The 57,671-nt window shown below is 50.1% G+C and carries 59 protein-coding genes (2 of these 59 running past the window's edge); 57 read left to right on the top strand and 2 right to left on the bottom strand.

Annotated features, from left to right (window positions below):
- The 8 genes from smc to trmD all read left to right on the top strand — a co-directional run.
- A protein-coding gene (smc, locus tag IEX98_RS21380; RefSeq protein WP_188891237.1) for a chromosome segregation protein SMC crosses the window boundary here: on the top strand, nucleotides 1-3,121 show its 3' portion. Its footprint begins 467 nt before the window's first position; only the last 3,121 of its 3,588 coding nucleotides appear in the window; the start codon falls outside the window, past its left edge; its stop codon occupies nucleotides 3,119-3,121.
- Between the two features lie 117 nt (nucleotides 3,122-3,238).
- Nucleotides 3,239-4,237: a signal recognition particle-docking protein FtsY gene (gene ftsY / locus IEX98_RS21375; RefSeq protein ID WP_188891236.1), complete on the top strand. Its 999-nt coding sequence runs from the start codon at nucleotides 3,239-3,241 to the stop codon at nucleotides 4,235-4,237.
- Nucleotides 4,238-4,412: 175 nt separating this feature from the next.
- Nucleotides 4,413-4,775 (top strand): putative DNA-binding protein, encoded by a 363-nt coding sequence (locus IEX98_RS21370; RefSeq protein WP_374705372.1) that lies wholly within the window; start codon nucleotides 4,413-4,415, stop codon nucleotides 4,773-4,775.
- Between the two features lie 19 nt (nucleotides 4,776-4,794).
- Nucleotides 4,795-6,165: a signal recognition particle protein gene (ffh, locus tag IEX98_RS21365; protein WP_042160404.1), complete on the top strand. Its 1,371-nt coding sequence runs from the start codon at nucleotides 4,795-4,797 to the stop codon at nucleotides 6,163-6,165.
- Between the two features lie 50 nt (nucleotides 6,166-6,215).
- The gene (gene rpsP / locus IEX98_RS21360; protein ID WP_042160406.1) at nucleotides 6,216-6,488 is read left to right on the top strand and encodes a 30S ribosomal protein S16; all 273 of its coding nucleotides are present in this window, start codon (nucleotides 6,216-6,218) and stop codon (nucleotides 6,486-6,488) included.
- A 25-nt stretch (nucleotides 6,489-6,513) separates the two neighbouring features.
- A complete protein-coding gene (locus IEX98_RS21355) occupies nucleotides 6,514-6,744 on the top strand; it encodes a KH domain-containing protein (protein ID WP_188891235.1) in 231 nt (76 codons plus the stop codon).
- 82 nt (nucleotides 6,745-6,826) lie between these two features.
- Nucleotides 6,827-7,351, top strand: coding sequence for a ribosome maturation factor RimM (gene rimM, locus IEX98_RS21350; protein WP_188891234.1), 525 nt, complete (start codon nucleotides 6,827-6,829; stop codon nucleotides 7,349-7,351).
- A 3-nt stretch (nucleotides 7,352-7,354) separates the two neighbouring features.
- Complete coding sequence (gene trmD, locus IEX98_RS21345) at nucleotides 7,355-8,098, top strand: tRNA (guanosine(37)-N1)-methyltransferase TrmD (RefSeq protein WP_188891233.1); 744 nt, start codon at nucleotides 7,355-7,357, stop codon at nucleotides 8,096-8,098.
- A gap of 66 nt (nucleotides 8,099-8,164) precedes the next feature.
- Here the strand turns inward: trmD and IEX98_RS21340 are convergent, their stop codons facing one another.
- Nucleotides 8,165-9,616, bottom strand: a complete 1,452-nt coding sequence (locus IEX98_RS21340; RefSeq protein ID WP_188891232.1) for a CAP domain-containing protein — start codon at nucleotides 9,614-9,616, stop codon at nucleotides 8,165-8,167.
- Between the two features lie 203 nt (nucleotides 9,617-9,819).
- Here IEX98_RS21340 and rplS point away from each other — a divergent pair, with 203 nt between their 5' ends.
- From rplS to IEX98_RS21280, 12 genes are all read left to right on the top strand, one after another.
- The gene (rplS, locus tag IEX98_RS21335) at nucleotides 9,820-10,161 is read left to right on the top strand and encodes a 50S ribosomal protein L19 (RefSeq protein ID WP_188891231.1); all 342 of its coding nucleotides are present in this window, start codon (nucleotides 9,820-9,822) and stop codon (nucleotides 10,159-10,161) included.
- Nucleotides 10,162-10,263: 102 nt separating this feature from the next.
- Nucleotides 10,264-10,926, top strand: coding sequence for a signal peptidase I (lepB, locus tag IEX98_RS21330; protein ID WP_188891230.1), 663 nt, complete (start codon nucleotides 10,264-10,266; stop codon nucleotides 10,924-10,926).
- Nucleotides 10,927-10,960: 34 nt separating this feature from the next.
- Nucleotides 10,961-11,863, top strand: a complete 903-nt coding sequence (gene ylqF / locus IEX98_RS21325; RefSeq protein ID WP_188891229.1) for a ribosome biogenesis GTPase YlqF — start codon at nucleotides 10,961-10,963, stop codon at nucleotides 11,861-11,863.
- Between the two features lie 45 nt (nucleotides 11,864-11,908).
- Nucleotides 11,909-12,520 carry a ribonuclease HII gene (locus IEX98_RS21320; protein WP_188891228.1) on the top strand — a complete coding sequence of 204 codons (612 nt, stop codon included), beginning with the start codon at nucleotides 11,909-11,911 and terminating at the stop codon, nucleotides 12,518-12,520.
- 151 nt (nucleotides 12,521-12,671) lie between these two features.
- Nucleotides 12,672-14,666: a flagellar hook-length control protein FliK gene (locus IEX98_RS21315; protein WP_188891227.1), complete on the top strand. Its 1,995-nt coding sequence runs from the start codon at nucleotides 12,672-12,674 to the stop codon at nucleotides 14,664-14,666.
- Nucleotides 14,663-14,986, top strand: a complete 324-nt coding sequence (locus tag IEX98_RS21310) for an EscU/YscU/HrcU family type III secretion system export apparatus switch protein (protein WP_188891226.1) — start codon at nucleotides 14,663-14,665, stop codon at nucleotides 14,984-14,986. The genes IEX98_RS21315 and IEX98_RS21310 overlap by 4 nt, the downstream gene beginning before the upstream one ends.
- Entirely contained in the window at nucleotides 14,967-15,368 is a 402-nt protein-coding gene (locus IEX98_RS21305; protein WP_188891225.1) for a YraN family protein, read from the top strand. Before IEX98_RS21310 ends, IEX98_RS21305 begins: the two co-directional genes overlap by 20 nt.
- Before the next feature lie 203 nt (nucleotides 15,369-15,571).
- Nucleotides 15,572-15,964, top strand: a complete 393-nt coding sequence (locus tag IEX98_RS21300) for an RDD family protein (protein ID WP_188891224.1) — start codon at nucleotides 15,572-15,574, stop codon at nucleotides 15,962-15,964.
- Nucleotides 15,965-15,978: 14 nt separating this feature from the next.
- Nucleotides 15,979-16,896, top strand: a complete 918-nt coding sequence (locus IEX98_RS21295; protein ID WP_188891223.1) for an ABC transporter ATP-binding protein — start codon at nucleotides 15,979-15,981, stop codon at nucleotides 16,894-16,896.
- Nucleotides 16,893-17,654: an ABC transporter permease gene (locus IEX98_RS21290; RefSeq protein WP_188891222.1), complete on the top strand. Its 762-nt coding sequence runs from the start codon at nucleotides 16,893-16,895 to the stop codon at nucleotides 17,652-17,654. Before IEX98_RS21295 ends, IEX98_RS21290 begins: the two co-directional genes overlap by 4 nt.
- A 19-nt stretch (nucleotides 17,655-17,673) precedes the next feature.
- Nucleotides 17,674-18,387 carry a response regulator transcription factor gene (locus IEX98_RS21285; protein WP_188891221.1) on the top strand — a complete coding sequence of 238 codons (714 nt, stop codon included), beginning with the start codon at nucleotides 17,674-17,676 and terminating at the stop codon, nucleotides 18,385-18,387.
- Nucleotides 18,365-19,804, top strand: coding sequence for a HAMP domain-containing sensor histidine kinase (locus IEX98_RS21280; RefSeq protein ID WP_188891220.1), 1,440 nt, complete (start codon nucleotides 18,365-18,367; stop codon nucleotides 19,802-19,804). The genes IEX98_RS21285 and IEX98_RS21280 overlap by 23 nt, the downstream gene beginning before the upstream one ends.
- 357 nt (nucleotides 19,805-20,161) lie before the next feature.
- On the opposite strand, the gene IEX98_RS21275 is transcribed toward IEX98_RS21280, so the two are convergent.
- Nucleotides 20,162-21,733 (bottom strand): YifB family Mg chelatase-like AAA ATPase, encoded by a 1,572-nt coding sequence (locus IEX98_RS21275; RefSeq protein WP_188891219.1) that lies wholly within the window; start codon nucleotides 21,731-21,733, stop codon nucleotides 20,162-20,164.
- A 352-nt stretch (nucleotides 21,734-22,085) separates the two neighbouring features.
- Between IEX98_RS21275 and sucC the strand changes: the two genes are divergently transcribed.
- From sucC to IEX98_RS21090, 37 genes are all read left to right on the top strand, one after another.
- Nucleotides 22,086-23,246 carry an ADP-forming succinate--CoA ligase subunit beta gene (gene sucC / locus IEX98_RS21270; RefSeq protein WP_188891218.1) on the top strand — a complete coding sequence of 387 codons (1,161 nt, stop codon included), beginning with the start codon at nucleotides 22,086-22,088 and terminating at the stop codon, nucleotides 23,244-23,246.
- Between the two features lie 41 nt (nucleotides 23,247-23,287).
- A complete protein-coding gene (sucD, locus tag IEX98_RS21265) occupies nucleotides 23,288-24,223 on the top strand; it encodes a succinate--CoA ligase subunit alpha (protein WP_188891217.1) in 936 nt (311 codons plus the stop codon).
- Nucleotides 24,224-24,492: 269 nt separating this feature from the next.
- A complete protein-coding gene (gene dprA, locus IEX98_RS21260; RefSeq protein WP_188891216.1) occupies nucleotides 24,493-25,626 on the top strand; it encodes a DNA-processing protein DprA in 1,134 nt (377 codons plus the stop codon).
- Between the two features lie 27 nt (nucleotides 25,627-25,653).
- Entirely contained in the window at nucleotides 25,654-27,750 is a 2,097-nt protein-coding gene (gene topA, locus IEX98_RS21255) for a type I DNA topoisomerase (RefSeq protein ID WP_188891215.1), read from the top strand.
- A gap of 190 nt (nucleotides 27,751-27,940) precedes the next feature.
- Complete coding sequence (gene trmFO / locus IEX98_RS21250; RefSeq protein WP_188891214.1) at nucleotides 27,941-29,275, top strand: FADH(2)-oxidizing methylenetetrahydrofolate--tRNA-(uracil(54)-C(5))-methyltransferase TrmFO; 1,335 nt, start codon at nucleotides 27,941-27,943, stop codon at nucleotides 29,273-29,275.
- A 59-nt stretch (nucleotides 29,276-29,334) separates the two neighbouring features.
- Nucleotides 29,335-29,883, top strand: a complete 549-nt coding sequence (hslV, locus tag IEX98_RS21245) for an ATP-dependent protease subunit HslV (protein ID WP_188891213.1) — start codon at nucleotides 29,335-29,337, stop codon at nucleotides 29,881-29,883.
- An 18-nt stretch (nucleotides 29,884-29,901) separates the two neighbouring features.
- Nucleotides 29,902-31,302 carry an ATP-dependent protease ATPase subunit HslU gene (hslU, locus tag IEX98_RS21240; protein WP_188891212.1) on the top strand — a complete coding sequence of 467 codons (1,401 nt, stop codon included), beginning with the start codon at nucleotides 29,902-29,904 and terminating at the stop codon, nucleotides 31,300-31,302.
- Between the two features lie 30 nt (nucleotides 31,303-31,332).
- Complete coding sequence (gene codY / locus IEX98_RS21235; protein ID WP_188891211.1) at nucleotides 31,333-32,103, top strand: GTP-sensing pleiotropic transcriptional regulator CodY; 771 nt, start codon at nucleotides 31,333-31,335, stop codon at nucleotides 32,101-32,103.
- A 226-nt stretch (nucleotides 32,104-32,329) separates the two neighbouring features.
- Nucleotides 32,330-32,743 (top strand): flagellar basal body rod protein FlgB, encoded by a 414-nt coding sequence (gene flgB, locus IEX98_RS21230; protein ID WP_188891210.1) that lies wholly within the window; start codon nucleotides 32,330-32,332, stop codon nucleotides 32,741-32,743.
- Between the two features lie 2 nt (nucleotides 32,744-32,745).
- A complete protein-coding gene (gene flgC / locus IEX98_RS21225) occupies nucleotides 32,746-33,195 on the top strand; it encodes a flagellar basal body rod protein FlgC (protein ID WP_188891209.1) in 450 nt (149 codons plus the stop codon).
- 27 nt (nucleotides 33,196-33,222) lie between these two features.
- Complete coding sequence (gene fliE / locus IEX98_RS21220) at nucleotides 33,223-33,537, top strand: flagellar hook-basal body complex protein FliE (protein ID WP_188891208.1); 315 nt, start codon at nucleotides 33,223-33,225, stop codon at nucleotides 33,535-33,537.
- Between the two features lie 39 nt (nucleotides 33,538-33,576).
- Nucleotides 33,577-35,148 carry a flagellar basal-body MS-ring/collar protein FliF gene (gene fliF, locus IEX98_RS21215; protein ID WP_188891207.1) on the top strand — a complete coding sequence of 524 codons (1,572 nt, stop codon included), beginning with the start codon at nucleotides 33,577-33,579 and terminating at the stop codon, nucleotides 35,146-35,148.
- Between the two features lie 11 nt (nucleotides 35,149-35,159).
- Entirely contained in the window at nucleotides 35,160-36,173 is a 1,014-nt protein-coding gene (gene fliG / locus IEX98_RS21210; protein ID WP_188891206.1) for a flagellar motor switch protein FliG, read from the top strand.
- Complete coding sequence (locus IEX98_RS21205; protein ID WP_188891205.1) at nucleotides 36,166-37,005, top strand: FliH/SctL family protein; 840 nt, start codon at nucleotides 36,166-36,168, stop codon at nucleotides 37,003-37,005. Before fliG ends, IEX98_RS21205 begins: the two co-directional genes overlap by 8 nt.
- Nucleotides 36,992-38,317, top strand: coding sequence for a flagellar protein export ATPase FliI (gene fliI, locus IEX98_RS21200; protein WP_188891204.1), 1,326 nt, complete (start codon nucleotides 36,992-36,994; stop codon nucleotides 38,315-38,317). Before IEX98_RS21205 ends, fliI begins: the two co-directional genes overlap by 14 nt.
- Nucleotides 38,318-38,324: 7 nt before the next feature.
- Entirely contained in the window at nucleotides 38,325-38,771 is a 447-nt protein-coding gene (gene fliJ / locus IEX98_RS21195) for a flagellar export protein FliJ (protein WP_188891203.1), read from the top strand.
- Nucleotides 38,772-38,809: 38 nt separating this feature from the next.
- Nucleotides 38,810-39,721 carry a MotE family protein gene (locus tag IEX98_RS21190; RefSeq protein WP_188891202.1) on the top strand — a complete coding sequence of 304 codons (912 nt, stop codon included), beginning with the start codon at nucleotides 38,810-38,812 and terminating at the stop codon, nucleotides 39,719-39,721.
- Nucleotides 39,722-39,750: 29 nt separating this feature from the next.
- Nucleotides 39,751-41,109, top strand: coding sequence for a flagellar hook-length control protein FliK (locus tag IEX98_RS21185; protein WP_188891201.1), 1,359 nt, complete (start codon nucleotides 39,751-39,753; stop codon nucleotides 41,107-41,109).
- Between the two features lie 40 nt (nucleotides 41,110-41,149).
- A complete protein-coding gene (gene flgD, locus IEX98_RS21180; protein ID WP_229692301.1) occupies nucleotides 41,150-41,659 on the top strand; it encodes a flagellar hook assembly protein FlgD in 510 nt (169 codons plus the stop codon).
- Nucleotides 41,656-42,024 carry a TIGR02530 family flagellar biosynthesis protein gene (locus IEX98_RS21175; protein ID WP_042160478.1) on the top strand — a complete coding sequence of 123 codons (369 nt, stop codon included), beginning with the start codon at nucleotides 41,656-41,658 and terminating at the stop codon, nucleotides 42,022-42,024. Before flgD ends, IEX98_RS21175 begins: the two co-directional genes overlap by 4 nt.
- A 103-nt stretch (nucleotides 42,025-42,127) precedes the next feature.
- Nucleotides 42,128-42,943 (top strand): flagellar basal body rod protein FlgG, encoded by an 816-nt coding sequence (gene flgG / locus IEX98_RS21170; protein WP_188891199.1) that lies wholly within the window; start codon nucleotides 42,128-42,130, stop codon nucleotides 42,941-42,943.
- 66 nt (nucleotides 42,944-43,009) lie between these two features.
- On the top strand, nucleotides 43,010-43,231 hold the full coding sequence (locus IEX98_RS21165) for a flagellar FlbD family protein (RefSeq protein ID WP_188891198.1): 222 nt from the start codon (nucleotides 43,010-43,012) through the stop codon (nucleotides 43,229-43,231).
- 2 nt (nucleotides 43,232-43,233) lie between these two features.
- Nucleotides 43,234-43,701 carry a flagellar basal body-associated FliL family protein gene (locus tag IEX98_RS21160; protein ID WP_188891197.1) on the top strand — a complete coding sequence of 156 codons (468 nt, stop codon included), beginning with the start codon at nucleotides 43,234-43,236 and terminating at the stop codon, nucleotides 43,699-43,701.
- A 37-nt stretch (nucleotides 43,702-43,738) separates the two neighbouring features.
- Nucleotides 43,739-44,740: a flagellar motor switch protein FliM gene (fliM, locus tag IEX98_RS21155; protein ID WP_188891196.1), complete on the top strand. Its 1,002-nt coding sequence runs from the start codon at nucleotides 43,739-43,741 to the stop codon at nucleotides 44,738-44,740.
- On the top strand, nucleotides 44,730-45,950 hold the full coding sequence (gene fliY, locus IEX98_RS21150) for a flagellar motor switch phosphatase FliY (protein ID WP_188891195.1): 1,221 nt from the start codon (nucleotides 44,730-44,732) through the stop codon (nucleotides 45,948-45,950). Before fliM ends, fliY begins: the two co-directional genes overlap by 11 nt.
- A gap of 21 nt (nucleotides 45,951-45,971) precedes the next feature.
- A complete protein-coding gene (locus tag IEX98_RS21145) occupies nucleotides 45,972-46,334 on the top strand; it encodes a response regulator (RefSeq protein ID WP_042160489.1) in 363 nt (120 codons plus the stop codon).
- 12 nt (nucleotides 46,335-46,346) lie between these two features.
- Nucleotides 46,347-46,988 (top strand): FliO/MopB family protein, encoded by a 642-nt coding sequence (locus IEX98_RS21140; RefSeq protein ID WP_188891194.1) that lies wholly within the window; start codon nucleotides 46,347-46,349, stop codon nucleotides 46,986-46,988.
- Nucleotides 46,989-47,025: 37 nt separating this feature from the next.
- Nucleotides 47,026-47,730 carry a flagellar type III secretion system pore protein FliP gene (gene fliP / locus IEX98_RS21135; RefSeq protein ID WP_374705373.1) on the top strand — a complete coding sequence of 235 codons (705 nt, stop codon included), beginning with the start codon at nucleotides 47,026-47,028 and terminating at the stop codon, nucleotides 47,728-47,730.
- A gap of 21 nt (nucleotides 47,731-47,751) precedes the next feature.
- Nucleotides 47,752-48,021 (top strand): flagellar biosynthesis protein FliQ, encoded by a 270-nt coding sequence (gene fliQ / locus IEX98_RS21130; protein ID WP_188891192.1) that lies wholly within the window; start codon nucleotides 47,752-47,754, stop codon nucleotides 48,019-48,021.
- A gap of 16 nt (nucleotides 48,022-48,037) precedes the next feature.
- A complete protein-coding gene (gene fliR, locus IEX98_RS21125; RefSeq protein WP_188891191.1) occupies nucleotides 48,038-48,829 on the top strand; it encodes a flagellar biosynthetic protein FliR in 792 nt (263 codons plus the stop codon).
- Nucleotides 48,830-48,842: 13 nt separating this feature from the next.
- Nucleotides 48,843-49,952, top strand: a complete 1,110-nt coding sequence (flhB, locus tag IEX98_RS21120; protein WP_188891190.1) for a flagellar biosynthesis protein FlhB — start codon at nucleotides 48,843-48,845, stop codon at nucleotides 49,950-49,952.
- 9 nt (nucleotides 49,953-49,961) lie between these two features.
- Complete coding sequence (flhA, locus tag IEX98_RS21115) at nucleotides 49,962-51,995, top strand: flagellar biosynthesis protein FlhA (protein WP_188891189.1); 2,034 nt, start codon at nucleotides 49,962-49,964, stop codon at nucleotides 51,993-51,995.
- On the top strand, nucleotides 51,992-53,233 hold the full coding sequence (gene flhF / locus IEX98_RS21110) for a flagellar biosynthesis protein FlhF (RefSeq protein ID WP_188891188.1): 1,242 nt from the start codon (nucleotides 51,992-51,994) through the stop codon (nucleotides 53,231-53,233). Before flhA ends, flhF begins: the two co-directional genes overlap by 4 nt.
- Entirely contained in the window at nucleotides 53,226-54,101 is an 876-nt protein-coding gene (locus IEX98_RS21105; RefSeq protein ID WP_188891187.1) for a MinD/ParA family protein, read from the top strand. Before flhF ends, IEX98_RS21105 begins: the two co-directional genes overlap by 8 nt.
- Before the next feature lie 25 nt (nucleotides 54,102-54,126).
- Nucleotides 54,127-55,404 carry a protein-glutamate methylesterase/protein-glutamine glutaminase gene (locus tag IEX98_RS21100; protein ID WP_188891186.1) on the top strand — a complete coding sequence of 426 codons (1,278 nt, stop codon included), beginning with the start codon at nucleotides 54,127-54,129 and terminating at the stop codon, nucleotides 55,402-55,404.
- Between the two features lie 32 nt (nucleotides 55,405-55,436).
- The gene (locus tag IEX98_RS21095) at nucleotides 55,437-57,521 is read left to right on the top strand and encodes a chemotaxis protein CheA (RefSeq protein ID WP_188891185.1); all 2,085 of its coding nucleotides are present in this window, start codon (nucleotides 55,437-55,439) and stop codon (nucleotides 57,519-57,521) included.
- 12 nt (nucleotides 57,522-57,533) lie between these two features.
- Nucleotides 57,534-57,671, top strand: partial view of a chemotaxis protein CheW gene (locus IEX98_RS21090; protein WP_188891184.1) — the 5' end (the start) only. The gene runs 324 nt beyond the window's last position; only the first 138 of its 462 coding nucleotides appear in the window; its start codon is at nucleotides 57,534-57,536; its stop codon lies beyond the right edge, outside the window.

Below are 57,671 nucleotides of genomic sequence, written 5' to 3'. Positions count from 1 at the left end.
CCGCCGCGGCATCTTTGAAGAGGCTTCCGGTATTGTGAAATACAAGTCTCGCAAGCGCGAGGCGCAGAAAAAGCTGGAGGAAACAGAAGGTAATCTGCTTCGTATTCACGACCTGGTAACGGAGCTTGAGGATCAGGTTTTGCCGCTGCGCGAGCAGTCGGAGAAGGCGATCCATTACAAGCAGCTCAAGGAACAGCTGAAGACGCAAGAGATATCGATGTACGTACATAATATTGAAAATGTGCATAGCTCCTGGGCAGAGGCCAATGAAAAGCTCGATCGGCTGAAGCGGGAGCAGTTAGAGTTGTCTACCGTCGTAAGCAAGCATGACGCGCATCTGGAGAAGGACCGGCTTGCATTGCGCGAGCTGGAGGAAGCGCTGGATCGTTTGCATGAATCGATGCTCCAGTACAGCGAGGAGTATGAGAAATGCGAAGGCTACGGCGAGGTGCTCAAGGAGCGCAAACGCAATCTGGAGCAAAATAAACGCCAGCTGGAAGAAACGACTGCTGCGCAGGACGAGCGTATCGCTTCATTAACGAAAGAAGAAGCAGAATTCCGAAGCAAAACTGCCGTATTGGAGCTTCAATTGGCTGAATTAAAAACCAAATTAGCGGAGGAAGAAGTTCACTTAATCGGTGTTGCCGGCAATGCTGTGGCGGATGCTGAGGAGACGCTAAAGGGCGAATTGCTCGATGTGTTGAGCACGATGGCACAATTACGCAACGAAATCCGTTATTCAGCGCAGCAGCAGGAAGCCGTTCAACGCCGGATGGAAAGACTGTCTGACGACGAAGCGAAATGGAATGAGCAGCATCAGAAGCTTACGGCTAGACGGCTAGAGCTGGAAAAGCAGCTCGAAGCTACACTGAAAGCAATTAATACGAACCGGAACAAATATATTGACGAGGCGGAAAGGTCCAAAGAAATCGGACAATACGTCGAGGATGCAACGGCTGCCATTCGCAAGTGGGAGCAAAAGCTGGAATCGCAAATTTCCCGCCGCGATACGATGAAGGAAATGCAAGATGCGCTGGACGGTTTTATGCAAGGGGTCCGGGAAATTCTGAAAGCATCGCGCCGGTCTTCAGGCGGCATTGCTGGTGTCCATGGCGCGGTAGCCGAGCTGATTCGGGTGCCGGAGCGTATAGAGACGGCTGTTGAGACCGCGCTTGGCGGAGCGATGCAGCATATCGTTATGGAAGACGAGAAGTCGGCGCGAATTGCGATCAGCTTCCTGAAGCAGCGTCAATTGGGGCGGGCTACTTTCCTGCCGCTCGACGTCATTCGCGGAAGACATATTTCGGAGCATGACAAGCGACTGGCTGAAGATGTTGAAGGCTTCGTCGGTGTAGCCGCCGATTTGGTCGCGAGCGATGCGAAGTACGAGGCAATCGTCAAAAGCTTGCTTGGTAATGTACTGCTTGCCGAAACGCTGGAGCAGGCAAACCGGATCGCTTCGAAATGCCAATACCGCTATCGAGTCGTGACGCTGGAAGGTGATGTCGTCAATGCGGGCGGTTCTATGACTGGCGGCAGCTTGCAGAAAAAAGGGGCGAGCTTGCTCGGCCGGGGCCGTCAGATCGAAGCGCTGGATAAGGAAATTAAAGAAGCGCAAACGACAATTACGCAGCTGCGGGACAAGCTGAGCGACCTGCGTAAGGAGCAATCCATTTTGAACCATAAAATGGAGGAGCTGCGGGCAGGATCAGAACAGAGCCGGATTGAGGAGCAGCAGGTGAGAGCCGAACTGCAGCAGTTGAATAACGAAGCGAAGCATCTGGGCGAGCAAGAGCAGCTATTCTCTGCAGATCGTAACAGTCATTTGGCTGAGCGGAAGTCGATGGAGCAAACCGCTGCGGAGGCGGAAGTCCGGCTGGAGCAGTTGCAGGCAGATGAAGTCAGGCTGCAAGAAGCGATTCGCTTGGCGGAGGACCGCCGTAAAGCGAGCGAATCGGCTAAGGAAGAGCTTCAAGGCCAGTTAACGGACTTGAAAATCGCCGTTGCCAAGACGGACTCGGAGAAGCTTAGCTTCGAAGATCAGGCGACGCGGGTGCGCAGCGATATTCAGCGCGCCAAGCAGGAGCTGAGCGGTTATCGTTCGCTGCTGGCGCAGCAGGAAGAGGAACTGGCTCGTCACGGACAGGAAACGGTTGAGCAGATCGAGCAGTTGAATCATTTGCGCCTGAAGAAGCAGGAATGCGCCGAGCAGACCGATCTCAAGCGTTCAGCACGCGCTGAACGTACGCGTGAATTGGAGCAGGGCGAGAGCGAAACGAAGGAACAGCGGGCGCAGCTTCGCAATGTGGAGGAGCAGCTTCGTCAGACGGAAATCGCAGCCAACCGGCTCGATGTGGAGCTCGATAACTTGCTGCGCAAGTTGAGCGAAGAGTATGAGCTGAGCTTTGAATTGGCGAAGGAGCGGTATCCGGTGCCTGAGGACGTTGTTGGCACACAAAATGCTGTTCGTGAACTGAAACGTCAAATTACAGCGCTTGGGGATGTAAACTTGGGTGCAATTGACGAATACGAGCGCGTTAAGGAACGGTTTGAATTCCTTACCGAGCAGAAGAATGATTTGGTGGAAGCGAAGACGACGCTGTATCAGGTTATTCGCGAGATGGATGAAGAGATGTCCAAACGGTTCAAAACGACCTTTGAAGCGATACGCGGCCATTTCGTCGTCGTGTTCTCGAAGCTGTTCGGAGGCGGACGGGCGGATCTCGTTCTAGTCGAGCCGGATCGCGTGCTCGATACGGGGATCGATATCGTGGCACAGCCGCCAGGCAAGAAGCTGCAAAACCTGCAGCTGTTGTCCGGCGGCGAACGGGCCTTGACAGCGATCGCGCTGTTGTTTGCAATTCTGCAAGTGAAGCCCGTTCCATTCTGCGTTCTCGATGAGGTCGAAGCGGCGCTTGATGAAGCGAACGTAGCCCGCTTTGCACAATATTTGCGAGAATTTTCCGGACTTACGCAGTTTATCGTCGTTACTCACCGTAAAGGGACGATGGAGGAAGCCGACGTGCTGTACGGCGTAACGATGGAAGAGGGCGGCGTATCGAAGCTCGTATCCGTCCGGCTGGAGGAGCAGGTGGATGAAGAAGAGCCTGCAACGGCCTAGCCTGTCTGAGCAGGTTCAAGTTGAGAGCATATATTCAAATATAAACAGATAGATAGAATTAATATCATTCAGCAAGAGAGAAGACACCCAGGAGCAACCTGTAGGGAGGAAACATACGTGAGCTTTTTTAAGAAACTGAAGGAAAGCATCGCTTCCAAGACGGAGGCGGTTACGAATATTTTTAAAGAAGGCTTGACCAAAACCCGTACCGCTATCGTGGAAAAGGTGGAAGAGCTGATTACGAGAAGGAAAAAAATCGACGAGGAGTTTTACGAGGAGCTGGAAGAAATTCTAATTGGCGCCGATGTAGGCGTTAATACAGTGATGCAGCTGATCGAAGACCTTCGCAGCGAAGTGAAGAAGCGTAAGATCGAGGATGCTTCCGATTTGCAGCCAGTTCTTTCCGAGAAGCTGGTTGGTCTGCTCAAGGGGGAAAGCAATCCAGGATTGCAAATGGCGAAGAGCGGAGAAATTACGGTTATTCTATTCGTAGGCGTCAATGGCGTCGGCAAAACGACGACGATCGGCAAGCTCGCTCATAAATTCAAAAGCGAGGGCAAAAGCGTTCTGATGGCAGCAGGCGATACGTTCCGTGCAGGCGCGATCGAACAGCTTGAGGTGTGGGGACAGCGGGTTGGCGTCGATGTGATCAAGCAGTCCTCCGGCTCTGATCCGGCTGCGGTTATGTTCGACGCCGTGCAAGCTGCGAAGCAGCGCGGGGTAGACGTCCTGCTGTGCGATACGGCGGGCCGTCTGCAGAACAAGTCGAACCTGATGGAGGAGCTCAACAAAATCTTCCGCGTCATTCAACGCGAGCTTCCTGAAGCGCCGCATGAGGTTTTGCTGGTCCTGGATGCAACGACAGGTCAAAACGCGCTTAGCCAAGCGAAGCTGTTTGGCGAGAAAAGCGGCGTGACTGGCCTCGTGCTCACGAAGCTCGACGGCACGGCGAAGGGCGGTATTGTCATTGCGATCCGCAATGAACTGAACCTGCCGGTGAAGCTGGTTGGTCTCGGGGAGAAGATGACCGATTTGCAGGAATTCGACTCTGAGCAGTTCGTACATGCGCTGTTCGCTGGACTTATTCAACGCGATACCGAAGAGGCTCCGCAATAGGATTAAAGGTGACAAGGCGAAAAGCTTGACAGTGATATCTGCCATCGTGTAAGATAAAAGACGTTGCGCAGGTGTAAAGGACATTTCCTTGACGGACTCGCAACAAACTAGACGTCAAAGACCGGCGGCATATTCACGCCAAGCCGGGTAATGGGACGCGGTGGAGGGATCAAGGATGCTTATTGAAGAGCCGGATGCCCTTGCAAAAACGAATCGAATCAACCTGCTGTTCGATTTCTACGAGCCTCTGCTCACGGAAAAACAGCGCACCTTTCTCAAATATTATTTTCACGACGACTATTCGCTTGGTGAGATTGCTGCAGAATCCGGCATTAGCCGGCAAGCGGTGTACGAGCATGTCAAGCGTGCAGAACAAGTGCTAGAAAGCTACGAGGGCAAGCTTCAATTGCTAGTTAAGCATGAATCGCGCCAGCAGCATTTGGCGGAGCTGGAACGAAGCGTAGCTGAGCTGGCGGTTGGCGAAGCCGAGAAGAAGCGGCTGCTAGCCGCGATTGAACGATTAACAACGACAGAATGAAAAACGGAGGTGATGGATCATGGCGGCATTTGAGAGCTTAACGAACCGATTGCAAAATGTGTTCGGCAAGCTGAGAGGCAAAGGCAAAGTAACTGAGGATGATATCAACGAAGCAATGCGCGAAGTTCGACTGGCGCTGCTTGAAGCCGACGTTAACTTTAAAGTCGTCAAAGATTTTATCGCCAAAGTGAAGGAGAAAGCGCTTGGTCTGGAAGTGTCCAAAAGCTTTACCCCTGGCATGGTCATTATCGATATCGTCAACAAAGAGATGACTGAGCTGATGGGCGGGACGCAGAGCAAGCTGGCGAAAGCGAATAAACCGCCTACCGTACTTATGATGGTCGGCCTGCAAGGCGCCGGTAAAACGACGACGACAGGCAAACTGGCTCGTCTGTTGCAAAAGGGCAACCACAAACCGCTTCTGATCGCTGGCGATATTTATCGGCCAGCTGCGATCAAGCAGCTTCAAGTGCTTGGCGAACAGATCGATGCGCCGGTATTTACGCTTGGCGATCAGACTTCACCGGTTGAGATTGCCCGCGCAGGCTTGCAGCATGCGAAGGATAACGGCAATGATTATGTCATTATCGATACCGCCGGACGGCTGCATATCGACGAAGCGTTGATGGAGGAATTGAAACAAATTCATCAAGTGACGAAGCCGGATGAAGTGCTGCTCGTCGTTGATGCGATGACCGGTCAAGACGCAGTTAACGTTGCACAAAGCTTCCATGAGCAATTGGAGCTTACAGGCGTCGTACTCACGAAGCTTGACGGCGATACGCGTGGCGGTGCCGCACTATCGGTTAAGGCCGTAACAGGCAAGCCGATTAAGTTCGCAGCGATGGGCGAGAAGATTGACGCTCTGGAGCCTTTCCATCCGGATCGGATGGCTTCCCGGATTCTCGGCATGGGCGATATGCTCAGCTTGATCGAGAAGGCGCAAGCCAATATCGATGCCGATAAAGCGGCGGAGATGGAACGCAAAATGCGCAATGCCGAGTTCACGTTCGATGATTTTCTCGAACAGATGGCTCAAGTCCGTAATCTTGGCCCGATTGATCAGCTGATGGACATGCTGCCGGGTATGAACAAGATGAAGGGTATGAAAGACATGAAAGTGGACGAGAAACAAATCGACCGTGTCGAAGCTATCGTTCGCTCCATGACGAAGGAAGAAAAGCAAAAACCGGAAATTTTGAACCATAGCCGCCGTCGCCGGGTTGCTGCAGGCAGCGGAACATCGGTTGCCGAGGTAAACCGACTCATCAAGCAGTTTGACGATATGCGCAAGATGATGAAGCAATTCTCGTCGATGATGGGCAAAGGCTCCAAGGGCATGAAAGGCCTGAAGGGCTTGATGGGTAAAGGCAAGAAGTTTCCGTTCTAATTAAAGCAGTTGTTAGGACTGCGTTCATTATTCGAAGGAGGTGAATTTCCATGGCAGTACGTATTCGTTTGAAACGCATTGGTGCTCATAAAGCTCCATTCTACCGCGTTGTCGTTTCCAACTCCCGTTCCCCGCGTGACGGTCGCTTCATCGAAGAAATCGGTACTTACAATCCGGTTGCACAACCGGCTCAAGTAACGATCGACGAAGAGAAAGCGTTGAAATGGCTGCAAACAGGTGCGCAAGCATCTGATACCGTTCGCGACTTGCTTTCCAAAGCAGGTGTCCTGAAAAAGTTCCATGAGCTTAAGCAACAGAAATAACTGTTGAACAGCGGAGGGCCTTGAGATGAAAGAATTGATTCTTGTCATAGCAAAGGCGTTGGTGGATCATCCAGAGGACGTGCGCGTGCATGAGAAGGATGATGAGCGAGGCACTGTCTACGAGCTGTCGGTACATTCCGATGATATCGGAAAAATTATCGGCAAGCAGGGCCGCATCGCGAAAGCGATGCGAACCGTCGTGACGTCCGCCGCCGTCAAATCTCAGAAACGCGTCATCGTTGACATCATATCGTAATCACATATCGATAAGGGTTAGGATAAATTATCCTAACCCTTTTTCAAAATAGAGAAGTATTGAACGAAAAGGGTTGATACATATGGGAAACAAATGGTATACCGTAGGCAAGCTTGCCAATACGCATGGACTGCGCGGAGAAGTGAAGGTGCTCCCAAGCACCGACTTTCCGGAAGAACGGTTTGCGGTCGGCAATAAGCTGTCCCTGCAGGATGAGCAATCCGGCCGTCAGCTAGAGATCGAAATTACGGCGGCTCGCGAGCAAAAGGGAATGTTTGTATTGAAGCTGAAGGGCTTCAACGACATTAACGAGGTCGAGAAGTATAAAGGATGGCTGCTGAAAATTCCAGAAGCCGAGCAAGGCGAGCTGGAAGACGGCGAATACTACTACCATCAGATTATCGGCTGCAAGGCGGTTACAGAGGACGGAGAAGAGCTTGGCGTGATCTCGGAGATTCTAAGTCCAGGGGCTAATCACGTCTGGGTCGTCGACTTGAGCAAGCCTAAGGGCAAGCAAGTGCTGCTGCCAGTGATTGATGACGTTATTCTGGATGTTGATGTGGCGAACAAGCTGGTGAAGGTACGTCTGCTGGAAGGATTGATGTAAGCGATGCGAGTAGACGTATTAACATTGTTTCCGGAGATGTTCGAGGGCGTGTTTAACGCGAGCATACTGGGTAAAGCGAAGGATAAAGGCATCGTGGATCTGCAAGCCATTAACTTCCGCGACTACTCCAATAATAAGCATAATACAGTCGACGATTACCCATATGGCGGCGGTGGCGGCATGGTGTTGAAGGCAGAGCCTGTGTTTATGGCTGTCGAAGATCTCATGGCTGCTGTACCGCAAGGCAAGCCGCCGCGCATTATTCTGATGTGCCCGCAAGGGGAGACGTTCACACAGCGGAAAGCAGAGGAGCTGTCCCAAGAGGAGCATATCGTATTGATTTGCGGCCACTACGAGGGCTATGATGAACGAATTCGGGAACATCTCGTCACCGATGAGTTATCGATTGGCGATTACGTGCTGACCGGAGGCGAAATTCCGGCGATGACAGTCATCGACAGCGTCGTTCGTTTGCTGCCGGGCGTACTCGGCAACGAAAGCTCTGCTGTAACGGATTCCTACAGCACAGGGCTGCTGGAGTATCCGCATTATACGCGTCCTGCTGTGTTCCGCGACTGGGAGGTGCCTGAGGTGCTCATATCCGGGCATCATAGCCGGATCGATGCCTGGAGGCGCGAGCAGTCGTTGCTGCGTACGTTCAACAGGCGTCCGGACTTGCTGGAAAAGGCGGAGCTGACGCCGAAAGAACGGAAATGGCTGGCCTCGCTTAGCAAGGAAGAGCAGTAGCAAAGGAAAGAGGGACCGATTCAATCGCGAAGGTTTGATTTTCGCGGTGCTCGGTCCCTCTTTTAGTTATGGGGTGTAGAAATTTTGGGTATAATAGACACCATAGTATCCGCCAAAGGCGACTCCTGTGCCGAGCCTAGTTAGATTTTTGCTCAACAGGTTGCTGCGATGGCCGGGTGAATTGATCCAACTGTAGTGAGCATACATACTGTCTGTCTGGCCGGCAGCGATGTTTTCCGCGGCGCTTCGGTATGTAATTCCTTGAGCCTTCATTCGGTCAAACGGTGACTGGCTATCGGGATTATCATGACTGAAATACTTTCGGTCTGCCATGTCTTGACTATGAGCTCTGGCTGATTTGGAGGCTTTGGTGTCCTGGGTGAACAATGAGATACCGCGCCGGGAGCGCTCTGCATTCGCAAGGTCAAAGCTTAGCTGCTCATAGTTCCCTTGAAGCGTGGAAGAGCTGCTATTGCCAGGTTTGCCATAGGCACTGGAATCGGTTTGCATGATGCCGATAATACGGTTTCCGTCCAGACGATCGATAAACAAGGTCGTCGTGATGCTGCCGGAGACGAAGGTATAATCGAACTCGTTCTCATGGCCGTTTTTGCTGCCAATAATCGCAATAGCCTCCGACAGCGTCGTTCCAAGCTTTATTTTAGGCTTGACCTCCCAGTTGGCGGCAGTATTGCTGAATAAAGCGACCACTTTGCTGCCGCGGGTGCCAATCATGGCGAAACGGCTGTAATCATCGTTGTATACTTGCCATGTAAAGCCTTCCTTGGTTTCGTCGCTGCGTTGCGGCTCCCCGAGGACCATCTTTGTTTTAGCGAGCGTGTCTCCAATGGCAATCCCTTGCAGTGCAGCCGGATTCGCTGCTTCGGGAGGAAGCTTGGTTGGAGAAAGCCGCTCTGAATGCTGCGACAGCCTGTACAGGAACGTCAACGCTTCTGCCCGGGTGAGCGTCCCTTGCGGGTAAAAGCCGGTTACTGTCGGAGCCGTACGTCCGGTCGTCAGCTTCTCGTCAAGAAGCCACTGAATGGCTTCTTTCTCTGTCAGGCGTTTGCCTGTTGCAGCACTTGCCATTAGTAAAGCGGCTTGTCCACGGCGGAAGGAACTGTTGTCTGCAACGTCGTAGATGAGCGGCCAGCCCTGTTGTTTTGCATAGCTGTAGTAAGGCTCGTACCAAGGAACGCCGGCAGCGGCCGTTTCGTTGTTGCCATAGGCACGAAGGAGCAGAGCCAAAAATTCGGCTTCATTAATATTGCGGTCGGGGCGGAATTTTCCGTCCTCGTAGCCAGCCGCGAGATTTTGTTCGACAGCCCAAGCGATATAGGTGCTTGCCCAATGGTTTTTCGTATCCGGGAATTTGTCGGTATTAGGAGCTGTGATTGCATTCGCTCCCGTTGAAGGAGAAGCTTGCGCCAATGAAGGCTGTGAAGGAAATAGTGCGGCCAAACCTAGAACGACTGATAAGAAAATGATTGTAGTTCGTGCTCTTGATAGACGGGGCATATAGGTATCCTCTCTACACTAAGTTGTTTGTTTCAGTATACCTAATGATGTCCAGCAAAAACATGTTGAATTTTATAGCCCAATATGATAAAATTGCAAATGTTGTTTGTATTATTCGGGCGGTCCGCTAATAGTGATGAACCTGTTCAATGGGAACATGGCGAGTTATTAAGAACGTCTATGGTGGAAGGAGTGAATCCAAGATGAATCTCGTACAAGCGATTACGCAAGAGCAGCTTCGCAAAGACCTTCCTAACTTTCGTCCCGGTGACACGTTGAAAGTATACGTTAAAGTTATCGAGGGATCCCGCGAGCGGATCCAGCTTTTCGAAGGCGTTGTAATTAAACGTCGCGGCGGCGGTATCAGCGAAACGTTTACAGTGCGCAAAATTTCCTACGGTGTAGGTGTGGAAAGAACTTTCCCGCTGCACTCGCCTAAACTCGACAAAATCGACGTGGCACGCCGTGGTAAAGTACGTCGCGCTAAACTGTACTACCTTCGCAGCCTTCGTGGTAAAGCGGCAAGAATTAAAGAAATTCGTTAAGATGAAACGACAAGAGGGGCTTGCGAAAACAAGCTCCTTTTCGTTATTTATGAACAGAGTTACCAGCCATGAACGGACTACAGATAGAAGGAAGGCGTAGGAATGGATTCACAAAACCGAAATGAAGATCACATAGAGTCCCGAGCAGAACAACTGGCTGGAGCAAACGGCAAAGCGCCGGAGAAGGGCGGACGAGCTTCCAAGGAAATCGTGGAGTGGATTAAGGCGCTTGCGATCGCCATCATTCTCGTCTTCATTATTCGGCAGTTTCTGTTCTCGCCGTTCATAGTCGAAGGGCCTTCCATGCAGCCTAACTTCGAGACGGGCGAGCGCTTGATCGTCAATAAAATATTGTACAATATCCGTGAGCCGAAGCATGGCGAGGTTGTCGTCTTCCATGTTCCGGATCAAGGCAGAGATTTCATTAAGCGTGTCATCGCACTTCCCGGCCAAACGATTCGGGTAGACGGGGATGATGTGTTCGTTAACGACACGAAGATTGAAGAGCCATATATTAAGGAAGCGATTGAAAAGGCTCATGCCGAAGGACGTTTGTACAACGAGAATAAATCGCCTACGTCGAATTACCCGAACGATAAAAACAGTGAAATCACGGTGCCGAAAGGCTATATTTTCGCCATGGGTGACCATCGTGACAATAGTCAGGACAGCCGTGACATCGGCTTCGTATCCGAGAAAGAGCTGATCGGCCGCGCTGATTTTATTTTTTGGCCTATGAGCAAAGTAAGCTTTATTAAGCATTAACAATAGAGAAGCAGAATTGCAGTGAGGTGAGGAAATGACCATTCAATGGTTCCCCGGTCATATGACCCGGGCAAAAAGGCAAATACAGGACAAGCTGAAACTCATCGATATTGCCATTGAGCTATTGGATGCGCGCGTTCCGTTATCGAGCCGCAACCCTATGGTGGATGAAATATTGGGCGGGAAGCCGAGACTGATCGTGCTCAACAAGTCCGATCTTGCCGATCCAAAAGTTACGGAGCAGTGGATCACGTATTTCAAATATGAAGGCCATGAAGTGTTGGCCTTAGATTCGTCAACCGGTACACGGGTATCTGAAGTTCCGCTCATGGCAAGACAGATTTTGCATGAGAAGATCGAACGTCAGATATCGAAAGGGATTAATCCGCGCGCAGTACGCGGCCTTATCGTGGGCATTCCAAACGTTGGCAAATCAACGCTGATCAATCGCTTGGCCGGACGGAATATTGCAATTACGGGAGATCGTCCTGGCGTAACGAAAGGCCAGCAATGGATTAAGGTTGGAACGGAGATGGAACTGCTTGATACACCAGGCATTTTGTGGCCGAAATTTGAGGACATGCTCGTCGGCTACCGGCTTGCGATGACGGGTGCCATCAAGGAGCAGGTGCTTAACGTTGAGGATATCGCTTTTTTTGCCGTCAAGGATTTGGTGGAACGGTATTGGCCGGCATTGAAAGAGCGATTCGAGCTGGATGCACCGCCGAAGGATACGGAGGATTCTGACGAAATTGTTCGGGTCATGGAAGATATCGGCCGCCGCAGAGGCTGCCTTGTTGGAGGCGGAAGAGTGGATCTGGAGAAAACATCCGGCGTAATTTTGCGTGAGATGAGAGCAGGGAAGCTTGGCCGAATCTCGTATGAGGCTCCTTTTCCGGCAGCAGCGGGATCATCGCAGGAATCCAAAGGGAAATAAGTAAGCTGCATCATGGGCAATAGGGGAACCGGGGGAAATCTGACAATGCTGGAGTATGAACAAAGGCTTTGGGCGGAAGGTTATTCCGCTATCGCCGGCGTCGATGAGGTAGGCCGCGGCTGCTTGTTTGGCGACGTTGTGGCGGCAGCCGTCATTTTGCCTCCGCATTTGGAGCTGGAAGGCGTAAACGATTCGAAGAAGCTGTCTGAGAAGAGACGTGAAGAGCTGTATGAAGTTATCATTCAGCATGCCGTCGCTTGGTCGGCCGCGAGAGTCGATTCGGAAACGATTGATCGGATCAACATTAAGCAGGCTTCGCGGCTTGCTATGAAGCTGTCCGTTCAATCGCTTGGAACTGCCGCCGATTATTTGCTGGTAGATGCGGAGAAGGTGGACATGCCGCAGCCGCAGCTAGCTATTATTAAGGGCGATGCGACGAGTCAATCGATTGCCGCTGCATCCATCATAGCGAAGGTGACTCGGGATAGACTATGCGCGAATGAATGGGAGCAGCTTTATCCGGCATACGGAATCGCTATACATAAAGGCTATGCGACCAAGCTGCATCGGGAAAGGCTGCTGGAATACGGGCCAAGCCCGCTGCATCGCCGTTCTTTTCTGGGGAAAATATTTGTGGAGCAGCAGGAGCTGTTCTAAAGGCAAGAAATCGGGCATGGAATCGCCATTGGCGTTCTGATGCCTTTTTTTGTTGTGACGCTCCTTCACTGCCGCCCGGATAATACCGATATGTACAATATAGGTTTATAATGGTGTAAAGAAGCGGATTGGAAGCGGGTGCTACCTATAGATGAATATTAATCAAATGATGAAAAGCTTTCTAGGCGACGCTTCCGCAGGCGAGGCGCGCACGATGGAGCTGAAAGCTGGACAAGTCGTCCGCGGCCAGGTTATGCAGGTGATGGACAACAATGAAGCGATTGTACAAATAAACGGGGTTCAAGTTCGTGCGAAGCTTGAATTGCCGCTTCAGCAAGGACAGACGGCCATGCTTCAAGTACAGTCGCAATCACTGACGGATGGCGGAAACAGTATGATTGTGTTGAAGCAGGTCGAAACTGGAACGGCTGCCTTGCCTGACAACATGGTAAAAGATCTTGTGAAGCTGCTTGGCTTGCCGGACCAGAAGTGGGCGACGGAGCTTGTAAAAGAATTAAGGCGCGAAGGATTTCCGATGAACCGTGAAACCGCGCAGCTGTTTCAGCAGGCGTTATCAGCGATGCCGAAAGGTGTAAATGCGGAGCAATGGATGCAGGCAGCTGCAGCAGCCATTAAACGAGGACTGCCGGTAACGGCTGGTACGATTAGCGCTATGCAGCAGGTTATGTTCGGACGCTCGGCACATGAATTACTGGACGCTTTGCACCAGCAGCTTGCAAATGCCTTAGGGGAAGGCGGGGCGGCTGGCAGCAAATCACAGCTGCCGCAGCTTGCCGCGAGACTGCAAGCTTTGCTAAGCGAAGGCGGGGCGCTCATGCGCGCAGCTGCCGAGACTAGCGTTCAGCCGCCTGCAGGCGGCTCTGCAAACGCGCCAGCCTCAGGTGGAGGGAATGCAGGTGCTGGCGCAGCGCCTGCCGTTAACACGGCCGCAGGGGCGGCTAACGCTCTCGTTTCAAACGCTGCTAATGCTTCTGCTGCTAGTGCGTCCAATACTGCTAACGTAACAGGGGCCGCAACTACAGCAGTTGGGCAAAGCACCGGAGGAGCTGCAGTTGCACCCGCTAGTCCAAGCAGCCAGCCTTCACCGACAGCCGGCAATTTGGCGGCGGGGGCGAATACGGCGGCCGTACAGCAGCAAGCTGCCGGATCAGAAGCAGCGGCGGCCAGCTCCCCGACCTCGACTCCATCTCCGTCAGCGGGAGGGGCAACGGGTTCATCCGGCAATTGGCTTGGCCAAATGATGAAATGGATGGGCGTTGATTATGAGAATCAGCTGCTGAAGCAGTTCCCGCCGACTGGAGGCAGTCCAACAGGTCAGCAGCCAGCCGATACTGAAGTCAGCGGTCAAGGAGCTGCGCAGAAAACTGTTGCAAATACGGATTTGCCTGCAGGTTCCGCAGCGAGGACAACGGTGCAAGCTGGAGCAGAAGGGAACGAAAAGCTGCTCCAGCCAACCGCAGCTTCATTGCAGGAGCCGCGCATAACGGGAGTTTCTACAATGGCTTCGTCTTTAGCTGCTGAGCCGGGTATGCAGGAAGCCGCTGCGGCGCCGAAGGCTCTGACCCATGAATCGCTCAAAAGCGTATTGCTGGCTATTGCCGCATCTGATGACGCTCCTGCTGCGTTGAAGGAAACCGCTCAGCAGCTTGTTCAGCAGGTGACGGGACAACAGCTGCTGCTGACACCGGAAAGAAACGGCTCGATGTTCAGCCATCTCACGATGTTTATTCCGCTGAATGGTCCGAACGGCGATCAAACGGCCTCGGTACAAATTCAGACGCGGCGCGGCCGAAAAGGGGAGCTTGATGCAAACAATTGCCGGCTCTTGTTCCATCTATCTATGAAGACGCTGGGCGATACGATCGTTGACGTCAACGTGGTGGACAAAATCGTCAGCTTAAATCTATGGAATGATCATCCTGCGATATCGGCATTGGTAGAGTCGGCAAGGACAGAAGTTTCCGAGAGCTTGAGCAAAGCCGGCTATCAGCTGTCATCTTTACGCACGACGCCTACCTTCAAAGGAGATTTGTCTGCTGATTCCGGCGGATCAGATAAGCTGAGAACTGCGGAGCCGGCGCCAATCTCGGCCACAGCTTATAAAGGAGTCGACTTTCGCGTATGAGCGCCAATCGCCAAACGAACAATGAACCAATTCCTCTTCGCAAAGCGGTTGCGCTTAAATATGAGCCGGGAGACAACGCTGCGCCGGTCGTTATCGCGAAAGGCAGAGGACATGTGGCCGATCGTATTCTCGATGCAGCGCAGGAGAATGGCGTCCCTGTGCAGGAGGATGCTTCACTTGTAGAAGTGTTGTCCAAGCTGGATATCGATCAATCGATTCCGCCGGAGCTGTACACGCTTGTAGCCGAAATACTCAGTTTTGTCTACCGGGCAGACCGGGAGGCCAAGGCAGGAGAAGACGATGAGCAATGGAACGGATAAGAACGCGGCGGGTCAGAAGGCTGACGGCCGGAAGCTTACTGGGGAAATAGGCGAAGCAGCGGCTTTCCGATATTTATCGGAAACCGGCTTTGCCGTTATAGAGCGCAACTGGCGGTGCCGGATAGGGGAGCTCGACCTGATCGCCAGCCGGGATGGCTTGCTCATCATAGTAGAAGTGCGCACTCGCCGGGCAGGAGGCCGTTTTGGAACGGCAGCGGAATCGGTAGACCGGCGGAAACAGCAGAAGCTGGCTGTACTTGCGCAATTTTACATGCGTCAGCATATCATAACCGATCAGTCCGTCCGGTTCGATGTAATTGCTGTGACGCTTGGCCGCGATAATGCGGTTCTGGAGCTTAAGCACATCGAAGCGGCGTTCTAAGCGGGAAAGCAGAATAAACGAACGAATGAAACTCTATTGTATGAAGGCTTCGCGGCTGCGCGGAGCCTTTTTTGCCGTTCTCTGCATTCTTTAGACAATCTTTAGATTTCATTAAGGGGTACTTTAGAAGGCGGTTGCTATACTCGTAACAGAAGCGGCGGATCAACAAGTACCGCACGAAATTAGAGAGGGGATTGGTCGTAGTGGAACAGGAAAATGAGTATAGGCAATATGCCGGGTTTTGGATTCGGGGCACAGCGTTTGTGATAGATTCCGTCATCATATACGGTGTGTCGCAGCTTATAACCTCGCTGGGAAAATGGGAGGGGCAAACGATTCCTTGGCTGATGACGGCTTATCTATTCGTTATGACGTTGTTAACAGGAAGAACGATAGGCAAATGGATGATGGGAATTGAAGTGATCGGTCAGGATGGCCGCAGGGTTACGTTTTGGAATGCACTTTTGCGTGAAACAGCGGGGAAATGGCTGTCAGCTGTCATTTTGTGCGTTGGCTTTATTTTAGCCGGATTTGACGGACGCAAGCGGGCTTTGCATGACCATATCGCTCAAACCTATGTCATTAGAAACAGATGAGGAGGACAGAAGCTATGTCACAGACAGCAGCCATAGAGGTCCGAAATGTTACGAAATCAATTGCAGGAAAAACCATTGTAAAAGATCTGTCCTTTACCGTGCAAGCAGGTGAAATTTACGGCTTTCTTGGCCCCAATGGAGCGGGCAAAACGACAACGATCCGCATGATGGTCGGGCTTATATCTATCGGCAAGGGTGATATCCGAATCGGCGGCAGCAGCATTCGATCAGCTAGAGGCAAAGCGCTAGAGCAGATTGGAGCCATCGTGGAAAACCCCGAATTGTACAAGGAGATGAGCGGCCGTCAAAATTTGAAGCATTATGCGAATATGAGCAGCAAACCGGTCTCGAAGAAGAGAATGGAAGAGGTTATCCGCCTTGTTCAACTGGATGAAGCGATCGACCGAAAAGTCAAAACCTACTCGCTAGGCATGCGTCAGCGTTTGGGGGTTGCACAAGCGATTCTTCACCGCCCATCGATACTAATTCTTGACGAGCCGACAAACGGATTAGATCCGGCAGGCATTCGCCAACTCCGGCAATATTTGCAGCAGTTGGCCAAAACAGAAGGGATGGCGGTTGTCGTCTCCAGCCATTTGATTGCCGAGATTGAGCTTTTATGCGACCGGGTCATCATTATTCAGAAAGGACAGCTTGTCGCTGAGCGTTCTTTGAAGGAAATGGATGAGGATGGAAAGGTGACCGTAGATATTGAAGTTACTGATCCTGAAAGGGCGTCATTACTGCTTAAGCCACGCTTTAACGGAGAGAGCGACGGTGGCAATGTCATTTCTATAAGAGCAAAGAGAGAAGACCTTCCGGGCTTAGTGTCGGATTTGGTCCAGCATGGCATCGGCATCGTACAAGTGAAAATAAGAACGGCAAAGCTTGAGGATCTATTCCTGCAATTGACACAGGGGGTGAGATCATGAGGTTTATGCGATTGATTTCTAATGAATTATTAAAGCTGCATGTCAGGCGGAAAAACTATATCTTCATTGGGTTCTTACTGGCGATTACAGTAGCTGCAGGCCTCATTATGAAACAAACGATGCACGGTCTGACCGCATATGGCTTTGCTGCAAAACTGCAGCCGGTGCTGAATTATCCGATCCTGTTGTTTATGATTATTTATGGCGCGCAGACGATTGCGGAGGAATTCAAGGAAGGGACGATCAAGCAATTGCTCATCCGCCCGCCAAGCCGTTCCGTCATATTATTATCCAAGTACGCGACCGGTGTAACTGTAATGACCGGGATTCTGCTGTTCTCCTGTCTGGCAAGCATCATAACTGGCCTCGTATTATTTGAAAATAGCGACGACTATACATTACTGACGGTCTTCAAATCATTTTTGTATGCTGTACCGAGCGATTTGTTTTATTTTACACTGGCCTTACTAATAGGTACGGCTGTTGCGAGCGTCCCGCTTGCCTTATCATTGTCAATCATTCTCCATTTAGTTGGCGGCGGTATAAGCGCAATGATCGCAAAGTACGAATGGTCCAAATTCATTGTACTCAATCATTTGAATTTGAGGCATTTTGATTCCGATCCGCACATCGGCGGCACAGGAGCCTCCCCTTATCCGGATATCAATCTGTTTGGATCCTTGTTGATTAATGCTGTTTATTTAGCTGCGTTTCTCGTTCTCGCCTGTTATGTTTTTTATCGTAAAGAGGTAAAATAGGGCGGAGAGGAGCATGGAAATGACGTATTCGATTTTGTTAATAGAAGATGACCATGAAATTATTGAGCTTTTAAAGATTTACTTGGAACCGGAATATGACGTCCACGAAGCTGCGGATGCTCGGATTGCGTTGGATATGATAGAAAACTACAGCTATGATCTGGCTGTCGTTGACGTGATGCTGCCAGGCATCGATGGCTTTCAATGGGTAAAGACGATTCGTCATTCGCATTACTTTCCCGTCTTATTCTTATCTGCTAGGAGCCAGGAAAGTGATAAAATATTGGGGCTTAGCATGGGGGCGGATGATTATATGACCAAGCCGTTCAATCCGCTGGAAGTCGTTGCGAGGGTACAGGCTTTGCTTCGCAGGGTGCATCAATTTGATACCGTTGCAGCTAGCAAAAAGGAAGCAGAGGAGGAGCGGCTGGAAGCGGGCGAGCTTGTGCTGGATACGAAAAGCTGCACGCTTTATCTTGCAGGTCAGCCCGTACTTCTGACGTCTACGGAATATAAAATTTTGGCGCTGCTAATGGGCAATTCGGGCCGTGTTCTGACGCGGAAAAAGATCTATGAGGCCGTGTGGGATGATGCATTTGCCTATGACGATAATACGATAATGGTTCATTTGAGCAACCTGCGGGAGAAAATCGAGCCTCATCCGAAAAACCCTTCCTATATTAAAACAATCAGAGGGCTGGGATATAAATTTGAAGCGCCTGTTCAGCATTAGAAGAAGATGGCGGCTGCATACATCTCTCATTTTCGACTTTTTCTTTTTTAATATTTTTCTGATGGTTATTATTATTGTTTGCTTTATTGCCGGTATCATTTATGCTTTTCAGAATGCGCACACTTCCGAGTCTATGAACGCGAGCGCCGCCTCTTTTCTGAAGTCTGACAAACGAAGCGCCTACAGCATTCAGTGGCTGGAGAAGCACGGCGGATGGCTGGAGGAATTGGATGATAAGTTTCATGTTATCGGCTCGAAGGGGAAGAAGGGCAACGAAAAAATCGGTTATACACAGGATGAGCTGTTCGCCTTGCTGGAAAACGGAGAAAAACAAACCTATTATTACTCGATCGCGGCAATTGAGAGCTATAGCCCTCCGCATTATTTGGTGATGAAAATTCCCCGTGAGCAGATTTCGATTCAGAAAAATATGGCAGCTGAGCCTTTGGTTATCGATGAAGAGCAGCCTTTTCCGTTCAATCGGGTGAAAATATTTTTTTATGGCTCTATTGCTGCCGTCTTGTTTTTTATTTTCCTGTACAGCTACTGGGTAGCCAGGCGGATAAAGAAACCGCTGGATACTGTTGCTGCCGGGTTGAAGCGCATGACGCATGGCGATTACAGTACTCGAATTGACGTCCATGCGGAGAAGGAGTTTAAACAGATCAGCGATACCTTCAATTATATGGCAAGTGTCATCGAAAGCACTGCTAAAGAAAAACGTCTCCTGGAGGAGAGTAAGGAACGGCTCATCGTCGATTTATCACATGATCTGAAGACGCCGATTACGAGCATCCAAGGGTTTTCTCAGGCCCTTATGGAAGGGAAAGTAGAGGATAGCGACAGGCAAAACCGGTATTTGAACTATATTTATAATAAGTCGAACCAAGTGACGGCTTTGATCGAAAGCATGCTGGAGCTGTTGAAGCTTGATTCTCCGGATCATCCCTTGAAGCTGGAGAAGAGCGATGTGGGTGATTTCCTGCGGGAGTCCGTTGCGGAAATGTACGGCGATATCGAACGGAAAAATTTCGAGCTGGCGATGGAAATTCCGGATAGGAGTATGGTCGCTGTATTCAATGCCGAGGCTTTAAATCGGATCATAACGAACCTTCTGGCTAACGCTTTGAAATATAATCCTCCAGGTACGAAACTGCGTGTTGCGATCAAAGAAGAGGCCGTTGACGTTCGAATTGAAATTGGGGATTCAGGCATTGGTATCCCAGAACATTTGAAGTTAAAACTCTTCGACCCCTTCGTCAGGGGGGATGAGTCCAGGAGCAATGAAAACGAAGGCGGTCTGGGTCTAGGGCTTTCCATTGCGAAGAAATTGGCTGAAAAAATGGGCGGTTCCTTGTATTTGGAGGATTCGCAGGAAGACTCGACCCTCTTCGTGATTTCGTTAACGAAAAAATAACATATGGGCGAAAACATTATTCAGGAGTAGATGAATGTGTTCTAACCGCCGTTATGCAACGACACCGTGTGTTGCAGGGATAAGACCCTGCGAGGTTCTTAAGGCATTGGAAATGAAGCGTTGGGAGTGAGATAAGACCCCGTGAGGGTCTTATCCTTAACGAAATGTGCCAAAACGCCATAGAATGCTGGCCGATTCGCTGGAATAAGACCCTGCGAGGGTCTTAAGGCATTGAAAATGAAGCGTTGGGAGAGAGATAAGACCCCGGGAGGGTCTTATCCTTAACGAAACGTGCGAAAACGCCATAGAATGCTGGCCGATTCGCCGGGATAAGACCCTGCGAAGGTTTTATGGCGCTCAACCATTCAGCCGCCGATATTGGATCGCTTCGGCCACATGCTCTGCCTCGACAGCATCGCTTCCTTCCACATCGGCAATCGTGCGCGATAGCCGCAGGATGCGGTCATAAGCGCGCATGCTGATGCCTAGCGCTTCCAGCGCATTTTCGAGCATGGCGAGAGCCTCCGGCAGCAGCTTGATGGAGCGGCGGAGTGAAGCGCCGGATAAACGGGAATCAGCACGGAGTCCAAGTAAGGCAAGGCGGCTAGACTGCCGCTCTCTGGCGGCCAAGACAAGCTTGCGCATATGCGCGGAATTCATCTCAGCGCCTTCGTTGTAAGAAGCACCAGTCTCCCGCTGCTCCATCGGTCTAGGAACCTCAAGCTGGAGATCAATCCGGTCGAGCAACGGACCGGACAACTTAGCTCTATATCGGGAGATGACTGCGTCGCTGCAGGTGCATTGTTTCTCTGTCGTCTCATGTCCGTAATAGCCGCATGGACAAGGATTGTATGATACGGCAAGCATGAGCCGTGCAGGAAAATGAAATACAGCTTTCGACCTCGCAATCGTCACAATGCCATCCTCTAGCGGCTGGCGCATAACTTCCAGCACCTGTCGCGAAAATTCAGGCAGCTCGTCCAGATAGAGCACGCCGCGATGGGCCAGTGTCACTTCTCCGGGTTTTGGAACGGAGCCGCCGCCGATAAGTCCGCCGGCGGAAATCGTATGATGCGGCGAACGGAAGGGGACGGTTTGAATAAGGCCCTGTGCATCGGTCGACAGCTTGCCAGCCGCGCTGTAAATTTTCGTAACCTCAAGCGCCTCGGCTTCGGTCAAAGGAGGTAAAATACCGGGAAGACGCCGGATCATCATCGTTTTTCCAGTGCCCGGCGGGCCAGAGAAGAGCAGGTTATGCCTGCCCGCCGCCGCGATGACGAGCGCACGCTTCGCATGCTGCTGACCGATAACATCGCTATAGTCCCCTAAAGTATCCGACTGCGCATAAGGCGAAGGCGCGCTCCCCTCCAAGGAATCCCTAGAACCCGGCTGCGAAATATACCGGAGCGCATCCCAGCTCTTCCCGTCATCGCCGCCGCGAAGCTCGCCCAGCGAATTCAATGCATATAGCTCCATTCCGCCGATCCATGCGGCCTCCTTGGCATTGCCTTGAGGCAGCAGCACCTTGCGAATGCCGCTGCGCTTGGCTTGCTCAATCATGGACAATACGCCCGGCACAGGCCGTACAAGTCCATTTAGCGACAACTCGCCAATCAGCATCGCGTCCTCGAACGGCTTTCCGCTGATTTGGTCACTAGCTGTCAAGATGCCAGCTGCGATGGCCAGATCGAAGGCCGTCCCTTCCTTTCGCATATCCGCCGGAGCAAGATTGACCGTGATCCGGTCCATCGGGAAAGTAAATCCGCTGTTCTTGATAGCGGCACGAACCCGCTCCACCGACTCCCTTACGGCGGGGTCGGGCAGCCCCACCACATTGACCTGAGGCAGACCGCTCGCAATATCCACTTCAACCAGTATGCTTTTCCCCTCAACACCAAGTACGCTGCTGCTTCGCATTACACTGAACATAACAAAAAAACACCTCCAAATAGATGGATGAAGGTGCTTCCTCACGTCCGATTCGACTAAAACAGTGTATAAAATTAGGTGGTACAGCTGATATTTCCATCATAATGGATGAAAGAAATAACTGTCAATATTATGGAGATTCTTCAAAATAAAAGCATTGATAGAGCATGATTCGTACATAATAATAGGCATAGCACTGTCGAATCGGTGTCGTTTAATCTCATTCCGAGATGAAATCCATATCAAAAAACCAAAACCGGAAGGCTCGAAATCTAACAGGAAAGATGCTACAATAGTCAAGGATTGTGTACCTATGACTGAACTCAGTCGGTGAAATGGAGGATTTCAAACAATGAATATCCATGAGTATCAAGGCAAAGAGGTCCTGAAACAGTATGGTGTAGCTGTTCCGGAAGGTAAAGTAGCATTCACCGTTGACGAAGCGGTAGAAGCGGCAAAAGCGCTGGGCACACCAGTCGTTGTCGTGAAAGCGCAAATTCACGCAGGTGGACGCGGCAAAGCCGGCGGCGTTAAAGTAGCAAAAAGCTTGGATGAGGTTCGTACATACGCCAGCGAAATTCTTGGCAAAGTGCTCGTTACTCACCAAACAGGTCCAGAAGGTAAAGAAGTTAAGCGCTTGCTTATCGAGCAAGGCTGCGACATCAAGAAAGAATATTACATCGGCGTAGTTGTGGACCGTGAGACGGGACGCGTCGTCATGATGGGTTCGGAAGAAGGCGGCACAGAAATCGAAGAAGTGGCTGCACATTCCCCGGAGAAAATTTTTAAAGAAGTAATCGATCCAGCGATTGGCCTGCAAGTGTTCCAAGCTCGCAAGCTGGCTTATGCCATCAATATTCCTAATGAGCTGGTAAACAAAGCGGTTAAATTCATGATTGCTCTCTATACAGCATTCGTTGAGAAGGATTGCTCGATTGCCGAGATCAATCCGCTCGTCGTAACTGGCGACGGCAACGTTATGGCGCTTGACGCCAAATTGAACTTTGATTCCAACGCGCTGTACCGCCGCAAAGATATCGTGGCGCTTCGCGACCTGGAAGAAGAAGATGCAAAAGAAATCGAAGCTTCCAAGTATGATCTGAGCTACATCGCGCTTGAAGGCAACATCGGCTGTATGGTTAACGGCGCCGGTCTTGCAATGGCTACGATGGATATCATCAAATACTATGGCGGCGACCCTGCCAACTTCCTCGACGTTGGGGGCGGTGCAACGAAAGAGAAAGTAACGGAAGCTTTCAAAATCATCCTGTCCGATGAGAACGTAAAAGGTATTTTCGTTAACATTTTCGGCGGCATCATGCGTTGCGACGTCATTGCAGAAGGCGTAATTGCCGCTGCGAAAGAGCTTGGTCTGGATCGTCCGCTTGTCGTAAGACTTGAAGGCACGAACGTAGATCTGGGCAAAAAAATGTTGAACGAATCGGGACTGAACATTGTAGCGGCGGACTCTATGGCAGACGGCGCACAAAAAATTGTCGCTCTCGTGAAATAAATTACGCGTACGAGAATTCATTAACGGGGATGTGAAATTCGATGAGCATTTTGGTCAATAAAGATACAAAAGTCATCACGCAAGGGATCACAGGCGCTACTGGTCTGTTCCATACAAAAGGCGCATTGGAATACGGCACGCAGATGGTTGGCGGCGTAACTCCAGGCAAAGGCGGCACGAACGTCGACATCACGCTTGACAACGGATCAGTCGTATCGCTTCCAGTGTTTAATACGGTAGGACAAGCGGTTGCTGCTACTGGCGCTACTGCATCGGTTATCTATGTCCCTCCTGCTTTTGCAGCCGATTCCATCTTGGAAGCGGTAGACGCAGGTCTTGACCTTGTTATCTGTATTACAGAGGGCATTCCAGTTCTGGACATGGTTAAAGTAAAACGTTACATGGAAGGCAGCAAAACAACGCTGATCGGACCAAACTGCCCTGGCGTTATTACGCCGGACGAATGCAAAATCGGCATCATGCCGGGTTACATTCATGCAAAAGGCCACGTTGGCGTCGTTTCCCGCTCCGGGACGCTTACTTATGAAGCTGTTCATCAGTTGACGACTCGCGGTATCGGCCAATCGTCCGCAGTAGGCATCGGCGGCGACCCGGTTAAAGGCTCCGAGTTCATCGACATCTTGAGCAAATTCAATGACGACCCTGATACTTATGCGGTTATCATGATCGGCGAGATCGGCGGAACGGCAGAGGAAGAAGCTGCGGAGTGGGTTAAAGCGAACATGAAAAAACCGGTTGTCGGCTTCATCGGCGGTGCAACAGCGCCTCCAGGAAAACGTATGGGCCATGCTGGTGCGATTATCTCTGGCGGCAAAGGTACAGCTGCAGAGAAAATCGAAACGCTTGAGGCTTGCGGTATCCGCGTAGCGCCAACGCCTTCCGAAATGGGCTCCACGCTCGTTGCTGTACTGGAAGAGCAAGGCTTGCTTGAAAAATGCACAAACGTAGCGAAATAATGGAGCTTGGCTTTCATAAGCAAGATAGATAAGGTAAGCAACCTATCAATGCCCCTATAGGGGATTGACAGGTTGCTTTTTTTTGTCCCTGAGGCCCGAATTGCCTTCGCTTTCCGAGCGCTTTTCCTGCCCGTTTTCAAAGTTGTCCCGCTTGCAGCATGTAAAAATGCTTCTTGCCATTATGACAGGTCGACTTGCATTCTTAGGCGCTGTAACGCACAATAGGTAAGAATGCAGGCCGAACCTCCCTAAAAGAGAGGGTTGGTCCTATGACAATTGATCATGTAAAAGCGAAAGAAATGGTCGTTCGTCTTCACGAGCTGCCGGGAGTAGGCTGGCATGCTATACAGAAGGCGGTCGTACAGAGTCTTTGGACAGAAGCCGAAAGCATGACGGAAGCGGATTGGCTTGAAGCGGGCTTTCAACGGGCTCAGGCGCTGTCTGCTGCCGTTCGGATGCGCGAGCCGATGCTCCGGGAGGATTCGCCAGCCGAACGCGCTATACGGCTTGGAGCGTCCGTTATTACGCCTTACGATGACCGGTATCCTGATGTTATGCGGCAAATGCCGCAGCCGCCATGGGTGTTATATGCGTGGGGACGGCTGGAACTGTTGAATCGGCCATCTATTGCGGTAGTCGGCACACGCAATCCAACGGCTTACGGGCGTCATACAGCGGCACATTTAGCTGAACAGCTGTCGGCGCGAGGACTTACCGTCGTCAGCGGCTTAGCGCGCGGAATCGACGCCGTCGCCCATCAAGCGGCGCTAGGAAAAGCCGGTGGTACGATAGCCGTGCTTGCAAGCGCTGTAAATAGTTGTTATCCTTCTGAGAATAGAGAACTGTATCGACAGATCTCCGAGCAGGGCCTGCTGCTGTCCGAAACGCCCATCGGCGCAAAGCTGCACCCGGGCATGTTCCCGCTCCGCAATCGCATCATTGCCGGACTGTCGCTTGGAACGCTTGTTGTCGAAGCGGCGAGGGGAAGCGGCTCGCTCATTACGGCGGATCAAGCGGTCGAAATGTCCCGTGACGTATTTGCCGTACCGGGGCCAATATCATCCCCGAAGAGCGAAGGGGCCAATGAGCTGATTGGGAAGGGAGCAAAGCTTGTAAGCCGCGTTGAACATATAATAGAAGAATTTCCTTGGCTGTCGGAGCAATTGAATCGAATTGCCGGTGCGAACGGTTCGGAAAAAGGGCATTTCGCACAAGCGGAGCAGTCCAGCTTGTCGGCGGATGAACACAAATTGATCGATATTTTACGCGATCAGCCACTTTCAATGAACGACTTGCACCAGATAACGGCAATCCCGTTTGGACATTTGAGCGCACTTCTGATAAATTTATGTATAAAACGGAAAATCGAACAGCAGCCAGGATCACTTTATATAGTATTGTAACTAGCAGTGGAGAGAGGGGGCGCCTGAATGGCAGATTCACTCGTAATCGTAGAATCACCGGCCAAAGCCAAAACCATAGGCAAATATTTAGGCAGCAAGTATATCGTAAAAGCCTCTATGGGCCATATTCGCGACCTGCCAAAGAGTCAGATTGGCGTCGAAGTGGATAATGATTTTAATCCGAAATATATTACGATTCGCGGTAAAGGCTCTGTATTGAAAGAATTGAAGGATGCCAGCAAAAAAGTAAAGCAAGTCTTTCTGGCGGCTGACCCGGATCGCGAAGGAGAAGCGATCGCATGGCATCTGGCACATTATCTGGAGCTGGATGAGACCGACACCTGCCGCGTCGTATTTAATGAAATAACGAAACAAGCGGTCAAGGATGCGTTCAAGACACCGCGTAAAATCAATATGGATCTCGTCAATGCGCAGCAAGCAAGACGGATCCTTGACCGGCTTGTCGGTTATAAGATCAGTCCGCTATTGTGGAAAAAAGTGAAAAAAGGTTTGTCCGCAGGGCGCGTACAATCGGTTTGCGTGAAACTCGTCATCGACAGAGAGAATGAAATCGACGCTTTTATCCCGGAAGAATATTGGTCGATCACGGCTAAAATGACGCAGAAGGGCGTTCCTTTCGAAGCGAAATACATTTCGATCGGCGGCCAGAAACGCGACCTTGGCAACGAACAGGAAATGCAGGCGGTATTGGATGCCCTAGCGGGCAATCAATTCACGGTTGCAGAAGTGAAAGAGAAAGAGCGGCTCCGCAACCCGGCACCTCCGTTCATTACGAGCTCCTTGCAGCAGGAAGCTGCGCGCAAGCTGGGCTTCCGCGCATCCAAAACGATGTCCGTTGCTCAGCAGCTCTATGAAGGGGTTGAATTGGGCAAAGAGGGCACGGTTGGTTTGATTACTTATATGAGAACCGACTCCACGCGTATTTCTCCGATTGCCCAAGAAGAAGCGAAGGAATATATCACCGAGAAATATGGCGCTCCGTTTTGGCCGGAACTGCCTCGTGTATATACGAAGAAAAACAGCAACGCCCAGGACGCCCATGAAGCAATCCGTCCGACATCCATACTGCGCGATCCGGAAACGATGAAGCCTTTTCTTAGCCGCGATCAGTTCCGGTTGTACAAACTGGTATGGGAACGTTTTGTTTCCAGTCAGATGTCTTCTGCCGTGCTTGATACGATGACAGTGGATCTGTCTTCCGGCGAGGTTGTTTTCCGTGCAAATGGCTCCAAAGTAAAATTCGCAGGTTTTATGAAGGTGTATGTTGAAGGCAATGACGATGGTACAGAAGAAGAACATAAGTTTCTGCCTCCATTCGCAATCGGCGACGAGGTAACTTCTGATACGATTGATCCGAAACAGCATTTCACGCAGCCGCCTCCGCGTTATTCCGAAGCAAGGCTCGTGAAAACATTGGAAGAGCTCGGCATAGGACGGCCAAGTACGTATGCTCCAACGCTGGAAACGATTCAAAAGCGTGGATATGTCGCCATCGAGGAGAAAAAGTTCATGCCGACAGAGCTCGGCGAGCTCGTTATCCAGTTGATGGAGGAGTTTTTCCCGGAAATACTGGATGCAGAGTTTACTGCCCATATGGAAGATGATCTTGACCATGTGGAGGAAGGCAGCCAGGATTGGGTAAAAGTACTTGCTTCCTTCTATGAATCATTCGAGAAGCGGCTGGAAGTCGCTGAAGAGGAAATGAAGGAAATTGAAATTCAAGATGAAGTGTCCGATGAGGTATGCGAGAAGTGCGGGCGCCATATGGTATACAAAATGGGTCGTTTCGGTAAATTCCTGGCTTGCTCCGGATTTCCGGACTGCCGCAATACGAAGCCGATCGTGAAAGACATCGGCGTCACTTGCCCGAAATGCCATGAAGGCAAAATTATTGAACGCCGAAGTAAAAAAGGACGTATTTTCTACGGATGCGACACGTATCCGACCTGTGATTATGTATCCTGGGATAAACCGTCCGGCAAGCCTTGCCCGAAATGCGAAGCGATGCTGGTGGAGAAAAAGAGCCGCAACGGCGGAAGACTGCAGTGCCCATCTTGTGACTATTCCGAGGAATTGCCGGACGAGGATCAAGAGCAGGCATAGCAGGCCGCAGCCTGTTTGCCATCTGTGTCCTCCCCTGACAGGGGAGGACATTTCTACTGCGAAATAGTCACTGCAAATTTGGACTTAGCTATTATCATGCATCACCAACGAAACCGTTTCGCAGCAAGCTGCAATAGGCCTCATGGTCAGTTTGCAGAAGCTGTCTGAACATCTATTGGAGGTACTGAAATTGTCTCATACTCAAAAAGTCACTGTAATCGGAGCCGGACTTGCCGGAAGTGAAGCCGCTTGGCAAATCGCATCCCAGGGCGTACCGGTCGTCTTGTACGAAATGCGTCCGGAGACGAAGACACCTGCGCATCATACGAATCAATTTGCAGAGCTCGTCTGCAGCAACAGCCTTCGCGCGAATGGCCTGTCTAATGCAGTCGGTGTGTTGAAAGAAGAAATGCGGCAGCTGGATTCGCTTATTCTGGGCTGTGCTGACCGTCATGCGGTTCCAGCGGGCGGCGCACTCGCCGTCGACCGTGATGGTTTTTCGGGTGAAGTAACACGTTTATTGCACGAGCATCCGCTTGTAGAGGTGCGCAACGAAGAAGTGAAAGAAATTCCGACGGACGGCATTGTCGTCATCGCGACGGGTCCGTTAACTGCCCCTTCGTTGTCGGCACAAGTTAGAGACTTGCTTGGAGAAGAGTATTTCTACTTCTATGATGCGGCAGCTCCGATTATCGACAAAGATTCAATCGACATGAGCAAGGTCTATTTGGCATCCCGCTATGATAAAGGGGAGGCAGCTTATCTGAATTGCCCGATGACAGAAGAGGAATTCAACATCTTCCACGAGGCACTGACGACAGCAGAGAAGGCTGAGCTGAAGGATTTCGAGAAGGAAGTCTATTTCGAAGGCTGCATGCCGATTGAAGTCATGGCGAGCCGTGGGAAGCAGACGGTACTGTTCGGGCCGATGAAGCCAGTTGGTTTGGTTAATCCGCATACCGGCAAGCTTCCGCATGCTGTTATTCAGCTTCGGCAGGACAATGCTGCGGGTACGCTGTACAATATGGTCGGGTTTCAGACGCATCTCAAATGGGGCGAGCAAAAACGGGTATTTTCCCTCATTCCGGGTCTGGAAAACGCAGAATTCGTCCGCTTTGGCGTTATGCACCGCAACACATTCATCAACTCCCCACGCGTGATGCGTCCAACCTATCAATTGAAGGACCGTGAGAACCTGTTCTTCGCCGGACAAATGACCGGGGTAGAGGGTTATGTCGAATCGGCTGCTTCCGGCCTTATCGCCGGTTTTAACGCTGCGCGTCTGGCCCGCGGCCTGGAGCCGCTCACATTGCCTGTGGACACTACGCTGGGCAGTATGGCGAATTATATTACGACTGCCGACTTCAAGCATTTCCAGCCGATGAATGCCAATTTTGGCCTCTTCCCGCCGCTGGAGACGCGCATCCGCAACAAAAAGGATAAAAATGAAGCCATTGCGAATCGGGCGCTGGAAGGAATTTCAAAATTTAAAGAGGAACATTTTGATCATTTAGCCGTAAAGTAATGCGGTAGCTTTAGTCTCTAGCCTAATGAATGCAAGCCAAAATCATGGAGGTGCGGAAGATGGAGATGGAATTTCACGCAACGACGATATGCGCCGTGCGGCATGAAGGGAAAGGCGCTATAGCGGGTGACGGTCAGGTGACCTTCGGCAACAGCGTCGTGATGAAGAATAAAGCGAAGAAGGTACGCCGATTGTACCGCGGTCAAGTTATTGCCGGCTTTGCGGGCTCCGTCGCCGACGCAATTACGCTCTTCGAGAAGTTTGAAGCGAAGCTGGAGGAGCATCACGGCAACTTGCAGCGCGCTGCTGTGGAACTCGCAAAGGACTGGCGTTCGGATCGCATTCTTCGCAAGCTGGAGGCTTTAATGCTCGTAATGGATACGACAGGCTTGCTGCTTATTTCCGGCAATGGTGAAATTATCGAGCCGGACGACGGCATTCTCGCGATCGGTTCCGGCGGCAATTACGCCTTGTCCGCAGCAAGAGCGCTGCAGAAGCACGCTCCGCACATGAATGCGAAGGAAATTGCTAAAGCCTCACTTGAAGTGGCTGCCGATATTTGCGTATATACGAATCATAATATCATTGTCGAAGAAATCGGTTCATAAGAGCGGAGGAGATCAGAGATGGCGAATGATGCGATGACACCGCGGCAAATTGTTGCGGAGCTGGATAAATATATTGTCGGCCAAAAGCAAGCAAAGCGTTCTGTAGCGATTGCGCTGCGGAACCGGTATCGGAGAAGCATGCTGGAAGAAAATATTCGGGATGAAATTGTGCCGAAGAACATTCTAATGATCGGGCCTACCGGCGTCGGTAAGACAGAAATTGCCCGCCGGCTAGCGAAGCTCGTCAAAGCGCCATTCGTAAAGCTCGAAGCGACGAAATTCACAGAGGTGGGTTATGTCGGCCGCGATGTGGAGTCGATGGTGCGTGACCTGATTGAAACCGCTATTCGGATGGTTAAGGCTGAACGTACGGAGCAAGTGAAGGATAAGGCAGAGAAGCAGGCCAATGAACGTCTGGTACACCTGCTCGTCCCTTCGAAAGTAAAAGAAAAAAGCGGCAAAAATCCGTTTGAAATGCTGTTCGGCAATCAGAACCAGGAAAAAGAGCCTGTCGAGGAGCCGGAACAGGACCAAGCGATTGTTGCGAAGCGCTCGCAGATTAAAGAGGATCTGGCAACAGGTAAACTTGAGAACGAAGTAGTCGAGGTCGAGGTTGAGGATGCAGCGCCGAATATGCTCGATATGCTTGGCGGTCAAGGGCCGGAAGGCATGGGCATGAATATGCAGGAGCTGTTTGGCCAATTGCTTCCGAAGAAGACGAAGAAGCGGAAGCTGCCTGTTAAGGAAGCCCGTAAATTGCTCATTCAGGAAGAAGCGAATAAATTAATTAATATGGATGAAGTGATTGCGGAATCGGTAACACGCGCAGAGCAATCCGGTATCATTTTCATAGACGAGATCGACAAAATTGCAAGCCCGTCAAGAGGCTCAGGTCCCGATGTGTCCAGAGAAGGCGTGCAGCGCGACATTTTGCCGATTGTAGAAGGTTCTACCGTCATGACGAAATACGGCCCGGTAAAAACGGACTATATTTTATTCATTGCGGCAGGCGCTTTTCACGTTTCTAAGCCTTCGGACCTTATTCCGGAGCTTCAGGGGCGTTTTCCGATTCGCGTTGAGCTGACCTCGCTCAGTTTGGACGATTTCGTCAGCATTTTGAAAGAACCAAAAAACGCTTTAACGAAGCAATATGCGGCATTGCTGCAAACAGAAGGCATTACAATTGATTTCTCGGACGATGCGATTAAGGAGCTGGCTTCCATTGCAGCAGACGTCAATCGCAACACGGAAAATATCGGTGCGCGCAGGCTCCACACGATTCTTGAGAAGCTTTTGGAGGATTTATCGTTCGAAGCGCCGGACATAACGCTGGATCAGATGACGATCACACCGGAATATGTTCGGGAAAAAGTCGGAGGCATTGCGCAAAACCGCGATTTAAGTCAATATATATTGTAGTTGGTATGAGCTTTGGGAGGCAGTAATAAAATGACTTTACTTACAAAAACAAGAACGCTAAACCGGTTGCTCCAGCGAGCAGCCGGTAAGGCGGTTAATTTCCGGGAGATGGCGGAGGTGCTTAGCAGCACAATACAAACGAACGTATTCGTTGTGAGCCGCAGAGGCAAGGTGCTGGGCTGTGCGGCTGTAAACGCTTATGACCACGATTCTTTGCGATCCATGTCGGCAGATGAGCTTCGTTTCCCGCAGCCAAGCAACGTCCTTTTTTTGGACATGCAGGAATCGGTAACAAATGTTCAGCCGGATACCGGCGTCTATGAAGCATTTCCAACATTGGGGCAGCAGGAAATTATGACGGTCGTCCCGATTACAGGCGGTGGAGACAGGCTCGGTACGCTCGTATTAACCCGGCAGAACGGACATTTTGACGATGATGATCTAGTTCTTGCGGAGTATGGATCTACGATAGTCGGGATGGAAATATTGCGGGAACGCGCCGACGAAGTGGAACAGGAGGTTCGGAGCCGGGCTGTCGTATCGGTAGCGATCGGGTCTCTTTCTTTCAGTGAATTGGAAGCTGTTGAGCATATCTTCGAGGAATTGGAAGGAAAAGAGGGACTTTTGGTCGCCTCTAAAATTGCTGACCGTGTCGGAATTACTCGTTCTGTTATCGTAAATGCACTTCGCAAGCTGGAAAGTGCAGGCGTAATTGAGACGAGATCGCTTGGCATGAAAGGCACTTACATCAAAATTTTAAATCACCAGCTGTTGCAGGAACTAGAAAAAATAAAATCTTAACAAGAAAATTCATAATATCCCACCACTAAAGCCCTATCTTTCACCAAAGATAGGGCTTTTTTCTTATTGTAATAATTTAGGTAATTGTTGAATATTAACTTGTCGGCAAATCTCGACAGCTTCGTCTCATTTTTTTCATAATTATGTGTCGAAGAAAGAAGGAATGGTAGACATTCTGTTGAATACGTCTTAGTGACATCTTCAAATCGAAAGTGGTGAATATAACGTGAATTTGTTGAACGGAGCATCATTTCAACGGTTGGAAGGAGCGGTTAATGCGGCGGAAATGCGTCAAACGGTTTTGGCAAACAACATTGCCAACGCAGAAACGCCAGGCTACAAGCGGTCCGAAGTCTTGTTCGAGCAATTGCTGGAGGAGCAGATGGGTCAACAGTCACCCGGCAAGCTTGCAGGCAAGCGCACCAACGCTAGGCATATCCCAATCGGGGTAGGCACATCGATGCCAACAGCGCAATTGTCGACAGACCAACTGACGAAAATGAACAATAACGAAAATAATGTCGATATCGACAGAGAAATGTCGTTGCTTGCAAAAAACCAACTAAGTTACAACTTCTATATTCAGCAAATCAGTCATGATGCGAAAATGATGCGCATTGGAATCGAAGGGAGGCTTTAAAAATGAGAATTTCTAATAGTTTTGATGCCAGCGCCTCCGCTTTGACGGCACAGAGACTTCGGATGGACGTTATTTCATCGAATATCGCCAATTCAGAAACGACCCGCGCGTCCTATGTGAATGGGCAATTTGTCCCGTATAAGCGTAAAATGGTCGTTCTGGAGCCCGCGCAGCAAAATTTTGCAGAACTATTGAACGGCCAATTAAAAGGCTCGAATAGTTCCCAAGGCGTAAGAGCGACCCGGATTATCGAGGATCAGACGCCAAGCAAACTCGTCTACAATCCTACGCATCCCGATGCAGATGCGAATGGTTACGTAAGTATGCCAAACGTTGATGTTGCAAAAGAAATGGTAGATATGATATCAGCAACCCGTATGTACGAAGCAAACATAACTGCACTAAACGCGTCCAAGGCGATGTTCGTCAAAGCGCTTGAAATCGGCAAATAATCTAACTAGAATCGCGGAGGTCTTAACATGATCCAACCTCTTCAGCTCAATCAAGTTCAACCCGCATCCGCATCCAAGCTTCTCGAAGCAGCCCAGCCCAAACAGGCGACGCCGGCGGAGTTAACACAGTCCTTTGGTCAATATCTGCAGCAAGCCATCGATGGCGTAGACTCGCAGATCAAGAACGTACATAACATGAACGACAAGTTTTTAATCGGTGAAGTTGATGTATCCCAAGTGCTCGTCGCATCTGAACAAGCTCAGCTCAGCCTGCAGCTTACCTCGCAAATTCGCAACAAAATGATCGAAGCATATCAAGAGATAATGCGGATGCAAGTGTAGCTGTGAACTAGACGTAAACCATTCGGGTGAGGTGACGATGTGAACGAAAGATTCGCCCAAGCACGCCAAAGGCTAACGCAGTTTTGGGGTCAGATGGGTAAAAAACAAAAAATTTGGCTGGGGGCATCGATTGGTGTACTAGTATTGTCCATCATCTTGCTGACGTACATATTCACAAGGACAGATTATGAGATTGCCTTTACAAATCTGGATACGACGGATTCGGCTGCCATTATGAATTATTTGGATAGCGGCGGCATCTCGTATCAGCTCAGCAATAACGGGAAGAGCATTTCCGTTCCAAGCGCGGTCGCTTCACGGATCAAAGTGGACGTCGGCTCGCAGGGCCTGGTTAAAAACGGCTCCATGGGTTTTGGGGCCTTTTCGGAAGGCTCATCGACATTCGGCACGACAGACAACGAATTCAACGTCAAATATTTGAACGCGTTGAATGGTGAAGTCCAACAGTTGCTGAACGGTATGCAAGGTGTGGAAAGCTCTAAGGTTCTGATTAACTTGCCGGAGGAAACGGTGTTTCTGACTCCGGAAGACAAAGATCAGGCTTCGGCTTCCATCATGATGAACTTTACAGCGGGATACCGTCCTAGCCAGAAGGAAATCGACGGCTATTACAATTTGGTGAAAACGGCGATTCCAAAGCTGGCCATTCAGAACATCACCATTTCAAGTCCGCAAGGCGAGCTGCTGTCCTCGGTAACGAACGGCATTGCTACTGGGGCTACAGACGCAGCTGAAACGCAATTCCAAATTCAACGCAAATATGAATCGGAATTGAAGAAAAACATTCAGCAGTTTCTAGGTCCGCTGTTGGGCGACAATCTCGTTATCAGCGTGGCAAGCAGCTTTAACTTCGACAAGAAGAAATCCGAAGAGCAGCTGGTTAAGCCGCTCGACAACAATAACAATAATGGCATCATCATTAGCGAAGAAAACAATACGAGCAGCTCGACAAACGGAAGTACGCCAGCAGGCGGTGTAGCCGGTACTGGAGAAACCGATGTACCTGGATATAATGCAGCGCAAGGCAATGGTGATTCCCAATCCGAACAAAGCTCGCGCATAACGAATTACGATGTAAACCGTATTAACAATCTCATCGAATCCGCTCCTTATCAGATTAAGGATTTGTCGATCAGCATCGGTGTAGAGGAAGGCAAGTTGAACGAACAATCGCTCGCGAGCGTAACGTCCTATTTGACTTCAGTCGTTCGTGCACAGCTGGCCAATTCAGGACAGGATGTTAATGATGACTTGTTAATTGGCAAAAAGGTTGCAGTAATCTCACAAAATTTTGCGGCAAATGGTGGAAACAACTCTACAAGCGGCTTGTCCACAGGCTGGGCAATCGGTATAGGCGCCGCGGCACTGGCAATTATCGGGGCACTTGCCGTTATGCTCGTTCGCAGACGCAGGAAAAATGCGGAAGAAACTGAGCTTGTTGCTGCCGATGAACCGATGAAAGTCGAATATCCATCACTGGATATAAATGCAAGCCAAGAGAGTCAAGCACGTAAAAATCTTGAAACACTGGCCAAACGCAAGCCGGAAGAATTCGTTAACCTTCTTCGCTCCTGGCTTGTGGAAGAATAGAGGTGGCACAAATGGCGAAAGCGATGAACGGATTATCCGGCCGTCAAAAGGCAGCGATTCTGTTGATTACATTGGGACCGGAAGTTTCTGCTCAAATCTTCAAGCATTTGCGGGAAGAAGAAATCGAGCAGCTTACGCTAGAGATTGCCAATGTACGCAAAATTGACAGCAGCGAACGGGAATCGATTATTAGCGAGTTCCACCAAATTTGTTTGGCTCAGGAATATATTACGCAAGGCGGTATTTCATACGCCAAAGATATTTTGGAGAAGGCACTTGGCGAGCAAAAAGCAGTCGAGGTCATCAACCGTCTGACTGCCACGCTTCAAGTACGGCCATTCGACTTTGCCCGCAAGGCGGAGCCGACTCAAATTTTGAACTTTATACAAAACGAAAATTCCCAGACGATCGCTCTCGTACTCTCTTATCTGCAATCGGAGCAATCCTCGCATATCTTGTCCTCTCTTCCTCAGGAGAAGCAGGCGGATGTTGCGCGCAGAATCGCTTTGATGGACAGCACCTCGCCAGAAGTTATCGGACAGGTCGAGCGGGTACTGGAGCAAAAGCTTTCGGCAACCGTTACGCAGGATTACACGAATGCCGGCGGTATCGATTCGATCGTTCAAATTTTGAACGGCGTCGACCGCGGCACGGAACGTACCATTCTCGACGCTTTGGAGATTCAAGATCCCGAGCTTGCCGAGGAGATCAAAAAACGGATGTTCGTATTCGAGGACATTGTCAATATCGACAACCGCTCGATTCAGCGGATTATCCGCGATATCGAAAATTCCGATCTCCAGCTTGCTCTCAAAGTGGCGAGCGAGGAAGTACGCGAAGCGATTTTCCGCAACATGTCCAAACGGATGGCGGAATCGTTCAAGGAAGAAATGGAGTTCATGGGTCCTGTCCGACTGCGCGATGTCGAAGAGGCACAGACCCGTATCGTCGCTACTATTCGCAGACTGGAAGAATCCGGCGAGATTATTATAGCTCGCGGCGGAGGAGACGATATCATTGTCTAATCTTATTAAATCGAACAGCGTAGTTTCCGTCGATCAATTCAAAGAGCTGCTCTCGCATAATCATTATGCTGCGACGACTCAAGAGAATGTTGGCGACGAAGAGGCAGAGCCAGCCGGTCCAGACGAAGAGACAATCTCGCTGCGTGATCAGATCCTTACCGATGCACAGACATTCGCAGAGGAAAGAATCCGTGAAGCGGCAAAGCAAAGCGAGCAGCTGCTTGCTGAAGCAGAGACGCAAATCGATGCCTGGTGGCTGGAAAAACGACTTGCTGACGAAGAAGCCTCGCAAGCTTCAAAGGATTCTGGCTATCAGCATGGTTATTCGGAAGGCAGCAGCCAAGCCGAAGCCGATGTCAGACAGCAATGGGAGCAGCGTCTATCGGAAGCGGCCTCGATCCTCAAAACCTCGTACGACATGCGAGAGCAAATCATTCAAGAAGCAGAGCCGTTTCTAGTAGAGCTAAGCTGCGCGATTGCTGAGAAAATCATTGGCCAGAAAATAACCGATGCGCCGGAACTTGCAGTCGATCTCATCCGAAAATCACTGTCCAGACGGCGGGAGCAGGGCGTTATTACGCTTTGCGTATCGCCAGAGCAATTGGCATTCGTACAAGCTGCTAGAGAAGAGCTGAACCTTGCAATTGACTCACAGGCTGAGCTTCAAATTTTGCCGGATTCGACAGTCAAAGACGCGGGGTGTGTCATCCGATCCGCCTTTGGCAGCATTGATGCGAGAATCGATACGCAGCTCTCTGAAATCAAGCGCGAGCTCATACAGCTAGCTCATCAAAGCAGCGAGGAGCGTGGAATGCAGGATGAGCGCGAGTAAGCTGGACGCTTCCAAATATGTCGAGCATTTGGCTCCCATAGATCCTGTCCGCGTCAACGGCAAGGTGACGCAAGTTATCGGACTGACCGTTGAGTCTGAAGGACCGGACGCGAGTATCGGAGATGTTTGCTATATTTACCCGTCGAAGGCAACCAAGCCGATCAAAGCCGAGGTTGTCGGGTTCCGGGACAATAAAGTTATTCTAATGCCGCTTGGCGATCTGCATGCTATTAGTCCAGGCTGTGATGTCGTAGGTACAGGTAAGCCTCTTACCGTACAAGTCGGTTCGGAGCTATTAGGCAAAGTGTTGGATGGTCTTGGTCAACCGCTAGACGGTTCGTTCCTTCCGAGCCGGATGCAGCATTACTCTACACACAACGAACCCAGCAATCCGCTGATGCGTCCGCGCGTTGTGGAGCCGCTAGGAATCGGCGTTAGAGCGATCGACGGCTTGCTAACAGTTGGACAAGGTCAACGGGTTGGTATTTTCGCAGGTTCGGGTGTTGGTAAAAGTACGCTGCTTGGCATGATTGCCCGCAATACTTCAGCTGATGTCAACGTTATTGCGTTAATTGGCGAACGGGGCCGCGAGGTACTTGAGTTTATCGAGAAAGACCTTGGGCCGGAAGGCCTAGCCCGATCGGTTGTTGTTGTCGCTACGTCGGACCAGCCGGCACTCATCCGGATCAAAGGTGCTTTGCTAGCGACTTCAATTGCTGAATATTTCCGCGATCGCGGGTTGAACGTCATGCTGATGATGGATTCGGTAACCCGGTATGCCATGGCGCAGCGCGAAGTTGGACTAGCCATTGGCGAGCCTCCTGCAACACGGGGCTACACGCCTTCCGTCTTTGCAAACTTGCCTAAGCTGCTGGAACGAGCGGGTACTGGTCCAACGGGATCGATTACCGCCTTCTATACCGTGCTGGTTGACGGTGACGATATGAATGAACCGATTGCAGACGCCGTCCGCGGCATTCTGGACGGACATATCGTACTTAGCCGCCAATTGGCGAATAAGGGACATTTTCCGGCAATCGACGTTCTTGCCTCGATCAGCCGTGTCATGAAGGAAATCGTAACGGAAGAGCAGCAGGATGCAGCCAACCAATTAAAACGACTTCTTTCTATTTATAAAGGTTCGGAAGATCTCATTAATATTGGGGCGTACCAGCGCGGTTCCAATCAAGAAATTGATCTGGCGATTGATAATATCGAGGCGATCGACGGATTTACAAGACAAAAAACGAATGAAAAAGTCAGTCTTGAAGAAACGCAGAACCGATTAATGACCGAATTTTACAGGAGTTGAACCGTAAATGGCATCCTTTCGTTATTCCTATCAAAAAATCGTCGACTTAAAGACGAGCGAGAAGACGCAAGCGGAATGGCTGCTTTCCTCCGCGATTGGCGAACTGCAAATCGAAGAGCTGTCGCTCTCTGAGCTGCGGGCGAAACGTGCGGAATGGGAAGCAAGCCTGATGGAAACATCGCAGACGGCCGTATCTTTGTCGGAGCTGCAAATGCTGCAGCACTATCTGGAGTATCTGGACAGCTGCATTGAAAGCAAGCTCCGGGATATAAGACGTGCCCAAATGCGGGTGGACAGCAACCGCTCGTTGCTTGCTGACCGAATGAAGGATGAGAAGGTATGGATGAAAGCGAAAGAGCATGAGCATGAACGGTTCCGGTACGCGACGCAGCTGAAGGAACAGAATGAGCTGGATGAGATGGCGACCGTTCGCTACATCGCATCGGCTACGTAAACTTAAGCTGCAGCGCAAGGCTAGAGGGAGTGATTGGAATGGCGAATGCGGATATGGAGAAAGAGAGCTACAACGGTTTTGAGCGAATGATGTTTTTCGTAACTCCGATTCTGTTTGTTGTCGTGCTTATCGGCGTCGTGTACATTTTGTACAACGCGGACATGCGCAATTCGATGCTTAAACTGGGCAATTCGATTCCAGTACTTCGGAATGTTCTTCCTGAAGCGAAGCAATCGACCGGCGGATCGGATGATCAGCAGTTGAAGTCGGACAATATGGGCCGGAAAATCGAGGATCTTCAAGCCCAGTTGACGGAGAAAGAAAACGAGCTGGCTCAAACTGCACAGCAAAAAACAGCGCAAGAGCAGGAACTGAAAAACCTGCAGACCGAGCTGGATCAATTAACGAAAGCTTCAGAGAAGAAAGGGCTTGAAGATGAGCAGTATCAAGCCAAAATTCAGGAGCTGGCCGGCATGTACGGCAAAATCACGCCAAGCAAAGCAGCGCCGATTTTACAAGCTATGACGCTTGAGGATATGGTGCTCGTTCTAGAGGCGATGCGTCCGGATGACCGGGTACGGGTAATGGAAAAAATGAACCCGAAAACGGCTGCTGATGCAACAGTGATGCTGAAGGATACGGTTCCTGCAAAAGACCGGCAAATCGCTGCTTTGCAAGCAGATTTGAAAAAAGCGCAAGCAGCAGCAAACGCGACGAAACAACCTTCTTCAACGCTGGACACCGCACAATTAAACGCAACGTTCTCGGCGATGGATGCAAAAAGCGCGGCGCAATTGCTTATTGCGATGGCGGATGTAAGTCCAAGCAAAGTGCTGCGGATATTGAACGGGGTCGACGATAATACAAGATCGGCTATTGTGGCAGGGATGTCAGGGATCAATGAGAAACTGACGGCTCAGCTCGTATCGAAGCTAATGACAGGCAAATAACAGCTTCTCAAGCGAGAGGAGGTGAAAAAATGGATATGATCATGGCTTCAATACCCGCTAATAATGGAGCAGCAGCGTCTACAACCGGTGCAGGGCAAACGAAAGCAGGCGGCGGCGCAGGATTTCAGCAGGCGCTGGTCTATCAAATGAACGGCAGCACAGCAAAAGCCTCTAGCGGTTCGGCCTCGGTTGACCCTGCTGCAGTTTCCCTTGCAGCAAGTCTGGGGGGGAGTGCGCTTACAATTGGCGCTGAGGAAACCAAGGATTTACTGTCGGTGCTGGATGCTCTAATTGGCGAGCTTGATACAGGGGAAGAGCAGGAATCGGATGCCGGCAGTGAAGAAGCGGTTAAAGAGCTGGGATCGATACTGGATCAGTTTAACGCTTTGCTGGCTTTACTTGGTATTCCAGTGTTAACCCTGGCTCAAGTACAAGACGGCGGTCAGACGGATTCAGACACGGGGCAAAACCCGGCGTCGGCTGTGAAACTTCAACTACAGGATTCGCTGCTTCAGCTTCAAGCAGCCGTTCAAGACGGCTCATTGAAACAAATTCAGCAGCAGGAACCGACGCAACTGATTGGTCAACAGCTTCAAGCGCTGCATGAGCTTCTGCAGAAGCAGAAAGGCAATAATGCTGCAAAGGATCAAACAGCTGATAAAGCGGTTGGAGAGCAGCATGCAGCTCCAGTTGTTACGCAGTCAACAGCGACAACGGCTGCCTTACTGCAGCGTTTAACGCAGCAATCCATTCATCCTTCTGTAATGCTTGCAGCAGCTGAAGAAGCTGCATCTGAAAGCCTGAACGATAGTTTGCCAGCGGGGACAGAAGAGCAAGGAGCTGTGTTGCCAGGCGGAGCGGTATTTGGAGATGTTCTCCGTACAGTCGCTCAACATCCGGCAGCAAGAGCGTTGCTTCAACCTTATGTAACAGCAGATCAATTCGCGGATACGATGGCAGATTTCGTTCAAAAGCTGGATATCAGCATCTTGAACGGCGGCAAGACGGAAGCGAAAATTCAATTGTTTCCAGAGCAGCTTGGTCAAGTGGACGTCCGGATTACAATGCAAAACGGACAGTTGACCGCCGTTTTCCATACGGATACGGTATCGGCGAAAGATGTGCTGGACAATCAGATGGCGCAATTGCGTGCAGCTCTGCAGGCACAAGGTTTATCGGTTGATAAGCTGGAGGTTACGCAGGGACAAAATGCTGCTCAACTGGCCGGAGGACAGCATGGCCAAGGAACGGCGCAGCAAAATTTCGCAGGACAAAACAAATCCAAAGGCGATCGGATTTCCGATGATGCTGGATTTGAGAGCGAAGTCATTGAACAGATTGCAATTCAGGATCTCGGATTTGGCCGGACTGTGAACGTAACGGCATAAGAGTGTCAATCAATGCGCAAGTAGGATGGAGGTGAGCGATGTGGCGAACAACAACATTGGCCCAACTGCCGTGTGGCCGAACTATAGCGCGAAGAATGTGCAGAACGCAGCCAAGCGGGAGCCGAACCAGACGCTGGGCAAGGATGATTTTCTGAAAATCTTGGTTACGCAGCTGGCGAATCAGGATCCGATGCAGCCGATGCAGGATAAAGAATTTATCGCGCAAATGGCCCAATTCACTTCGGTCGAGCAATTGACGAATATGTCGACACAGCTCGGGCTGCTGCGTCAGAACCTTGGAACGGCGTCCAATCTGATCGGCAAAACGGTGGAATGGTACGAAATGAATGATCAGGGTCAGTCTGTGCTGGCAAAAGGTATCGTGAATTCTGTAGTCGTCTCGGACGGCAAGCAATATGCTAAATTCAGCGATGATACGATGGTGCTTCTCGATCATCTGGTTTCCATTTCGGAGACGGGCGAAGATAAAGGCGGTTCGGAGAACGGCAATGAATCGGAGTCATCCTCGGAAGGGGCTGATACACCGTGAGCGACAGCGTAAAAATTGGGCATATCATGCCCGTGAAATTAATGCAGCAGTCCAAGGCAGCAGCAAAGCCGAATCCGTCTTCGGAATTCCGCGATATGCTGAATGCCAAGGTGCTTAATTTCAGCCATCATGCGGAAGTTCGCATGAAGCAGCGCGGCATCCAGCTGCAGCCGGAATCATTGACGAAAATATTGAATGCGGTGGAAGAGGCAGAATCGAAAGGCGCAGTAGATTCCCTCATCGTGATGAAAGATATTGCGATGATTGTGAATGTGCCAAGCCGAACGGTCGTAACCGCAATGGACGGCAATCAGCTGCATAGCAATGTATTCACGCAAATAGACAGCGCAGTTATTCTTAACTAAGCAAGAAACGGGCTGGACCGAAAAGGGGGCCTACTGACTGCCGACCGACTGAAGCAGTCTTATGAGTAACTTATCTACTATTTAATTAGGAGGAATACAAGAAATGCTAAGATCGATGTACTCCGGTGTATCCGGTATGCGTGGCTTTCAAACGAAGCTTGACGTAATCGGCAATAACATTGCAAACGTCAATACGGTTGGCTTTAAAGGCAGCCGCGTCATGTTCAGCGATATTATGAGCCAAACGACGGCTGGTGTTACGGCTTCCACTGAAGGCGAGCAAGCAGGTGTTAACGCACGTCAGATCGGCCTTGGCGTGTCGATCGCGTCGATCGACACTGTGCACACGCCAGGAAGCGCGATGACAACGAATCAGCCGACGGATCTACGGATCGACGGCGACGGCTTTTTCGCGGTATCGCCAAGTCCGGACGGACAACCGGTCTATCTGACCCGTGCCGGCAACTTTACGCCGGATGCGAACAGGCAGCTGGTTACGGCCGAAGGCTTGTTTGTTCTTGACAGTGGCGGCGCGCCAATTACGATACCGCCGGAATACACCTCGTTCTCGATCGGACAAGACGGATCGATCCTGGGTGTGACTGCAGACGGTACGGAAGTCGTCGCGCAGCTTGGCGTCGTTAAAGTCGTCAATCCAAGCGGCTTGCTCAAAATGGGCGGCAACTTGTATCAAGTTACGGCTAACGCGAACCCAGACGGCGAATTTGAATTTATGACCGCGAACGATCCTGAGCTTGGTACCGGGGCTATTATAGCTGGTCAACTGGAGATGTCGAACGTCGACCTTACCGCTGAATTTACGGAGATGATCGTAGCGCAGCGGGGGTTCCAGGCGAATTCACGTATCATTACAACATCAGACGAAATTTTGCAGGAAGTTGTAAACCTGAAGCGCTAATCGCGCTTAGCTAGACCATAACCGGAGGGAGGCGAAAGCCTCCCCGGTATGTGAAGGGGGCAGCTTATGATTACCGTAACTCGTTTGAATGGCACGAAAGTCATGATTAATGCTCTTCTTATTGAATTGGTAGAAGAGACGCCTGATACGATCATATCGCTGACGACAGGCAAAAAAATCATAGTGGCGGAAAGCGCGTCCGATCTTCTGCTGCTCGTACAGAGTTATCTTCGAACGATCGGCGTTTACGCGGCGACCCAGAAGAGCGAACAAACGGAGGGTCCATAGACATGAAAAAAATGTTGCCATGGTTAGTAACGACATTGCTGGCCATTACACTTATCGCAATTGTATGTATCATTTTGTTTAAATCCTTCTTTAACGACACCAGCGGGGATGTGAGTGCAAACAAGCCGGTTGTCGTCAAGCAATTGAGTGCAGATAAGCGGGTAGAAGTAACTTCCGAGTTGAAGGGCTTCACACGTAATCTGCTGGATGCAGACTATATTGTGAAAATCAGCTTTGCGTTCCAATTGGACAGCAAAAAAACAAAAGAGGATTTTGACAAGCTGATGGAGATTGAAATAAAGCCAATTATTAACCGTACGATAGCAGACATGACGGCGGATGAACTGAAAGGCTCCAAGGGCGAGGACATGCTGGAATCGAAGCTTCTAAACCTGATCAATCCGATTTTGCCGGAAGGGAAAAAGCTGGTTAAGGTTGAAATTACAGACTTTATTATTACGCAGATTTAGAACTTGATGCCGACATTCCTTGAAGGGGGTGAGAGATTTGGTTGATGTTTTATCGCAAAATGAGATAGACGCGCTGCTTGCCGCATTGTCATCGGGTGAGATGGATGCGGACGATCTGAAAAAAGAAGAAGTGACGAAGAAAGTACGGGTATACGATTTCAAGCGCGCTGTTCGTTTCTCGAAGGATCATATTCGCAGCTTGACCCGCATCCACGAAAACTTCGCGCGATATTTAACTACCTATTTCTCAGCGCAGCTTCGCACGTTCGTGCAAATTAGTGTAGTTCAAGTCGAGCAGCTTCCTTACGACGAATTTATACGCTCGATTCCGAAAATGACGATTCTTAATATTTTTGAGGCTGAGCCGCTCGAAGGAAGAATGGTGCTTGAGGTTCATCCTAACGTCGCTTATGCGATGCTTGACCGCTTGCTTGGCGGGCAAGGCACAGCCCCGTCGAAGATTAATAACTTGACGGAGATCGAGACGATCGTAATGGAGCGGATTTTCAGCCGTACGTTCGAAAGCTTGCAGGAGGCATGGAAGACGGTCATCGACATTTCGCCTCGTATGGAGGCGCTGGAGACAAACCCGCAGTTCATGCAAATCGTATCGCCAAATGAGACGATCGCACTTATATCGCTTAGCACTAAAATCGGCGATACAACCGGTATGATCAACCTTTGTATCCCGCATGTCGTTATTGAGCCGATTATGCCCCGCCTTTCGGCCCATCACTGGTTCGTATCCCAAAAAAAGGAACGTATACCGGAAGAAGTGGAAATGCTGCAGCAGCGGGTCAGCAAGGCCAAGCTGCCGATCGTCGCCGAGCTGGGAGAATCTTCGATTACGATTCAGGAGTTTCTCAGTTTGTCCGTCGGCGATGTCATTTCGCTTCATAAGCCGATCAACAAAGGCTTGCAAATCAAGGTAGGCGACAAGTTGAAATTTATCGGCAGTCCCGGCTCGGTCAAAGATCGGTTAGCCGTTCAAGTGGATCAAGTTGTCAACGAAGGAGCGGAAGAAGAATATGACGAGTAAAGATTATTTGTCCCAGGAAGAAATAGATGCGTTGTTGAAGCAATCATCCGGCGAGTCAGAGACGGAGCAGCCTGTCGCTGAAAATGCGGTACTGTCTGACTTTCTGACTCCGATCGAGCAGGATGCGCTTGGTGAAATCGGTAATATTACGTTCGGCAGCGCAGCTACAGCTTTGTCTACACTGCTTGGCAAAAAAGTCGATATTACGACGCCGGAAGTAACCTTTATCCGGAGAGATCAGCTGTCTGACGAATTTCCGAAGCCGCATGTTGCGGTTAGCGTGCAATACGTAGACGGATTTGAAGGCATCAATTCACTCGTCATTAAGACGAAGGATGCTCAAGTCATTGCAGATCTGATGCTGGGCGGAGAAGGCGAAGTAACGGCTCAGGAACTGAATGAAATACATATTAGCGCAGTGCAGGAAGCGATGAATCAAATGATGGGTTCGTCGGCTACGTCAATGTCGACGATTTTCAACCGGTTCGTTAATATTTCGCCTCCAGGCATTGACATTCTCGATGTAGACAGCGGTGATGGTATGGGCCAGCTGCCGCCGGTCGATATTTTCATTAAAATCTCGTTCCGATTAACAATCGGAGAGCTCATTGATTCGACGATTATGCAATTGCTCCCTGTGTCGTTTGCGAAGCAAATGGTGTCAACGCTAATGGGCGGGACAGAGGAAGAGCCAGCAAGTGCACCGGCGCCGGCTGCCGCACCATCACAGCCGCAACAGCCGATTGCCCAACAGCCGGCCCCTGCAGCTCAGACGCAAGGCCACATGCAAGCGGCCGCAGCTTCCCAAATGCAACAGCAGCCTGCCTATTTCGAAATGCCAGGCCAGCCGCAAGGCCCGCAAACGTACGGAGATCCGATGAACCGGGGCGTAAATGTACAACCCGTGCAATTCGCCAATTTTAACCAACCGCCGTACGTAAATACGGATGAAACAAACCTTAATTTATTGCTCGACATACCGCTTAAGGTTACCGTAGAATTAGGAAGGACCCAGAAGCAAATTAAGGATATATTGGAATTGTCCCAAGGATCGATTATCGAGCTGGACAAGCTGGCCGGTGAACCTGTCGACATTCTCGTGAACAATAAGCTCATTGCCAAAGGTGAGGTAGTCGTTATTGACGAAAACTTTGGTGTACGCGTAACCGATATTGTGAGCCAATGGGACCGAATTCAAAAATTACAATAACACCCTAGGAGGAAAAAAAAGATGGCAAACCGCATTCTAATCGTAGACGACGCAGCTTTTATGCGCATGATGATCCGAGACATTTTATCCAAGAACGGCTACGAAGTCGTCGGAGAAGCGCAGGATGGCGCGCAGGCGGTGGAGAAATTTAAGGAATTGAAACCAGACTTGATTACAATGGACATTACGATGCCGGAAATGGACGGTATCTCTGCTTTGAAGGAAATTAAAAAGCTGGATGCCAACGCAAAAGTTATTATGTGTTCCGCAATGGGTCAGCAAGCAATGGTTATCGACGCCATTCAAGCGGGTGCTAAAGATTTCATCGTAAAGCCTTTCCAAGCAGATCGCGTTATCGAAGCGATCAAGAAAACGCTCGGCTAACGGCTTTCCGGCATGCTAATTAGGGGAATAAGCGCAAAACTATCTATTCTTTCGGCAGCAGGCATCGCGGTTTGGCCTGCATTCGCAGCGGCAAGTGAATTAAACGGGGATAGCGGGAAGCCGGCTTTCTCTGATTCAGGCAATTTTACCGGCAGCATGATTTGGGTCGTTATATCTTTATTTCTAGTTATCGGCTTAATAGTCGTTGTTATGAAGTTTTTGTCCCAGAAGAGCCGGGTGTGGGGCACGAATCGCTCGCTTCGTTCGCTCGGAGGCGTTGCACTGGGACAAAACAACTCCCTTCAGGTCGTTGAGCTTGCAGGCCGGGTATACATCGTCGGAGTAGGCGAGAACGTTACGCTGCTAGATAAAGTAGAATCCGGTGAACAGGCGCAGCAAATTATCGCCGCGCTCGAGCGTCAATCTTCCGGCAGTTGGTCCGGCGGTACAGTGTCGGAGCTTCTCGGCCGTTTCCGCAAGCGCGGGACGGAAGCTGAGTCCTCGGAAGGGCAATGGAATAATACCGACTCTACGTCTTTCCAGGCGATGCTGAACGACAAATTGAATCGTCAAGCGGACCGTAAACAGCAGTTGGAGTCGTTGCTTAAAGACGATAAACCTAATGAACGGTTGATGGATGACAATGAAAAATAAATGGTGGATATCGATCGTCGCCGTACAGCTGGCCGCGATGCTGCTTCAATCGCATGCATTCGCGGAGCCGCTGCCCAATGTCGAGATCAATTTTGGCAATGGAGGAGAACAACCGGGAACGAGCGCATTATCGATATTGCTTCTAATAACAGTATTGAGTGTAGCCCCGGCTATTCTCGTTCTGATGACCAGCTTTACGAGAATCGTAATCGTCCTCGGCTTTGTCCGGACTTCGCTCGGCACGCAGCAAATGCCGCCGAACCAAGTGTTGATTGGCTTGGCGATGTTTCTTACCTTCTTCATCATGGCGCCTACGCTATCGCAAGTGAATGAAGTAGCGCTTCAGCCCTATCTTAAGGGTGAAGTGTCACAGACGCAAGCGCTGGAGGCGGCCGCAGTTCCGATGAAGAAGTTTATGTTCTCCCATACGCGAGAGAAAGATCTGCTGCTATTCATGAATTACACTAAGGCGGAAAAGCCGGAATCATTCGAGGATATTCCGATTACGGTACTCGTTCCCGCGTATGCGATCAGCGAGCTGAAAACCGCTTTTCAAATGGGGTTTATGATCTTTATTCCATTCCTTGTCATCGACATGATCGTTGCCAGCACATTAATGGCGATGGGGATGATGATGCTGCCGCCCGTTATGATTTCGCTTCCGTTCAAGCTGCTGTTGTTCGTGCTTGTGGATGGGTGGTACTTAATCGTCAAATCGCTGCTGCTTAGCTTCAATCCATGACGAAGACGGGAGGAACATGCCATGAGTGCTGATTTCATTATCGGATTGGCGGGACAAGCCCTTTATACGATTTTGAAAGCCAGCGCACCGATGCTTGTAATTGCTCTAGTCGTCGGATTAATCGTCAGTGTTTTTCAAGCGACTACGCAAATTCAAGAGCAGACGTTAGCATTTGTGCCCAAAATCGTAGCGGTTTTTTTATCCATTATTGTATTTGGTCCCTGGATCTTAAATACGATTGTCGATTTCACTTACAATCTGCTGAATAATTTATATAAATACATCGGATAGGCTGTGAATCGAAGAGATGGATCTGTTCGTGCAAAGCTTTCCTATTTTTTTGTTAATCTTTTGTCGAATAACGGCTTTTTTCGTCGTCGCACCGCTGTTTTCAATGAAAGGTGTCCCGAGTGCATTTAAGATTGGTCTGGGCTTCTTTATCTCTTTTATCGTCTTTTTGACATACGGGATGAAGCAAACCGTCATTCCTGACGCACAATATATTCTATTTATTTTCAGAGAGGTATTGGTCGGACTTCTCATAGGCTACATAGTTTACCTGTTCTTTACTGTTGTGCAGACGGCAGGCGCTCTAATGGATCTTCAGATTGGTTTCGCGATGGCAAATGTCGTCGATCCGATGACGGGTGCATCAGCGCCGCTGCTCGGCAACTTCAAGTACATGCTCCTGATTATGATCTTCCTGATCATGAATGGCCATCATTACCTGTTGACGGCATTGATGGACAGCTATCAATGGATACCGCTGGACAACGAATTGTTTGGACGGCTTTATGAAGGAAGTATTACGGAATTTCTAACTAAGGCGGTAGGGCATACATTTATGCTTGCTCTTCAAATTGCTGCCCCGCTTACCGTATCCATGTTCTTGACGGATGCCGGTCTTGGCTTTCTGGCGAAGACAGCACCGCAGTACAACGTATTTGTAATCGGCATACCGCTCAAAATTATTATCGGTTTGTTTGTTTTGATCCTGCTCATGCCTGGGATGGCGGTTTTATTCGATAAGCTGTTCGTTATTTTATTCGACAACCTGGAGCAGTTGTTTGGCATCGTACAGCAAGCCGAAGGTCAATAAGGAGGCTGCAGCCGTGCGAACGTACCGCTTGAAGCTCGACTTGCAGCTATTCAACCAAGAAAAGACGGAAAAGGCGACGCCAAAAAAGAAGCAGGACGCAAGGAAGAAGGGGCAGGTTTCCAAATCGGCTGAGCTGCCGAGCTCCTTCATTCTGTTGTTCGTGTTTGCGGGTTTCGCTATGATTGGCGGTTATTTCAAAGAACGTATTATGGGTATGTTCTGGCACTTATTTAATGATCAGCTGACGATGGAATTGTCAGAAGGAAATGTGCGTGTTTTATTCAAGGAACTGGCTATAGATATGATTGTGATACTAGCTCCAATCTTCTCCATAGTCATTATCGTCGCAATAGTCGGAAACGTAATGCAGTTTGGCTTCCTGTTAACTGGAGAACCGCTGAAACCAAAATTCAGCAAGCTGAATCCGCTTAACGGTTTTAAACAAATTTTTTCTCCAAGATCTTTAGTTGAATTTGCGAAGAGTATTACGAAATTGCTCATTATTGGCCTTCTCGTCTATCAGACGATTGCGGGGCAATGGAATCGCATTCTGCTGTTGCCGCATTTGTCGATTGAACAAATTTTTAATTTTGCTGCCGGTTTGACGGTAAATCTTGGTATTAAGATCGGCTCCGTTTTAGTCATAGTTGCTTTTTTGGACTATATGTACCAGCGATATGAGCACGCCAAAAACTTACGGATGTCCAAACAAGACATTAAAGATGAACACAAAAAAGTAGAGGGCGATCCCCTAATTAAAGGCAAAATTCGCGAAAGGCAGCGCCGGATGGCAATGCAGCGGATGATGCAGGAGGTTCCGAAGGCGGATGTCGTCATTACGAACCCGACGCACTTTGCCATAGCCCTACAGTACGACGCTACAAAGATGGAAGCACCGCTCATTATCGCCAAAGGGATGGACCATATCGCGCTTAAAATCCGAGAGGTTGCGAAGGAGCATGGCGTCATAACGATGGAAAATAAGCCGCTGGCCAGAGCGCTGTACGAACGGGCAGACATCGGAGATTCCATACCTGCGGACCTGTTCCAGGCTGTGGCGGAAGTGCTTGCGCACGTATATAAATTGAAAGGCCGAGTCAATCATTATAATCGAAAGGGATGAGGCAGCATCATGAAACTAAAAGATCTTGTAATTCTGGTCGGGATCATCGGCATCGTACTCATGATGGTAATCCCAATCCCAACTCCCTTGCTGGATATATTGCTCATTCTGAATATATCCATCGCACTCATGATTCTGCTCATAGCCATGAATACGAAGGAAGCGCTGGATTTTTCTATTTTTCCAGCAATCCTGCTCGTAACGACATTATTCAGGCTAGCGCTGAACGTATCGACGACGCGGAACATTTTGGCGCATGCCCATGCCGGTAAAGTTGTTGAAACTTTTGGCAGTTGGGTTGGAGGCGGGCAAATAGCCATCGGCTTTGTCGTGTTTCTCATTCTCGTCGTTGTACAGTTTATCGTTATCACAAAAGGCTCAGAGCGGGTAGCGGAGGTCGCGGCCCGATTTACGCTCGATGCGATGCCTGGTAAACAGATGAGTATCGACGCCGACTTGAATGCGGGACTTATCAACGAGCAACAAGCCCGCGAGCGCCGCTCCAAGATTGAACGCGAGGCCGATTTCTACGGCTCGATGGACGGTGCCAGCAAGTTCGTTAAAGGCGATGCAATCGCTTCGATCATCATTCTCCTGATCAATTTGATTGGCGGCTTTGTGATCGGTATGGTCGTACATAAATATGATTTCATGGAATCTTTATCTACATATTCGATCCTGACCATTGGTGACGGTCTCGTCAGCCAAATACCAGCATTGCTTATTTCTACAGCTGCCGGTTTGATCGTGACAAGAGCAGCATCCGACGGTAATTTGGCCGATGATGTCACATCCCAGCTATTCCAATATCCAAAGCTTTTGTATATCGTTGCAGGCACGATTGCTTTGCTTGGCTTGTTTACGCCAATCGGTCTAATTCGTACGCTGCCTTTTTCATTGCTTCTGGCCTATGGAGGCTGGAGAATGCAGAAGTCAATTTCTAAAAAGCAGGAACAAGAGGAAATGCTTGTCGAGGAACAGCAGATCGAGGAAGTTCGCAGTCCGGAGAGTGTTATCAGCCTGCTGCAAGTGGATCCGATCGAATTCGAATTCGGCTACGGTTTGATCCCGCTGGCGGATACCCAGCAAGGAGGCGATTTGCTGGACCGGATCATTATGATCCGAAGGCAATGCGCTTTGGAACTGGGGCTTGTCGTACCGGTCATTCGTATTCGGGACAATATTCAGCTTAAGCCAAATGAATACATCATTAAGATCAAAGGCAACACAGTCGCCCGCGGTGAATTGCTGCTTAATCATTACCTGGCAATGAGCCCAGGCTTCGAGGATGACTCGGTAATCGGCATCGAAACGACGGAACCGGCATTTGGTTTGCCGGCCATCTGGATTGACGAGCCGATGAAAGAACGAGCCGAACTGTCTGGCTATACAGTTGTTGACCCGCCTTCCGTGGTGGCGACACATTTGACGGAAATTATTAAACGCCATGCGCATGAGCTGATTGGACGTCAAGAGACGAAAGCGCTTGTGGATAATGTAAGAGAAGCATATCCGGCACTTATCGACGAATTGATTCCATCGATTCTTTCGATTGGCGAACTGCAAAAAGTGCTGGCAAAGCTGCTTCGCGAGAAGGTTTCAATACGCGATCTCGTTACCATTTTCGAATCATTGGCCGATCAGGGCAACTTTACGAAAGACCCAGACATCTTGACCGAATACGTCAGACAGGCGTTATCTCGTCAAATTACACAGCAATTTTCGGCATCAGGCGATACGTTGAAAGTAATTACTGTCGGGCCTGCACTTGAGAAGAAGATTGCCGAATCGGTCCAACAATCGGACCAAGGCAGCTATATCGCATTAGATCCGATCGCTACTCAGCAAATTTACAGCAAACTTAACGAACAGGTTACGAGACAAATTCAGTCCGGACAGCAGCCGGTTGTGTTGACCTCTCCGACAATACGCATGTATTTGCGTCAAATCGTGGAACGCACAATGCAGGATGTGCCGGTTCTTTCCTACAGCGAGCTTGAACCGAATATTGAAGTTCAAAGCGTAGGGGTGGTGAACTTATGAGAGTGAAACGGTATGTCGTCAACGATTTGCCTGAAGCGCTGCCGATGATTCGGAGTGAGCTGGGCAAGGATGCCGTCATTCTGAATACGAAGGAAGTACGCATCGGTGGATTTATGGGGATGTTCCGCAAAAAGCGGATGGAGGTTATTGCGGCAATCGAATCAAATGCCCCGCCTCCAAAACCGCAATCTTCCAGCAAGCAAGCAGCAGATTTCGAAGCTGTTATGACAGCGATCAATGAAACGGTGCAGCAGCGTTCGGCAGTTGCGGCAGCGACAGCAAGGCCAAGCAGTCAGCCTGCTACTGCAGCAACTGCAGTATTGGAACCGCAGCAGCCTCCGTCACAAGCGTTGAGCCGGATCAACGACGAGCTGCTGGATGAAATTCGCGTCATTAAGCAATCGCTTCTGCAACTATCGGTCCGTAAACTCGGTCAAGACATGCCGGCGGCACTTGAAGCCCTTTATGAACGTCTGACCGATCAAGAGGTAGAGCCTGAGCTTATTAAAAGATTGCTGGATGAAGTGGAGCAAAAGCTGCATGAGCAGCAGCTTCCGTTGGAAGCGCAGAGTGTTTGGACGGTTGCCGGACTCATTCTTAACGGTTGGATGGCGCCAATGTCTGGAGGCCAAATCAGTGAAGAGGCGAGAATCGTACATTTTGTTGGACCGACAGGCGTTGGCAAAACGACGACAATTGCCAAGCTGGCTGCAGAGCAGACGATTAAGCGGGGGCGGCAAGTCGGATTCATCACTTCTGATACGTATCGAATTGCAGCAGTAGATCAGCTGCGAACGTACGCTAATATTTTGAATGTGCCGATTGAAGTCGTATTCTCGCCCATGGATCTTCCTAAAGCTTTCAAGGCGCTAGAAAATCGGGAACTGATTTACATGGATACGGCGGGGCGCAACTTCCGCAATGAGCTGCACGTATCGGAAGTAAACAGCCTGCTCCAAACGAATGAAATAAGTGAAACGATACTCGTGCTCAGTTTGACTGGGAAGACACGGGATATGCTGACTGTAGCGGAGAATTTCTCCAAATACGGCGTCCGTAAGGCACTATTCACAAAGCTGGACGAGACGTCCGTGTTCGGCGCTATCTTGAATCTGGCGATGAACTATCAGTTAACTCCTACTTACGTTGCTAAGGGACAGACGGTACCCGATGATATTGCACCGTTCAATCTCGAAGCCTATGTGAACGAACTGCTGGGGGCGCCAGCCGATGAATGATCAAGCGGAAGCGCTTCGCAACCTGGTGAAGCAGAAGAATGGGCTGGAAGCCAGCCGGGGAACGCGTATTATCACCGTAACGAGCGGCAAAGGCGGTGTTGGGAAATCCAACTTCAGTTTGAATTTTGCAATCACTTTGCAGCGTATGGGGAAAAAGGTTCTCGTATTCGATGCGGATATCGGTATGGCAAACATCGACGTCTTAATGGGCGTCAGCTCTACCAGTCATCTCTATCATTTGTTTAAACAAGACAAAACGATTTGGGATATTGTGCAAGAAGGGCCAGCTGGCCTTCATTTCATCGCAGGCGGCTCCGGCTTCAAAGATTTGCTTGAGCTGTCGGAGCAAGAGATGAAATGGTTTGCCGGTCAAATCGAGAAGCTTCACGGCATGTATGATGTCATCCTCTTCGATACGGGAGCGGGTCTTTCCAAGGAAACGGTAACGTTCATCGAGGCGGCCCAGGAGACGATTGTCGTGACGACTCCCGAACCTACTTCTATCACGGATGCTTATGCATTGATCAAAATGGTAAAAGCGAAGGGAATTGACGCAAGCTTTAAACTGATCGTAAACCGAGCAGGAGATAAGAAAGAAGGCAGACAAACCGCCGAGAAAATCAGTATGGCGGCAGAGCGCTTCTTGCAAGTGGATTTGCAGACGCTTGGTATGATAGCGGATGACCCTAACGTCTCTAAGGCAGTGAAACGGCAGGTTCCATTTACGATCGCCTTTCCCGGTACGGACGCTTCTAGAGGAGTGGAGGAAATCGCCAAGCGGTTTACAGAGTCGAAGCAAGCGGCGACTGGGACTGCGCAGGATGGCGTCAAGGGATTTTTACATAAAATGTTCAGGCTATCACGATAGTCCTTTGAAAATGAGGAGGAAGAAGATGGCTCCTTATCGCGTGCTCATTGTAGATGACTCTCCGTTCATGCGCAAAATTTTCAGCGATCTCATCGTGAAAGATCCGCAATTTACGATCGCCGGCACGGCCGCCAACGGCAAAGAGGCGATTGAAGCGGTCGAGCGGTTAAAGCCGGATGCGGTGACGCTGGATTTGGAAATGCCGGAAATGAACGGAATTGATGCGCTTCAATCGATTATGAAGCTTCATCCGACTCCCGTTATTATGCTCTCAGGCATAAGTGAGGAGAACACAAGAGAGACGATCAAGGCGCTGCAATATGGCGCATTTGACTTTATCCGGAAACCTTCCGGAGCCTTTTCGAACGACATCATTCAAGTAGGCGAACTTCTGCTGGACAAGCTGAGAATTGCTGTGCTGATGAAACGAAGGCTGCCGGGAATCGAGCTCAAGGAGCCGGAGGGGCAGAAGCAGCCGGTTAAGAAACCATACAAGGCTCCAACTGACGATAATGTCAAAAAATTAGGGGAACAGGCGCCGAGTGAACGTAAGCCGGTGCTTCCGGAACGGAAAATAGAACCAGTGAGAAAGACGGTTCAGGAGCAACAGCTAAACCGTCCGGCCTCGTCCCCATTACATAAAGGTCGGATAGCTGCCCAAGTGCAGCCCGATGTCGTCAAGCCAAGCTTGCCGGAACAATCGGCTGCGAAATCCGATCCGTTTCGCCATATCGTTGCAATTGGAACATCAACTGGCGGACCGAGAGCTTTGCATGAAGTAATATGCTCGTTGCCTGCCCATCTCCCGGCACCTGTGCTCGTTGTACAGCATATGCCGCCGAAATTTACCAAATCACTTGCCCAGCGGCTGGACAGCTTCAGTGAGCTTCAAGTGGTTGAAGCTTCACAAGGCGAACGGCTGCAGCCGGGGGTCGTCTACATCGCTCCTGGCGGCTACCATATGGAGATGGCTCATGATCTATCGGGCTACCATATCAAGCTGACGCAGCAAGCTCCGCGCAATGGGCACCGCCCTTCGGTCGACGTGCTTTTCGAATCGCTTATCCCGTTTTCTTCATTAAAGAGACATGCGGTTATTATGACCGGGATGGGAAGTGATGGCGCGAAGGGATTGAAGGCGCTGGTAGAAAGCGGAGCGGCAAGTGCTATAGCGGAAGCAGAGGAAACCTGCGTCGTCTATGGCATGCCGCGAAGTGCAGTGGAGAACGGTGCGGTGAAGACGGTGCTTCCGCTTCAACGCATATCATCAGCTATCGCGCAAGCCGTTTTGAAATCGATCTAAAGAGCTAGAGTCCTAACAGGAGGTGCACCACAATGGATATGAATGCTTATCTGTCGATGTTTATCGACGAGTCCAACGATCACCTGCAAGCCTTGAATGAAAATCTGCTGCAGCTCGAGGGAGCGCCAGAGGATCTTTCGATTGTCCAATCGATTTTCCGCTCCGCCCATACATTAAAGGGCATGTCGGCAACGATGGGCTATGAGGATCTTGCATCGTTGACGCATGAGATGGAAAACGTGCTGGATTTGGTTCGAAACAGCAAGCTAAAAATGGACAGCTTTATATTTGATACGCTTTTTAAAGGACTTGATGCGCTTGAAGCGATGGTACAGGATATCGTCGGCGGCGGAACAGGCAAAGCAGACGTAACGGCTATCGTTGCAGTGCTGCAATCTATTTTCAAAGGCGATTATAAATCCAATGCCGTTGCGGCACCAGTTGCATCAGCTGCAGCAGTTGCGCCTGCAGTCAACAAGCCGGCTGCAAAAGGATTGCTTGATGAATTTCAAACTTCGATCCTGCAGCAGTCGATTGAAAGCGGCCATTTGGCTTATCACATTACGGTAAGCATTAACGAGGATTGTGTACTCAAGGCAGCCCGCGCTTATATGGTATTTGACCTATTGGAGCGGACAGGTGAAATCGTCAAATCCGATCCATCGGTACAAGATTTGGAGCAAGAAAAGTTCGACCGCTCTTTTGTCGTCTTTACGATTTCTAAGTTTGCACAAGATGAACTTCAGCAGCAAATCACTTCGATATCCGAAATTGAGACGGCAACGGTAACGCTGCTTGATGCGGAATCTCTGCAAATGCTGCATGTTGCGGAAGCGCCGCGAGCACAAGAGGCTGCTCCTGCAGAAACAAAAGATGAGTCAACGACAGACTCTGCCAAAAAAGAGGCCGCTAATCAAATCGGCAGTGCTCGCAGTCAGACTGCTGCATCAAGCGCTCCTGCAGCAGTATCGAGAACGATCCGCGTCGATATTGACCGTTTGGATACGCTGATGAACTTGTTTAGCGAAATGCTGATCGACCGTGTAAGGCTGGAGCAGCTAGCCAGTGAAATTAAACGCAGTGACCTGACAGAAACGGTAGAGCATATGGCTCGTGTCAGCTCCGACTTGCAAAATATCGTCCTGAAGCTGCGGATGGTACCTGTCGATACCGTATTCAATCGCTTCCCTCGTATGATTCGCGATTTGGCAAAATCGCTTGATAAAAAAATCGATCTGGTCATTACGGGAGCCGATACGGAGCTCGATCGAACTGTTATTGATGAGATTGGCGATCCGCTCGTCCACTTGCTGCGTAATTCCGTTGACCATGGTATTGAAACGATCGATAAACGGATTGCAGCCGGCAAGCCGGAGACGGGAACCATTCACCTGCGGGCATTCCACAGCGGCAACAACGTTTTCATCGAAGTTGAAGAAGACGGCAACGGCATTAATCGTGATCGAGTGCTGCAAACAGCAATTAAAAACGGCGTCGTAACAGAAGCGCAAGCAAAAGCTCTGTCCAATGACGAAATCCACATGCTGATATTCGCAGCGGGTTTCAGTACGGCTGATAAAATCTCGGATATATCGGGGCGCGGAGTCGGACTGGATGTCGTGCGTTCTAAAATCACGTCGCTTGGCGGCAACGTTAGCGTGGAGTCAGCGCTTGGCAAAGGAACGAAATTTTCGGTTCAGCTGCCGCTTACGCTTTCGATTATTTCAGCCATGCTGATTAAGCTGGGCTCGGAAAAATATGCGATTCCGCTATCGTCAATTGTGGAGACGGCCATTATTAAACGGGAACAAGTGCTGGAGGTTCACGGCAATAAAATGATCGAATTCCGCAACTCGGTTATTCCATTAATCTCTCTTAGCCGGGTACTGGAGTCTCCGGACTACGACGAGCGTGACGAAGTGGAGACGGAAATCGTCGTTATCCGCAAAGGTGACAAGTGGGCGGCCATCACCGTCGATGAATTTATTGGCCAAAGCGAGATTGTATTGAAGTCACTGGGCAAGTATTTGACCAACATTGAAGCCGTTTCAGGCGCTACCATACTTGGCGATGGTCAAGTTGCGCTTATTATCGATCCTAATGCACTCATTAAATAAGGAGGTTTCACGATGGGAGAAGAATTGAAAGTCATAGTATTTGGTCTGGCGCACGAGGAATACGGCATCGAGGTTGACAAGGTACGGACCATTGAGCGTTTGTCTCCAATTACCCGCGTTCCGAAAACACCTAGCTTCATTAAAGGTGTA

This window comes from Paenibacillus radicis (ex Gao et al. 2016) (assembly GCF_014641555.1).
Lineage (GTDB): Bacteria > Bacillota > Bacilli > Paenibacillales > Paenibacillaceae > Pristimantibacillus > Pristimantibacillus radicis.
This window is presented reverse-complemented; position numbering and strand designations above follow the sequence as displayed.

Coding starts and splice junctions, on each gene's coding strand:
- IEX98_RS21370 (WP_374705372.1), top strand. CDS start 4,413: ATGCTTATTGAAGAGCCGGATGCCCTTGCAAAAACGAATCGAATCAAC.
- ffh (WP_042160404.1), top strand. CDS start 4,795: ATGGCGGCATTTGAGAGCTTAACGAACCGATTGCAAAATGTGTTCGGC.
- rpsP (WP_042160406.1), top strand. CDS start 6,216: ATGGCAGTACGTATTCGTTTGAAACGCATTGGTGCTCATAAAGCTCCA.
- IEX98_RS21355 (WP_188891235.1), top strand. CDS start 6,514: ATGAAAGAATTGATTCTTGTCATAGCAAAGGCGTTGGTGGATCATCCA.
- rimM (WP_188891234.1), top strand. CDS start 6,827: ATGGGAAACAAATGGTATACCGTAGGCAAGCTTGCCAATACGCATGGA.
- trmD (WP_188891233.1), top strand. CDS start 7,355: ATGCGAGTAGACGTATTAACATTGTTTCCGGAGATGTTCGAGGGCGTG.
- IEX98_RS21340 (WP_188891232.1), bottom strand. CDS start 9,616: ATGCCCCGTCTATCAAGAGCACGAACTACAATCATTTTCTTATCAGTC.
- rplS (WP_188891231.1), top strand. CDS start 9,820: ATGAATCTCGTACAAGCGATTACGCAAGAGCAGCTTCGCAAAGACCTT.
- lepB (WP_188891230.1), top strand. CDS start 10,264: ATGGATTCACAAAACCGAAATGAAGATCACATAGAGTCCCGAGCAGAA.
- ylqF (WP_188891229.1), top strand. CDS start 10,961: ATGACCATTCAATGGTTCCCCGGTCATATGACCCGGGCAAAAAGGCAA.
- IEX98_RS21320 (WP_188891228.1), top strand. CDS start 11,909: ATGCTGGAGTATGAACAAAGGCTTTGGGCGGAAGGTTATTCCGCTATC.
- IEX98_RS21315 (WP_188891227.1), top strand. CDS start 12,672: ATGAATATTAATCAAATGATGAAAAGCTTTCTAGGCGACGCTTCCGCA.
- IEX98_RS21310 (WP_188891226.1), top strand. CDS start 14,663: ATGAGCGCCAATCGCCAAACGAACAATGAACCAATTCCTCTTCGCAAA.
- IEX98_RS21305 (WP_188891225.1), top strand. CDS start 14,967: ATGAGCAATGGAACGGATAAGAACGCGGCGGGTCAGAAGGCTGACGGC.
- IEX98_RS21295 (WP_188891223.1), top strand. CDS start 15,979: ATGTCACAGACAGCAGCCATAGAGGTCCGAAATGTTACGAAATCAATT.
- IEX98_RS21290 (WP_188891222.1), top strand. CDS start 16,893: ATGAGGTTTATGCGATTGATTTCTAATGAATTATTAAAGCTGCATGTC.
- IEX98_RS21285 (WP_188891221.1), top strand. CDS start 17,674: ATGACGTATTCGATTTTGTTAATAGAAGATGACCATGAAATTATTGAG.
- IEX98_RS21275 (WP_188891219.1), bottom strand. CDS start 21,733: ATGTTCAGTGTAATGCGAAGCAGCAGCGTACTTGGTGTTGAGGGGAAA.
- sucC (WP_188891218.1), top strand. CDS start 22,086: ATGAATATCCATGAGTATCAAGGCAAAGAGGTCCTGAAACAGTATGGT.
- sucD (WP_188891217.1), top strand. CDS start 23,288: ATGAGCATTTTGGTCAATAAAGATACAAAAGTCATCACGCAAGGGATC.
- dprA (WP_188891216.1), top strand. CDS start 24,493: ATGACAATTGATCATGTAAAAGCGAAAGAAATGGTCGTTCGTCTTCAC.
- topA (WP_188891215.1), top strand. CDS start 25,654: ATGGCAGATTCACTCGTAATCGTAGAATCACCGGCCAAAGCCAAAACC.
- hslV (WP_188891213.1), top strand. CDS start 29,335: ATGGAGATGGAATTTCACGCAACGACGATATGCGCCGTGCGGCATGAA.
- hslU (WP_188891212.1), top strand. CDS start 29,902: ATGGCGAATGATGCGATGACACCGCGGCAAATTGTTGCGGAGCTGGAT.
- codY (WP_188891211.1), top strand. CDS start 31,333: ATGACTTTACTTACAAAAACAAGAACGCTAAACCGGTTGCTCCAGCGA.
- flgC (WP_188891209.1), top strand. CDS start 32,746: ATGAGAATTTCTAATAGTTTTGATGCCAGCGCCTCCGCTTTGACGGCA.
- fliE (WP_188891208.1), top strand. CDS start 33,223: ATGATCCAACCTCTTCAGCTCAATCAAGTTCAACCCGCATCCGCATCC.
- fliG (WP_188891206.1), top strand. CDS start 35,160: ATGGCGAAAGCGATGAACGGATTATCCGGCCGTCAAAAGGCAGCGATT.
- fliI (WP_188891204.1), top strand. CDS start 36,992: ATGAGCGCGAGTAAGCTGGACGCTTCCAAATATGTCGAGCATTTGGCT.
- fliJ (WP_188891203.1), top strand. CDS start 38,325: ATGGCATCCTTTCGTTATTCCTATCAAAAAATCGTCGACTTAAAGACG.
- IEX98_RS21190 (WP_188891202.1), top strand. CDS start 38,810: ATGGCGAATGCGGATATGGAGAAAGAGAGCTACAACGGTTTTGAGCGA.
- IEX98_RS21185 (WP_188891201.1), top strand. CDS start 39,751: ATGGATATGATCATGGCTTCAATACCCGCTAATAATGGAGCAGCAGCG.
- flgG (WP_188891199.1), top strand. CDS start 42,128: ATGCTAAGATCGATGTACTCCGGTGTATCCGGTATGCGTGGCTTTCAA.
- IEX98_RS21165 (WP_188891198.1), top strand. CDS start 43,010: ATGATTACCGTAACTCGTTTGAATGGCACGAAAGTCATGATTAATGCT.
- IEX98_RS21160 (WP_188891197.1), top strand. CDS start 43,234: ATGAAAAAAATGTTGCCATGGTTAGTAACGACATTGCTGGCCATTACA.
- fliY (WP_188891195.1), top strand. CDS start 44,730: ATGACGAGTAAAGATTATTTGTCCCAGGAAGAAATAGATGCGTTGTTG.
- IEX98_RS21145 (WP_042160489.1), top strand. CDS start 45,972: ATGGCAAACCGCATTCTAATCGTAGACGACGCAGCTTTTATGCGCATG.
- IEX98_RS21140 (WP_188891194.1), top strand. CDS start 46,347: ATGCTAATTAGGGGAATAAGCGCAAAACTATCTATTCTTTCGGCAGCA.
- fliP (WP_374705373.1), top strand. CDS start 47,026: ATGCTGCTTCAATCGCATGCATTCGCGGAGCCGCTGCCCAATGTCGAG.
- fliQ (WP_188891192.1), top strand. CDS start 47,752: ATGAGTGCTGATTTCATTATCGGATTGGCGGGACAAGCCCTTTATACG.
- fliR (WP_188891191.1), top strand. CDS start 48,038: ATGGATCTGTTCGTGCAAAGCTTTCCTATTTTTTTGTTAATCTTTTGT.
- flhA (WP_188891189.1), top strand. CDS start 49,962: ATGAAACTAAAAGATCTTGTAATTCTGGTCGGGATCATCGGCATCGTA.
- flhF (WP_188891188.1), top strand. CDS start 51,992: ATGAGAGTGAAACGGTATGTCGTCAACGATTTGCCTGAAGCGCTGCCG.
- IEX98_RS21105 (WP_188891187.1), top strand. CDS start 53,226: ATGAATGATCAAGCGGAAGCGCTTCGCAACCTGGTGAAGCAGAAGAAT.
- IEX98_RS21100 (WP_188891186.1), top strand. CDS start 54,127: ATGGCTCCTTATCGCGTGCTCATTGTAGATGACTCTCCGTTCATGCGC.
- IEX98_RS21095 (WP_188891185.1), top strand. CDS start 55,437: ATGGATATGAATGCTTATCTGTCGATGTTTATCGACGAGTCCAACGAT.